The sequence below is a fragment of the Paenibacillus sp. R-74696 genome, from assembly GCF_055814915.1.
Genome location: NZ_JBPULM010000046.1, coordinates 518,858 through 576,528, shown reverse-complemented (window position 1 = coordinate 576,528; position 57,671 = coordinate 518,858). Strand labels below are relative to the sequence as shown.

Annotated in this window: 58 protein-coding genes and 2 pseudogenes (2 of these 60 running past the window's edge); 48 read left to right on the top strand and 12 right to left on the bottom strand. The window is 43.1% G+C overall.

All coding sequences use genetic code 11. The features are described from left to right. From ACSR9A_RS27050 to ACSR9A_RS27040, 3 genes are all read left to right on the top strand, one after another. A protein-coding gene (locus ACSR9A_RS27050; protein WP_341279199.1) for a Gfo/Idh/MocA family protein crosses the window boundary here: on the top strand, positions 1 to 827 show its 3' portion. 277 nt of this gene lie to the left of the window's left edge; the window shows 827 of its 1,104 coding nt (coding positions 278–1,104); its start codon lies off the left edge, out of view; the stop codon is at positions 825 to 827. 349 nt (positions 828 to 1,176) lie between these two features. Beyond that, positions 1,177 to 2,280, top strand: coding sequence for a M24 family metallopeptidase (locus ACSR9A_RS27045; RefSeq protein ID WP_473761153.1), 1,104 nt, complete (start codon positions 1,177 to 1,179; stop codon positions 2,278 to 2,280). Positions 2,281 to 2,695: 415 nt separating this feature from the next. Further along, entirely contained in the window at positions 2,696 to 3,949 is a 1,254-nt protein-coding gene (locus ACSR9A_RS27040; protein WP_473761152.1) for an alpha-D-ribose 1-methylphosphonate 5-triphosphate diphosphatase, read from the top strand. A 6-nt stretch (positions 3,950 to 3,955) separates the two neighbouring features. On the opposite strand, the gene sspI is transcribed toward ACSR9A_RS27040, so the two are convergent. After that, positions 3,956 to 4,186, bottom strand: coding sequence for a small acid-soluble spore protein SspI (gene sspI / locus ACSR9A_RS27035; protein ID WP_341279196.1), 231 nt, complete (start codon positions 4,184 to 4,186; stop codon positions 3,956 to 3,958). Positions 4,187 to 4,373: 187 nt separating this feature from the next. On the opposite strand from sspI, the gene ACSR9A_RS27030 reads away from it, so the two are divergent. Both ACSR9A_RS27030 and ACSR9A_RS27025 read left to right on the top strand, forming a co-directional pair. Beyond that, positions 4,374 to 5,039, top strand: coding sequence for a potassium channel family protein (locus tag ACSR9A_RS27030; protein WP_341279195.1), 666 nt, complete (start codon positions 4,374 to 4,376; stop codon positions 5,037 to 5,039). 9 nt (positions 5,040 to 5,048) lie between these two features. Then, positions 5,049 to 5,903 carry a TrmH family RNA methyltransferase gene (locus ACSR9A_RS27025; protein WP_473761151.1) on the top strand — a complete coding sequence of 285 codons (855 nt, stop codon included), beginning with the start codon at positions 5,049 to 5,051 and terminating at the stop codon, positions 5,901 to 5,903. Positions 5,904 to 6,333: 430 nt separating this feature from the next. Here ACSR9A_RS27025 and ACSR9A_RS27020 read toward each other — a convergent pair whose 3' ends face one another. From ACSR9A_RS27020 to ACSR9A_RS27010, 3 genes are all read right to left on the bottom strand, one after another. Further along, positions 6,334 to 7,614, bottom strand: coding sequence for a glycoside hydrolase family 27 protein (locus ACSR9A_RS27020; protein WP_473761150.1), 1,281 nt, complete (start codon positions 7,612 to 7,614; stop codon positions 6,334 to 6,336). Between the two features lie 108 nt (positions 7,615 to 7,722). After that, positions 7,723 to 8,604: a helix-turn-helix domain-containing protein gene (locus ACSR9A_RS27015; protein WP_473761148.1), complete on the bottom strand. Its 882-nt coding sequence runs from the start codon at positions 8,602 to 8,604 to the stop codon at positions 7,723 to 7,725. 89 nt (positions 8,605 to 8,693) lie between these two features. Beyond that, a complete protein-coding gene (locus ACSR9A_RS27010; RefSeq protein ID WP_473761146.1) occupies positions 8,694 to 9,635 on the bottom strand; it encodes a helix-turn-helix domain-containing protein in 942 nt (313 codons plus the stop codon). A 231-nt stretch (positions 9,636 to 9,866) separates the two neighbouring features. Here ACSR9A_RS27010 and ACSR9A_RS27005 point away from each other — a divergent pair, with 231 nt between their 5' ends. Further along, on the top strand, positions 9,867 to 10,886 hold the full coding sequence (locus tag ACSR9A_RS27005) for a glycoside hydrolase family 88/105 protein (RefSeq protein ID WP_473761143.1): 1,020 nt from the start codon (positions 9,867 to 9,869) through the stop codon (positions 10,884 to 10,886). A gap of 12 nt (positions 10,887 to 10,898) precedes the next feature. After that, complete coding sequence (gene gnpA, locus ACSR9A_RS27000) at positions 10,899 to 13,070, top strand: 1,3-beta-galactosyl-N-acetylhexosamine phosphorylase (RefSeq protein ID WP_473761140.1); 2,172 nt, start codon at positions 10,899 to 10,901, stop codon at positions 13,068 to 13,070. Positions 13,071 to 13,211: 141 nt separating this feature from the next. Here the strand turns inward: gnpA and ACSR9A_RS26995 are convergent, their stop codons facing one another. Further along, complete coding sequence (locus ACSR9A_RS26995) at positions 13,212 to 13,952, bottom strand: MerR family transcriptional regulator (RefSeq protein WP_473761139.1); 741 nt, start codon at positions 13,950 to 13,952, stop codon at positions 13,212 to 13,214. A gap of 165 nt (positions 13,953 to 14,117) precedes the next feature. On the opposite strand from ACSR9A_RS26995, the gene ACSR9A_RS26990 reads away from it, so the two are divergent. From ACSR9A_RS26990 to ACSR9A_RS26965, 6 genes are all read left to right on the top strand, one after another. Beyond that, positions 14,118 to 15,287, top strand: a complete 1,170-nt coding sequence (locus ACSR9A_RS26990; RefSeq protein ID WP_473761138.1) for an MFS transporter — start codon at positions 14,118 to 14,120, stop codon at positions 15,285 to 15,287. A 169-nt stretch (positions 15,288 to 15,456) separates the two neighbouring features. Further along, positions 15,457 to 17,808, top strand: a complete 2,352-nt coding sequence (locus tag ACSR9A_RS26985) for an AraC family transcriptional regulator (protein WP_473761135.1) — start codon at positions 15,457 to 15,459, stop codon at positions 17,806 to 17,808. A gap of 39 nt (positions 17,809 to 17,847) precedes the next feature. Beyond that, positions 17,848 to 19,461, top strand: a complete 1,614-nt coding sequence (locus ACSR9A_RS26980; protein ID WP_473761133.1) for an ABC transporter substrate-binding protein — start codon at positions 17,848 to 17,850, stop codon at positions 19,459 to 19,461. Positions 19,462 to 19,671: 210 nt separating this feature from the next. Then, complete coding sequence (locus ACSR9A_RS26975) at positions 19,672 to 20,643, top strand: ABC transporter permease (protein ID WP_046232832.1); 972 nt, start codon at positions 19,672 to 19,674, stop codon at positions 20,641 to 20,643. A 29-nt stretch (positions 20,644 to 20,672) separates the two neighbouring features. After that, the gene (locus ACSR9A_RS26970; protein ID WP_473761130.1) at positions 20,673 to 21,554 is read left to right on the top strand and encodes a carbohydrate ABC transporter permease; all 882 of its coding nucleotides are present in this window, start codon (positions 20,673 to 20,675) and stop codon (positions 21,552 to 21,554) included. A gap of 67 nt (positions 21,555 to 21,621) precedes the next feature. After that, entirely contained in the window at positions 21,622 to 23,274 is a 1,653-nt protein-coding gene (locus ACSR9A_RS26965) for an extracellular solute-binding protein (protein ID WP_473761129.1), read from the top strand. Positions 23,275 to 23,377: 103 nt separating this feature from the next. Here the strand turns inward: ACSR9A_RS26965 and ACSR9A_RS26960 are convergent, their stop codons facing one another. From ACSR9A_RS26960 to ACSR9A_RS26935, 6 genes and pseudogenes are all read right to left on the bottom strand, one after another. Next, complete coding sequence (locus tag ACSR9A_RS26960) at positions 23,378 to 24,835, bottom strand: glycosyl hydrolase family 28 protein (protein WP_473761126.1); 1,458 nt, start codon at positions 24,833 to 24,835, stop codon at positions 23,378 to 23,380. Positions 24,836 to 24,936: 101 nt separating this feature from the next. Next, on the bottom strand, positions 24,937 to 26,046 hold the full coding sequence (locus tag ACSR9A_RS26955; protein WP_473761124.1) for a sensor histidine kinase: 1,110 nt from the start codon (positions 26,044 to 26,046) through the stop codon (positions 24,937 to 24,939). Further along, positions 26,039 to 26,723: pseudogene (locus ACSR9A_RS26950) on the bottom strand (response regulator). The gene ACSR9A_RS26955 and the pseudogene ACSR9A_RS26950 overlap by 8 nt, the downstream one beginning before the upstream one ends. A 21-nt stretch (positions 26,724 to 26,744) precedes the next feature. Further along, on the bottom strand, positions 26,745 to 27,311 hold the full coding sequence (locus ACSR9A_RS26945) for a class I SAM-dependent methyltransferase (RefSeq protein WP_473761122.1): 567 nt from the start codon (positions 27,309 to 27,311) through the stop codon (positions 26,745 to 26,747). A 57-nt stretch (positions 27,312 to 27,368) separates the two neighbouring features. After that, a complete protein-coding gene (locus tag ACSR9A_RS26940; protein ID WP_473761119.1) occupies positions 27,369 to 27,935 on the bottom strand; it encodes a class I SAM-dependent methyltransferase in 567 nt (188 codons plus the stop codon). A 48-nt stretch (positions 27,936 to 27,983) separates the two neighbouring features. Continuing rightward, entirely contained in the window at positions 27,984 to 28,487 is a 504-nt protein-coding gene (locus tag ACSR9A_RS26935) for a DedA family protein (protein WP_473761116.1), read from the bottom strand. A gap of 278 nt (positions 28,488 to 28,765) precedes the next feature. Between ACSR9A_RS26935 and ACSR9A_RS26930 the strand changes: the two genes are divergently transcribed. The 5 genes from ACSR9A_RS26930 (at position 28,766) to ACSR9A_RS26910 (ending at position 31,526) form a co-directional block, all read left to right on the top strand. Next, on the top strand, positions 28,766 to 29,419 hold the full coding sequence (locus ACSR9A_RS26930; protein ID WP_473761113.1) for a DUF4279 domain-containing protein: 654 nt from the start codon (positions 28,766 to 28,768) through the stop codon (positions 29,417 to 29,419). Positions 29,420 to 29,511: 92 nt separating this feature from the next. After that, on the top strand, positions 29,512 to 29,712 hold the full coding sequence (locus tag ACSR9A_RS26925) for a hypothetical protein (protein WP_473761111.1): 201 nt from the start codon (positions 29,512 to 29,514) through the stop codon (positions 29,710 to 29,712). 150 nt (positions 29,713 to 29,862) lie between these two features. After that, entirely contained in the window at positions 29,863 to 30,405 is a 543-nt protein-coding gene (locus tag ACSR9A_RS26920) for a hypothetical protein (protein ID WP_473761109.1), read from the top strand. Between the two features lie 46 nt (positions 30,406 to 30,451). Beyond that, on the top strand, positions 30,452 to 30,691 hold the full coding sequence (locus tag ACSR9A_RS26915; RefSeq protein ID WP_473761106.1) for a hypothetical protein: 240 nt from the start codon (positions 30,452 to 30,454) through the stop codon (positions 30,689 to 30,691). Between the two features lie 154 nt (positions 30,692 to 30,845). Next, a complete protein-coding gene (locus ACSR9A_RS26910; RefSeq protein ID WP_473761104.1) occupies positions 30,846 to 31,526 on the top strand; it encodes a class I SAM-dependent methyltransferase in 681 nt (226 codons plus the stop codon). Positions 31,527 to 31,643: 117 nt separating this feature from the next. On the opposite strand, the gene ACSR9A_RS26905 is transcribed toward ACSR9A_RS26910, so the two are convergent. Continuing rightward, positions 31,644 to 32,417: an SDR family NAD(P)-dependent oxidoreductase gene (locus ACSR9A_RS26905; RefSeq protein ID WP_473761102.1), complete on the bottom strand. Its 774-nt coding sequence runs from the start codon at positions 32,415 to 32,417 to the stop codon at positions 31,644 to 31,646. A 125-nt stretch (positions 32,418 to 32,542) separates the two neighbouring features. On the opposite strand from ACSR9A_RS26905, the gene ACSR9A_RS26900 reads away from it, so the two are divergent. From ACSR9A_RS26900 to ACSR9A_RS26755, 30 genes and pseudogenes are all read left to right on the top strand, one after another. Continuing rightward, positions 32,543 to 33,376, top strand: coding sequence for a helix-turn-helix transcriptional regulator (locus tag ACSR9A_RS26900; RefSeq protein ID WP_473761100.1), 834 nt, complete (start codon positions 32,543 to 32,545; stop codon positions 33,374 to 33,376). A gap of 453 nt (positions 33,377 to 33,829) precedes the next feature. Next, positions 33,830 to 34,183, top strand: coding sequence for a pentapeptide repeat-containing protein (locus tag ACSR9A_RS26895; RefSeq protein ID WP_473761098.1), 354 nt, complete (start codon positions 33,830 to 33,832; stop codon positions 34,181 to 34,183). Positions 34,184 to 34,201: 18 nt separating this feature from the next. After that, entirely contained in the window at positions 34,202 to 34,606 is a 405-nt protein-coding gene (locus ACSR9A_RS26890; protein WP_473761097.1) for a hypothetical protein, read from the top strand. 96 nt (positions 34,607 to 34,702) lie between these two features. Then, on the top strand, positions 34,703 to 35,275 hold the full coding sequence (locus ACSR9A_RS26885) for a hypothetical protein (RefSeq protein WP_473761095.1): 573 nt from the start codon (positions 34,703 to 34,705) through the stop codon (positions 35,273 to 35,275). A 67-nt stretch (positions 35,276 to 35,342) separates the two neighbouring features. Next, positions 35,343 to 35,849: a hypothetical protein gene (locus tag ACSR9A_RS26880; protein WP_473761092.1), complete on the top strand. Its 507-nt coding sequence runs from the start codon at positions 35,343 to 35,345 to the stop codon at positions 35,847 to 35,849. Positions 35,850 to 35,871: 22 nt separating this feature from the next. Next, the gene (locus ACSR9A_RS26875; protein ID WP_473761090.1) at positions 35,872 to 36,237 is read left to right on the top strand and encodes a hypothetical protein; all 366 of its coding nucleotides are present in this window, start codon (positions 35,872 to 35,874) and stop codon (positions 36,235 to 36,237) included. A 217-nt stretch (positions 36,238 to 36,454) separates the two neighbouring features. Beyond that, entirely contained in the window at positions 36,455 to 37,045 is a 591-nt protein-coding gene (locus ACSR9A_RS26870) for a hypothetical protein (RefSeq protein ID WP_473761087.1), read from the top strand. 523 nt (positions 37,046 to 37,568) lie between these two features. Then, on the top strand, positions 37,569 to 38,435 hold the full coding sequence (locus ACSR9A_RS26865) for a helix-turn-helix domain-containing protein (RefSeq protein ID WP_473761268.1): 867 nt from the start codon (positions 37,569 to 37,571) through the stop codon (positions 38,433 to 38,435). 35 nt (positions 38,436 to 38,470) lie between these two features. Beyond that, entirely contained in the window at positions 38,471 to 39,772 is a 1,302-nt protein-coding gene (locus ACSR9A_RS26860) for an ABC transporter substrate-binding protein (protein WP_473761084.1), read from the top strand. 96 nt (positions 39,773 to 39,868) lie between these two features. Next, positions 39,869 to 40,774, top strand: coding sequence for a carbohydrate ABC transporter permease (locus ACSR9A_RS26855; protein WP_341279183.1), 906 nt, complete (start codon positions 39,869 to 39,871; stop codon positions 40,772 to 40,774). Further along, positions 40,774 to 41,598, top strand: coding sequence for a carbohydrate ABC transporter permease (locus tag ACSR9A_RS26850; protein ID WP_473761081.1), 825 nt, complete (start codon positions 40,774 to 40,776; stop codon positions 41,596 to 41,598). Before ACSR9A_RS26855 ends, ACSR9A_RS26850 begins: the two co-directional genes overlap by 1 nt. A gap of 5 nt (positions 41,599 to 41,603) precedes the next feature. Further along, positions 41,604 to 44,132, top strand: coding sequence for a hypothetical protein (locus ACSR9A_RS26845; RefSeq protein WP_473761078.1), 2,529 nt, complete (start codon positions 41,604 to 41,606; stop codon positions 44,130 to 44,132). Between the two features lie 41 nt (positions 44,133 to 44,173). After that, a complete protein-coding gene (bglB, locus tag ACSR9A_RS26840) occupies positions 44,174 to 45,244 on the top strand; it encodes a beta-galactosidase BglB (protein WP_473761075.1) in 1,071 nt (356 codons plus the stop codon). Between the two features lie 423 nt (positions 45,245 to 45,667). Beyond that, complete coding sequence (locus ACSR9A_RS26835; RefSeq protein WP_473761072.1) at positions 45,668 to 46,567, top strand: prenyltransferase/squalene oxidase repeat-containing protein; 900 nt, start codon at positions 45,668 to 45,670, stop codon at positions 46,565 to 46,567. 28 nt (positions 46,568 to 46,595) lie between these two features. Next, positions 46,596 to 47,141 (top strand): O-acetyl-ADP-ribose deacetylase, encoded by a 546-nt coding sequence (locus ACSR9A_RS26830; RefSeq protein WP_473761069.1) that lies wholly within the window; start codon positions 46,596 to 46,598, stop codon positions 47,139 to 47,141. A gap of 55 nt (positions 47,142 to 47,196) precedes the next feature. Continuing rightward, the gene (locus ACSR9A_RS26825; RefSeq protein ID WP_341279173.1) at positions 47,197 to 47,817 is read left to right on the top strand and encodes a hypothetical protein; all 621 of its coding nucleotides are present in this window, start codon (positions 47,197 to 47,199) and stop codon (positions 47,815 to 47,817) included. 128 nt (positions 47,818 to 47,945) lie between these two features. Beyond that, entirely contained in the window at positions 47,946 to 48,686 is a 741-nt protein-coding gene (locus tag ACSR9A_RS26820) for an ATP-grasp domain-containing protein (protein ID WP_473761065.1), read from the top strand. A gap of 151 nt (positions 48,687 to 48,837) precedes the next feature. Next, on the top strand, positions 48,838 to 49,200 hold the full coding sequence (locus ACSR9A_RS26815) for a hypothetical protein (protein ID WP_473761062.1): 363 nt from the start codon (positions 48,838 to 48,840) through the stop codon (positions 49,198 to 49,200). A 941-nt stretch (positions 49,201 to 50,141) separates the two neighbouring features. Next, the gene (locus ACSR9A_RS26810; RefSeq protein WP_473761059.1) at positions 50,142 to 50,516 is read left to right on the top strand and encodes a GntR family transcriptional regulator; all 375 of its coding nucleotides are present in this window, start codon (positions 50,142 to 50,144) and stop codon (positions 50,514 to 50,516) included. A 3-nt stretch (positions 50,517 to 50,519) separates the two neighbouring features. Further along, positions 50,520 to 51,383, top strand: coding sequence for an ABC transporter ATP-binding protein (locus tag ACSR9A_RS26805; RefSeq protein ID WP_473761056.1), 864 nt, complete (start codon positions 50,520 to 50,522; stop codon positions 51,381 to 51,383). Beyond that, positions 51,384 to 52,025 carry an ABC-2 transporter permease gene (locus ACSR9A_RS26800; protein WP_473761053.1) on the top strand — a complete coding sequence of 214 codons (642 nt, stop codon included), beginning with the start codon at positions 51,384 to 51,386 and terminating at the stop codon, positions 52,023 to 52,025. A 665-nt stretch (positions 52,026 to 52,690) separates the two neighbouring features. Further along, positions 52,691 to 53,026, top strand: a complete 336-nt coding sequence (locus ACSR9A_RS26795) for a hypothetical protein (protein ID WP_473761051.1) — start codon at positions 52,691 to 52,693, stop codon at positions 53,024 to 53,026. 36 nt (positions 53,027 to 53,062) lie between these two features. Next, positions 53,063 to 53,629, top strand: coding sequence for a hypothetical protein (locus ACSR9A_RS26790; protein ID WP_473761048.1), 567 nt, complete (start codon positions 53,063 to 53,065; stop codon positions 53,627 to 53,629). Between the two features lie 42 nt (positions 53,630 to 53,671). Continuing rightward, a complete protein-coding gene (locus tag ACSR9A_RS26785; protein ID WP_473761045.1) occupies positions 53,672 to 54,283 on the top strand; it encodes a hypothetical protein in 612 nt (203 codons plus the stop codon). Positions 54,284 to 54,313: 30 nt separating this feature from the next. After that, positions 54,314 to 55,060, top strand: coding sequence for a sulfite exporter TauE/SafE family protein (locus ACSR9A_RS26780; protein ID WP_473761043.1), 747 nt, complete (start codon positions 54,314 to 54,316; stop codon positions 55,058 to 55,060). A gap of 161 nt (positions 55,061 to 55,221) precedes the next feature. Continuing rightward, on the top strand, positions 55,222 to 56,262 hold the full coding sequence (locus ACSR9A_RS26775; RefSeq protein ID WP_473761041.1) for a YfiT family bacillithiol transferase: 1,041 nt from the start codon (positions 55,222 to 55,224) through the stop codon (positions 56,260 to 56,262). Between the two features lie 44 nt (positions 56,263 to 56,306). Continuing rightward, positions 56,307 to 56,801, top strand: coding sequence for an NUDIX hydrolase (locus ACSR9A_RS26770; RefSeq protein ID WP_473761039.1), 495 nt, complete (start codon positions 56,307 to 56,309; stop codon positions 56,799 to 56,801). A gap of 108 nt (positions 56,802 to 56,909) precedes the next feature. Continuing rightward, positions 56,910 to 57,320 carry a VOC family protein gene (locus tag ACSR9A_RS26765; RefSeq protein ID WP_473761037.1) on the top strand — a complete coding sequence of 137 codons (411 nt, stop codon included), beginning with the start codon at positions 56,910 to 56,912 and terminating at the stop codon, positions 57,318 to 57,320. Then, a pseudogene (locus tag ACSR9A_RS26760) lies at positions 57,281 to 57,430 on the top strand (metal-dependent hydrolase); the annotation flags it as partial. The gene ACSR9A_RS26765 and the pseudogene ACSR9A_RS26760, both read left to right, overlap by 40 nt. Before the next feature lie 76 nt (positions 57,431 to 57,506). Then, positions 57,507 to 57,671, top strand: partial view of a DUF1801 domain-containing protein gene (locus tag ACSR9A_RS26755; RefSeq protein WP_473761035.1) — the start only. Its footprint extends 276 nt past the window's final position; only the first 165 of its 441 coding nucleotides appear in the window; it begins with the start codon at positions 57,507 to 57,509; its stop codon lies beyond the right edge, outside the window.

Here is a 57,671-nt window from a genome sequence, read left to right as displayed (position 1 = left end):
AAAAGCCGCTCGCGGTTACACGCGAAGAGGGCAAGCAGGTGCTGGAGCTGGCGGCGGCGAAAGGGCTGCTCGTAGGCAGCGCGCCGGATACGTTTCTGGGCGGCGGTCTCCAGACGTGTATTAAAATCATTGAAGACGGCTGGATTGGCACGCCAATCGGCGCTACCGCTTTTATGATGTCAGGCGGACATGAGAGCTGGCATCCAGCTCCGGAGTTCTATTACCAGCAAGGCGGCGGCCCGATGTTCGATATGGGACCTTATTATTTGACGGCGCTTATTGCAATGCTAGGACCGATTGCCCGTGTAACGGGTTCGACCCGCATTACCTTCCCAGAGAGAACGATTACGAGCGCGCCGAAGCATGGGCAAAAAATTGAGGTTGAAGTGCCGACGCATGTGGCCGGCATTATGGAATTTGCCGCTGGACCAATCGGGACCCTGCTGACTAGCTTCGATGTAAAGGCCGGCTCCACGCTGCCATTCATTGAAGTGTACGGCAGCCAAGGTACACTTCAAGTTACGAATCCAAACGATTTCGGCGGGCAAATCAAGCTGCGCCGCAGCTGGTCTGCGGAATGGTCGACCATTCCGCTTGCTTACGGCCATTCCGAAAATGGCAGAGGCATTGGCGCAGCCGACATGGCGCAAGCCATTCTGACGGGCCGCAAGCACCGGGCTAACGGGGAGCTTGCCTATCATGTGCTGGAAGCGATGCATGGCTTCCACGATGCGGCTGAGCAAGGCAAGCATTATGTGATGCAAAGCAGCTGTGAGAAGCCGGCGTTATTCCCGCTCGGTTTGGCGGAATATACACTGGACAAATAGGCTAGTAAAGACAGTTGGAGTAGGCTCGTTAATCCGCGCAAGTCGCGGGTTGGCGGGCCTTTTTTTAAAATATAAGCCATTAAAAGTATCCCCTTATAATGGGCTTATATTTCATCCTCGAAACGGTAGCTTTGCCACTAGTGGACGGTGACAGCCGTTTACGCTTGTATCTGCAAGCAGCTGGATTAGCAGGGGGAGGTGCTGCCTCGGGGTTACCGCACTATTTTTCACGAAAAGCTCTTGCTTGCCTTGCCTTGCATCGTGTGCTTCCAGTTTCAGGCTTATTTGAGGTATGATAGAGCTATTGGTTTTAGAAATTGGTGCATGAGATGGAGGAGGAGAGTGAAACATGTATAACCCTTATGAGCTTCGAAAATCGAGCTTGATCGCCGAGCTTTCCGCTGCTGGAATGGAGGCTGCTCTCGTTACGTCGCCGGGCAGTGTTTTTTATTTGACGGGCTTTCATTGCGACCCGCATGAGCGTTTTATGGGATTGCTCATTAACCCGAAGGAGTCGACGTATACGCTGTTTGTCCCGGCTTTGGATCAGGAGAGCGCAAGCGGAGCGGCGATGGTATCGAAGCTGGTTGCGATTTCGGATACCGACAATGCCTATGAGCTGCTTGGCAAAGAAGCTGACAAAAGCGCCGCAGCCATTGGCATAGAAAAGCGGCATTTAAATGTAGCAACCTATGAACAGCTGGCTGGTGTGTTTGCTAAGGCAGCCTTCCGGGATGTGGAGCCGCTGCTTATGGTTTTGCGCCTTCGCAAGTCGCCGGAGGAAATTCAGCGGGTTCATGCCGCAGTAGTCATTGCCGAGAAGGTGCTGCATGAAGTGGCAGCCAAGGCGGCCGTTGGTGTGTCCGAGCTTGAGCTGAATGCGGAGATTGAATATCGGCTGCGCGTGCTGGGCGGCGATAAGCCCGCATTTGAGACGAGTGTGCTGGGCGGCGCTCGCTCCGCATTGCCGCATGGCAGGTCGGGTGAGTATCGACTGAAGGAAAATGATTTTCTGCTCATTGATATGGGCGTGTACAAGGATGGTTATTGCTCGGATATTACGCGTACGTTTGTGATCGGTGAAGGTACAGCCGAGCAGGCGCGTATTTATGACGCGGTGCTTGCGGCGAACCGTCAAGCGATTGCGGCCGCAGAAGCGGGGAAACCGCTCGCTGTAGTAGATCGTGCTGCTCGCGAGACGATTGAGGCACAGGGCTATGGTGAATTTTTCAACCATCGCGTAGGTCACGGCTTCGGCATTGATATTCATGAGCTGCCTTCCGTTCACGGGAGCAATGAAGCACTGATTGAAACGGGGCTGCTGTTCACCGTAGAGCCGGGCATTTATGTTCCGGGGCTTGGCGGCGTGCGTATCGAAGACGATATTTATATCGGCGAGGATGGCAAGCCGCAGGTGCTGACGAGCTTTCCGAAGGAGCTTCAGCGGCTGTAGCTGCGGATGAGCAGTATAGGTGTAAAGGTGCAAATGGCAGGACTAGAGCGGTGAGAGAGCGGCAACAGAGCGGCAAAAGTGCTGTGAAAGAACTGAAAAAGTGCAGGAATATGAACGGGTTTACGCAAGTGCATGGTCCTCTTGTCCTCATGGACGAGGGGATTTTTTTATTTTTCACCTGCTAATTGAGTATTGGAACCCCTTTGTACAAATATAGGAAAGTATATGATTTCGCCATCCTTTCTCTATATTTCTCGGACTGAAACGCGCCGCGCCGCCAAAGGACGGCGACAGCCGTTTCACCTTGCTGCCTGCAAAAATGGTATGTTAAGATTTAATAAAGTCAGTCTAACAGCTTAGTAGCTTTTACATAATCACTTTATATTTTTGGTAAAACTATAAAGGGGTGTGTACGATGAAGTCAGAGATGGTGCAATCGGTTGTGATGGTAAAGGGGATGCTTGTGCTGCCGGAAACGGTAGCGGAGGGCGCTGTTATTATAAAAGCAGGCATCATTGTGGAAGTGTTGATTGGCGCAGAGCAGATTCAAAACTGGCTGGCGCGCACAGGTGAAAATGCCAGGCAGGCAGTTAGAGACAGCGGTGAGAACGTGGAAAGCTATCGCTCCTCTGTGCTTGAAATCATTGAAGCGGATGGCTGCTATGTATTGCCGGGGCTTATTGATGTGCATTGCGATGCGATCGAAAAAGAAGTTCAGCCTCGTCCAAATACGCTGTTTCCGCTGGATATGTCATTGCTGGAGTTCGAACGCAAGCTTCCGCTCCATGGCATTACGACGATGTATCATTCATTATCGCTGGGTGTTGGACTAAGTCTGCGGGGCGAGCATTTGCTGACGCAAATGGTGGAGCTCATTCGCAGCTACCGCGAGCAGCGCTCTGTCGTGCGCAATCGCATTCATTTAAGATATGAAATATCGTATTTGCCGGGCTTGTCCATTGTGAAGCGATATGTGGATGAAGGCGCCATTGATTATTTGTCCTTTATGGATCATTCGCCGGGTCAAGGGCAGTACAGGGAATCGGGTTCCTTCGAGCGTTATGTGATGAAAAATCAATCGGTCAGCGTCGATGAGGTACGCACCATCGTGGCAGAGCTGATGGAAAATAGGCGCCAAATTGACTGGGCCGGCTTAGAGGAGCTTGGTCAGCTGGCCGTGCAGCGCGGCATTGCAGTTGCTTCGCATGACGATGATTCGAGTCAGCGGGTAGATCAGTTGAAGGGCTGCGGCGTCAGTGTTTCAGAATTTCCAATTACGCTGGAAACGGCTTTGTATGCGGTCCAGCAGGGCTTGCATGTATGTGTGGGGGCGCCTAATATTGTGCGCGGTGGCTCACATGATAAAAATTTATCGGCGGCTGAGGCAATTGCGGCGGGAGCGGCGGACATCATTTGCTCGGATTATCATCCTTCGGCATTGCTGAACGCGATTTTTAAGCTGGTAGACGAAGGAATAGCCGCTTTGCCAGCCGCAGTTCGGACCGCTACGCTTGCTCCAGCGGAAGCGCTGGGTATAGCAAGTGAAGTCGGTTCGCTGGAACGGGGCAAAGCGGCAGACCTTGTCATTGTCGATCGTTATAAAGGCCATCCATGGGTCAAACGGACAATCGTTGGCGGCAAAACGGTATATACTGCGTTGACCCGTTAAAACATTTTAACGCGTAGCGGGCTGGGCGAATCGTGCTAGCTGCGTATGCAGCGCAGTTACCAGCCGAGCTTGCTCTTGCTCGTCGATTTGCTTCCAAATCATTTCGAACAATACGCCAAGGCCGGGCAGTGCACGCTCGTCATTTCCGATCGAGCTTTCGATCACTTCGGTTAATTCATTAAGCGGCTTATCTTGAACCCGCCTTATAATGGCTTGACGCAAATCCAGATTATCCAACCGGATTCCCTCCAAGTCGTCGTTATTACTCGCAGCTGCAGCAGTTTGGAGCGAGGTCGCTAAAACCCTGCAAGTCGGCGTGCCTGATTAATATGTCCGTGGCGGTGTTTTTTCATTCTGCATGAGCTCGTATGTTATAATGGCAGATAGCTGTTTTTTGTTGCATAAGGGAAGGGAGAGGTGCTGCTTGCCGAAAAAACAATACGCCGTTATCGGCATCGGCCGATTCGGTCTTAGCGTTGCTTCATCGCTCACGGACATGGGCTTTGAGGTGCTGGCGATTGATACGAGTGAGGATCGCGTACAGGATGCGGTTAACCATGTGACGCATGCCGTTGTTGCCGATTCAACCGATGAGGAAGCGCTGCGGGCGCTGGGCATACGCAATTTTGACGTTGTGGTCGTGGCCATTGGCCAGGATATTCAGTCGAGTATTTTGACGACGCTGATCTTGAAGGATATGGGCGTCGGCCTCATTATCGTCAAGGCGCAGAATGAACTGCACGGAAAGGTGCTCAGCCGAATTGGCGCCGACAAGGTTGTATATCCCGAGCGGGATATGGGGCTGCGCGTCGCGCATCATCTAATCTCGCCTAATATTTTGGACTACATCGAAATTTCCGAGGATTACAGCATTATTGAAATTAAAGCGCCTGAGGCGATGATTGGCAAAAGCTTGAAAGAGCTCGACATTCGTGCGAAGTTCAAATGCAACGTCATGGCGATCAAGACGGGTTCGAGCATGAATATTGCGCCTTATGCGGATGATCTCATTCGCGATATCGACATTTTAGTTATTGTAGGAAAAAATTCAGACTTATCCAATTTGGAAATTGCTTATTCGGAAGGTTGAGTAATAGAGATGAACAATCATAGCCTTTTAACCTCGATTCAAAATGACCGCGTCAAGCAGTGGGCTTCCCTGCTGGACAAAAAATACCGCGACCGCCTCGGCAAGTTTATTATTGAAGGCGTTCATTTGGTGAAGGAAGCTTTCGCCGCAGGAGTGGAAGTCGAAGCGGTCTTATACGATGCGGAGCGCGGATTGCCGGAGGAGCTGCGCGAGCTGGCGGAGCAGACTGGCCGCGGTAGCAGATATGGGGGCAATGCTGCTGCGGATAAAGCGGAAGCGAGCGCTGGTGTCGAATGGATTCAGGCGACACGTCCCGTTATGGCGAAATGCTCGGGGACGGATACGCCGCCTCCGGTTTTTGCTGTCGTGCGCAAGCTGGAAGCGGCGGACGATGCTTTATTTTCAGCAGGTGGACTTGTCGTTGTACTGGATGGCGTAAGGGACCCGGGCAATGTCGGGACGATTATTCGCAGCGCGGATGCGGTTGGCGCGAATGGCGTTGTGTTGGGCAAAGGCTGCGCGGATTTGTACAATCCGAAGACGGTGCGCTCGACAATGGGGTCGTTGTTCCATTTGCCGATTATAGAGGCGGACTTGACGGAGCTGCTGCCTGCCGCGCAGGATCGCGGCTTTGCGCTGGTGGGGACAAGCCTCGAAGCCTCACATACTTGCTATTCGTATGATTGGACAACGCCGACTTGGCTGCTGCTTGGCAATGAGTCGGAAGGGCTGTCGGCAAGCTCGCTTGAAGCAGCCGATGAGACGGTTATTATACCGATGCATGGACGGGCGGAATCGCTGAATGTGGCGATGGCGGCGACCGTGCTGCTGCATGAGGCGATGCGGCAGCGGCGTTTTAAATAAACAATAATTTTTGTCCCACACCCAAATAACTGTCCCTCAATACACCAAAGACTGGAACCTGGCTGCCGATTTGACGCATTGAAGCTATACGTATCATTATTTTACCGATTATTCGATCATATTTTTCTCTCATAGAGGAGCAATAAACAAGGCTGTCCCGAGGGATGGAAATTTCTGTGCGCGTCGCTGCTCAATGAAGGAATAACGAAAGAATCTTGATTTTTGTAGAAGGAGTCGCCTGACATAACAGGCGGCTTCTGCTCTTTTTTTAAAATGAAAGCAAGGCTCGGAATTCGGCAATCACGATCAGAATAAAGTAATCCGCGCTCACCAGAACGAAGATGATGAATGCGATCATTTAATGGAGTAAAAAAGAGAAACAAAAAGAGATCCAGCTTATGACAGCGGATCTCTTTTTGTTGTTGAACGCTTAGACGAATCGATAGAGGCGTACGCCGTGCGGCTCTATCGTGGCCTGCAGCGAGCCTGCTTGTAAATCAGCTGGCTCTCCGCTCCACAGCTCTGTGCCTTCGGCAGCGCCCGTCAGGCCGATTTGCTCAATGGCCAGATTCAGTGGCAGCGGGTTATCGCCAACGTTGAATACGGCAGCATAGCGGGCGCCATCGGTGTGTTCGGCTGTCCAGACGATGAGATCTCCTTGGCAGAGGGCTTCCTTGGCGCCATAGCTCTCCCGGTGCATGCGCAGAACCTCGCGGTTGGTAAGCAGCGAAAGCGTCCAGTCGTCGTTGTCACGCAATTCACCGCCGAAGATCAGTGGCGAGCGGAAAATGCTCCAGAGCGACATCATCGTCAACTGCTCATCACGCGTGAATCTGGTCCAGCGGTCTGCCCCGCCGCCATCCACCGAGCGGATGCCGATGTGCCCGAGGGGCAGCATATCGCAGTCTGGCCAACAGCCAGCCTCCGGGACGCCTTGCCATTTCCGGCAGCGGTCGAACATATCCAGCAGCAGCGGCCACAGATCCCAGAAGTCGTCCGTAACCCGCCACATGTTGGCATGCTCGGTGAAGAACTCCGCGTATTCTACCGGAGCAGGTCCAGGAGAAAGGCTCAGCACCATAGGCCGGCCGCAGCGCTCAATCGCCTTGGAGATTAGAGCTATCTCCGGCTGGTGGGTGTCATATAGTCTGGAAGCAGCGATGTCGTCTACCTTTATGAGGTCGACACCCCACTCTGCGTACAATTGAAAGAGAGAGTCGTAGTAGGCCTGTGCCCCTTCCTTCGACGCATCTACGCCGTACATATCCGTATTCCATGGACAGATGGAGTTCGTATGCGCAATATCGCGTGCTGTCGCAGCTGTGCCTAAGATAGGGGTAGCGGCGTGAGCGGCCTGCCGCGGAATGCCGCGCATAATATGAATGCCGAATTGCAGCCCAAGACTATGGACATAATCGGCTAAAGGCTTGAAGCCCTGGCCGCCCGCTGCGGAAGGAAAACGGTTCTCGGCAGGCATCAGCCGGGAATGCTCATCCATCACCAGCGGAACGAATGGACGGTATTGTGAAGAATTTGCAAAGGGCTCGTACCATTGAATATCAACGGTAATGTAGCTCCAGCCGAAGTCTTTGAGATGTTCTGCCATATATTCGGCATTGCCGCGGATTTCGTCTTCTGTGACGGCCGCGCCGTAGCAATCCCAGCTGTTCCAGCCAAGCGGCGGAGTTGGTGCTATAAGCTTATGATTCATGGTAAAGCTCCTTTACTAATTAATTATTGCTCTTCCTAGATTCATCATAATAAAGGAGATTAGCGATATCTATAGTAATCTTGCGAGCATAATAGCACTATATTGCGGTTAGTCGAAAAACAGCCTTTGGTAGCTTAGGCTTTCGCTGCCGCTCCGGAATTCTCCCGGAGTAAGCCCGGTCAGGCTGCGGAACGCCTTAATGAAATAGCTCCCGCTGGAGTAGCCAATCCGTTCGGCTATAGCTTCAATGCTCAGGCTGGTTCCCCGCAGTAGCTCCATCGCCTTCTCCGTACGCACGCGGGTCAAATAAGCACCGGGAGTCAGGCCCGTACTAGCCGAGAAGCGGCGAATCAGATGATATTTGGACAGGGAGACATGCTCGGAAAGCTGATCCATACTGACCATCCGGGAATAGTTATGCTCTATAAACTCGGCTGCGAGTCGTATGTTCATTGACCAGTTGTCCCTGTCTCGCAGCGTGGTTACCTGCATTCTGGCGAGCTCTGTCACGAATTGATAGACGCAGGAGGAAGCAATCAGCGGATCTGTGATTCTTCCTGCTCCCGCATCTGCCACAATCATCCGTGAAAGCCGGACTGGCGAACAGTCTGCGGGCAAATGGGGGACTTCCCCCGCAGCACGCAAAAACTTACGCCAGTGGGGCAAAATCAAGTTGGGCCGGAACAGCAGAAACAGGAACTGCCATGGTTCTTTTGCATCCGGATGGTAGTAATAACGGTGGGGTCCGGGAATTTCAGCGAGAAAAGCTTGCCTCGCAGTAACCCGGTAAGTCCGGTTTTCCGACTCAAACACGCCTTCACCGGAGATGGTGTATTGGAACAACAGAAGAGGACCATCATTCCGCTCCAGGCCGTCCCAGCAGTAAGCGGGATCGGTGATAGCGTCATATCCGGCCGCATATAATACGCACAACTGCAGCTCCTTATCTTCAGCAAACCGGAAGCCGTAGGTGCCTCTGGGAATATTCATAAATGTCCTCCTTGTCGTGAAAATTTTGCTTGTCTGCCAGCCGTTCATCGATTATTACCACCTGCTGTCCTGCCCCTGCTGCCTCCACCTCAAACCCACCCCGTAAACTCCAAAATCGAAGCCTTTGCCGATTGTGCTTCGGATTTAGCTCCCTTGCGCCATTCTTTTGGAGATACTCCCATAAGCTTAGAGAAGCCGCGATTGAAGCTGGAAATGGAATGAAAGCCGACCTGCTCGGAGATGGAGAGGATGGAAGCATCCGAGCTTTTCAGCTGCTTGCAGGCTTCCTCGATCCGGGTGCTGTTCAGAAAATCAAGGGGGGCGCTGCCCATAATTTCATGAAATTTTCTGCGGAAATGGGTGGTGCTTAAGTGGCATAGCTCAGCCAAAAAATCGATGGTAATAGGGGTCATATAGTTTGTCGTTATATATTCTAGAGCTGAAGAGATGACAAAATCGCTCTTCAGACTATGCTCCGCTTCTTGTTCAGCCAGCAATTCATTCGTGGAATGAATTCTAATGAGCTCTATGTAGAGGGATAGCAATTGGCCATAGGCGCTTTCCTGATAATAAGGCTTCTGCTGCTTCAATTCCTCTACAATGGACGTAGCAAGGGAATAAACCTTGGGATACTGCTCCTTGTTTAAAATACAGTTCTTTCCCTGCATCCTCCACAGGTTCGGCTCGAAGCTGCTGTAAGCGCTTTTAAAGGAATGCTGAAATAGATCCTCAGGTGAAAAAAAGAGATAGGACCATAGACTAGCTGTATGAGGCGAGCTATACGTGGTGTGGGGAAGATATCTAGGAAGGAAAGTCACATCGCCTGCCTTGAAAGGGACCGTTTCTCCTTTAATCTCCATCATGCCGCTATCCGAATAGCAAATACCGATTTCCAAATGGTTGTGGAAATGAAGATGCTCGCTTTTGATATCCGAAATCCGCCAGCGATCTCCGCTTAACAGCAAGACCGGGAAGCTGATAGGCAAGCTGTAGTGGCGGTATTCAATGATGGGCTTCTTTTTTCTAGGCATATTCCACACTCCCATTCCCATTACGTTAATTTGAGTTGATTATAGGTGAAAGTCCTGCCAAATTCAATGAGTGAATAAGAATAAATGATTGAAATTGCACATTTTTTCTGCGAATATGCTTAGATTTATACTATTTTACTGCTTACAATAGAGATTATAAAGCGTTTACAATCAGTCAGATGGCTCTCAGGCGCCTTTGGGAGACATGTGCGAAGGAGAGGGGTATTTATAATGCTTCAAATTACTTATGACAGGGAAGAGATCTTAAGCGTTATCGACAAAGTTACGAGAAAAACACTAGCCATGGATTTAACATGGGACTGGCCTTGCGGAGTAGCCTATTATGGTGTATCCAGAGCTTACCAGGCAACAGGAAATAAAGAGTATCTGGATGCGCTTATCGGTTGGGCGGATGAATATATTGAGCTGGGCCTGCCGAGCTGGACGGTCAACACCTGTGCGATGGGCCATGTGCTGATTACGTTGTATGAAGAAACGGGCAATCAGAAATATTGGGATATTGTAATGAGCAAGGTGGATTATCTCCAAAATAGTGCACTGAGATTCGGAGACAATGTGCTGCAGCATACCGTATCCGTTTCTAACGATTTTCCCGAGCAGGCTTGGGCGGACACGCTGTTTATGGCGGCTTTTTTCCTGCTGCGGGTCGGAAGCAAGCTGCAAGACCAGGCCATGATTCAGGATGCCCTGAATCAATATTACTGGCATATTAAATATCTGCAAAACCCTAGCACGGGGCTCTGGTACCATGGCTACAATAATGTGAAGCAGGACCACATGTCCGGGTTTTACTGGGCGAGAGCGAATGCATGGGGCGCTTATACCATGTCGCAGGTTAAGCCGCTGTTGAAGGAATGGTATTTGTATCCGCCGTGTATGGATGTGGAGTGCTCGCTGCGGGATCAGTTGGCCGCACTGAAGCTTGTGCAGACGGAGAACGGCTTGTGGCGTACCTTGCTTGATGACCTAGAATCTTATGAAGAGGTATCAGCGTCCTGCGGCATTGCGGCGGCCATGATCAATAACGGCAATCCGCTGCACACCAAATATGTACAGAAAGCCCTCAATGGCATCATGGATAACATTAGCGAGGATGGACGGGTATTGGCTGTATCTGGCGGAACGGCAGTCATGAAGGATCGGGAAGGGTACCGCAACATCCCCAAAGATTGGACACAGGGCTGGGGACAAGGCTTAGCACTCGCTTTTCTATCCGATATGCTCAAATAGGAGGGAATCCATTTGTCGAAAAAAACGACGGGGGCCTTTACCCTGCCGGGTGAGGCTGGTTATGAGGCACTGACTCTGGAATTAGCAGAGCGCTGGGGCGCCGATGTCATTCGTGACAGTGACGGTACGAAGTTGTCCGATGAGATTATTAACGCAGGGTACGGTATCTATTCTACGATCTGTATCGTAAGAGACCATAATGAGTGGGCGTCGCAAAATCTGGATAAGCTGCAGCAGTGTTTTTTAATTACGAATCCGAAGGTAGCGGTGCAGGATTATTTATCCGTTTATTTGATGGAGGACTTCTTCGCTGAGCAGTTCAGAGTAAATGATTCCAAAGAAGCGTTCAAGTATTGGCAAATTGTTGACCGGACGACCGGAGAAGAGGTTCCGAGAGAGCAGTGGAATTATGACCGTGAAACGGGGAATGTGGTCGTTACCGGCATTGTGCCTTGGCATAAATACACGGTCAGCTTCATGGCCTACCGGATCTGGGAAGAAATCTCCATGTACAATCACACCACGAATAACTGGAACAAAGAGCATTTGATGCAGATTGATCCGATGTATTCGGAAACGCAAGCGTATATGCTGGACTGGATGGAAAACTGGTGCGCCCAGCATAAGGAAACGACGGTCGTCCGGTTCACCTCCTTATTTTATAATTTCGCCTGGATCTGGGGCAGCAGTGAGCGCAACCGCCATCTGTTCTCGGATTGGGGCTCCTATGATTTCACGGTGAGCGCAAAAGCGCTTGATCTGTTCGCCAAGAAGTACGGCTATTCGCTGACGGCCGAGGATTTTGTAAATGGCGGCAAATATCGCGTCAGTCATATTCCGGCGGAGCAGCGCAAGCTAGACTGGATGGCATTTATTAATGATTTTGTCATCGGCTTCAGCAAACAGCTGATTGACATTGTGCATAACCACGGCAAGCTGGCGTACGTTTTCTATGATGATAGCTGGGTGGGCATGGAGCCTTATAATGACCGCTTTCAGGAGTTTGGCTTCGACGGGATGATCAAATGCGTATTTTCGGGTTATGAAGCACGGATGTGTTCCGGAATAAAAGTGGACACGCATGAAATCCGGCTGCATCCTTATTTGTTCCCGGTCGGCTTAGGCGGACTGCCAACCTTCATGGAGGGCGGCGACCCTACGCTGGATGCTAAAAAGTACTGGATTAATATCCGCCGGGCTCTGCTAAGAGAGCCGATCGATCGAATTGGCTTGGGCGGCTACCTGCATCTGGTAGAGCCTTACCCGGATTTCTGCGATTATATCGAGAAGATTGCCCATGAATTCAGGGAGATCAAAGAGCTGCATCAGCAAGGCAAGCCGTATCAGATCAAGACGAAGGTTGCTGTTCTGCACAGCTGGGGCAAGCTGAGATCGTGGACGCTGTCTGGCCATTTTCATGAGACGTATATGCATGATTTGATTCATATTAATGAGGCGCTATCTGGCTTGCCGGTTGAGGTCGGATTCATCGATTTTGAGGATATTCGTCAGGGACAGCTGCAAAACTATGATGTGGTGATCAATGCCGGTTCGGCCGGTTCAGCCTGGAGCGGAGGACGGCACTGGAACGACAGCAAATGCGTGGACATGCTGACCAAATGGGTGTATGAGGGTGGAACGTTTATCGGAGTTAACCAGCCTTCGGCGGTTGAAGGGTATGACAGCTTTTTCAGAATGGCCCATATTCTCGGTCTGGATGAGGATACCGGTGCCCGAGTCGTTCATGGCAAATGGACTTATGAAGCCCGTGACGAGCACGGCCTGATGCCTGTTGGGGCAAGCATTACCACTAAGAAGGGCATTTATCTTACCGACGGGTCAGCGGCGGTAGCGCATGAAACGGACGGACAGATTAGCCTGTCTACGCATGCTTTTGGCAAAGGCAAGGGAATCTACCTTCCTTCTTTCGAATTCAGCTTAGAGAATACCCGCTTGCTGCTGAATCTGATCCGCTATGCCGGCAATGAGCTGCATGAAACGAAGTACATGACGGATAACTTATATACGGAGTGTGCGTATTATCCGGAAAGTAAAATACTCGTTGTAATTAACAACAGCGATCAGCCTCAAAGCACGACAATTGATACGGAATATGGACAACAGACGCTGGAAATCGCGCCTTTTGATACAATCATCAAGACAATCGGCGGCTCACAAAAATAGAATATGAATGAATCCGCGAGGATATCTAAGGTTATCCAAGATTATCAAATGCAGAAAGCCGCTCTCTAATGGAGCGGCTTTCTGCTTCCCAAACACGTCTCATGCTTAACACGCCTGTAATGCGGGCAAGAGGGAAACGTATTAATCAATCTCTAGCCATGCTTCGAAAAAATTACGCAGTTCTTGTCCCTCTTCCTTGGTTGAAACTAGATATTTACAAATAATATGACCTGGCTTGTACCCCAAACGTTGAGAAGTGCTCCAAAATTCCACTGCATTCATTTGCTTGTCTCGGTTCATCCAGAGCAATCCATACAGATAATTTCTTTCTTCATCGTCCCCTTCGCGTATAATATTTTTTACCTCCGAATCTACAAACATGCCGCAGACCATCGAATCATTCAAAGGACCAGCAAGTATATCTGCCGATAGACCAGGGTCATCCAGATACAACTGCACCATTTCTTTATCCTGAAAATGAAAAGAGCGGACTGGTGATAGCTTGGCTTTTATTACACGCAGTGGCTGAGCTTGCATATGCTGATATTTCTCCAACTTTTTCTCTCTTGCTTCGATTCGTTCAGTTACTTGCTGTAAATAGGCGATTTTCTGTTCCAATTCAGTCTTTGTTTCTTTCAATAATAAGTTTAAATCATCGGCACTTTTGGTGTTGATGATTTTGATTGTAGAGAGGGGGAGCTCTAGACTTCTGAAAAAAATAATATCACATATATCGAGCATCGTTTGGTATGAAAAATTCCGGTAGTTGTTATCGTCGTTACGTTCAAAGCGTATCAAGCCCTCTTTATCCCAAAATCTCAATGTTGATGTAGGCACACCAAGAGCTTCCGAAACATCGCTGATCTTTACAAATGGTTCCATATCTTATTTCCTTTTCTTAAGTGATTGACTTTAAAGTTACTTTAAAGTTTATAATTTTTCATTGTAGCATATCAGAAAGACGAATAGAACTAAGCTATCATGGTGCGCATTTATTTAGAGAACTTGTAAAGCATCGATAAAAAGGAAATACGGGGGAGAACGAAGATGGTTACGTTACTGCTGATTATTATTTATCTCGCATTTATAGGCCTAGGGTTGCCAGACGCCTTGCTAGGCAGCGCTTGGTCAGTTATGAAACTCGATATTGGCGCCAGAACAGAAATGGCAGGTTATATATCGTTAGTGATCTCATTTTGTACGGTTATATCCAGTTTATTTGCAAGCAGCTTGTTGCATAGATTTGGCACAGGCAAGGTAACTTTATTCAGTATTCTATCAACAACGATCGCCTTATTAGGATTTTCTTTATCTAACGATTTTTTATTCTTTATATTACTTGCAATTCCTTTAGGATTAGGCGCCGGTTCTGTAGATGCAGCATTAAGTAACTATGTAGCGCTGCATTTCAAAGCCAAGCATATGAGCTGGCTGCATTGTTTCTGGGGGATTGGAGCCATGTCAGGGCCTATTGTTATGTCATATTCGCTTGATAATGGAGGTGACTGGCGTGCAGGATACGTTACGATAGCGATATTACTTACTGTTATAGTGGTAATATTATTAGCATCGCTGTCTTTGTGGAAAGTTTTAGAGAACGGAGAGATAGGAAATGACGACGAAAAGAAAGCAGTCAGTAACCGAGAGGCTTTGCGAATCCCTGGTGTTAAAATGTCCATGGTTTCGATGCTTTGTTACAATGGTTCGGAAACAGCCGCAGGTCTATGGATGGCCTCCTTTTTTATAGCTAGTAAAGGGATTTCTCCTGGGAAAGCAGCGGCTCTGTCCTCCTTATTTTATATTGGCATCATTATAGGACGTATTTTTTCAGGATTTCTCTCGACTTGGGTATCAAGTAAAAGCCTTATAAGATACGGTGGATTAGTTGGCTGCGCGGGACTGCTAATTCTTATTTTACCGGTTCCATATGAGGTTGCTGCGGGAGCCTTGTTTGTTGTAGGGCTAGGTGGTGCACCCATTTATCCTAGTATTGTTCATGCAACACCGGAACGATTTGGGGAAAAAGCTTCTTCGAGTGTAATTGGACTTGAAATGGCGAGCGCTTATACCGGTTCAACTCTGATTCCATTATTAATGGGGATTATTGCAAGCCAATTTGGAATGTTCATGGTACCCATTATTTTGCTGATCCTGTTTAGTATCATGTTTGTATCTTCAGAAATGGTTAATAGAGTTCACAAGCATAAGCTTGTATAACGCAGCACTAATTCAGCCAATATCATCATCCTACATACTTTTCATTAAAATTCGTTGCTGATCTGGCCTCCAGTTCATCCCCATTATTGTTCCTTCTCTTATCTGCGCATGATATCATCATTATTATTCGTAGTTTTTGAAGTAGAGAAGGCAAGGGGGCAAGCAATGAATGTGGGGTATTAAGCAATTCGTGCAGCAGCGCAAGTTATTGTTGAAAATGATCTTCTCTTATTTGATTGTCAGCTTTATATTAATCGGTATTTTTTCCTTTCTTGTCGTCGATAAAGTGACTGGTAATTTGACAGATGATATTTTCGACTCGGTGGAGACGATGAACAATCAATCCTTTAATACGGCGAATGTGCTGCTTTCATCGACCTATACTTATTTTTCATCCGTATATATTGGCAGCGAGCATATTATTAACGGGTTGTATGGGGAAAGGTTCTCGGTTCTGGATACGTACCGGATTAATCAATATTTAATCGACCTGAAGGCAGCCAACCCCTTAATCGAATCAATATATATTTATAATTTTGAAAATGATGCCGTTTTCTCATCGGAGACGATGCTGCAAACCGTAGATGATTTTTATGATAAAGATATGACGCAAATTATTAAAAATACGAATACGTCCAAGCTGGGCATTTTTATACCGCGTCATTTGGAAGCCTTAAAATCCGATCAGAAAATAGACAAAAACCTGATCTCGCTCGTTTATTCCAAATATGCGACCAAAGAAATCGTGGACAGTACGTTTGTTGTAAACCTGGACCAGCAGACGCTGCAAAATCTAGTCACCAAAGGCATCGGGAACGAGTATCTGCAATCGATGATCATTAACGAGGAAGGGACCGTTATCTCTCATTCTAATCCCAGCCTGATCAACCAAAATTGGGGTAACGAGGCACATATCGAGAAAGTGATTCAATCGAAATTCGGCAAAGGCGAATTGAGGGAAGAAGTTGATGGCAAGAGCTATTTGATTTCATATATGAAAGCGGATTCTTTGGGCTGGAGCTTCATTGGCATGGCCGAGATAAACAGCCTGCTCACGAAGGTAGATAAATTAAAGCAATTTATTGTGTGGCTGACCTTTGTTTTTATCGCGATTGCGGCGCTGACGGTGCTGTTCTCCATTCGCTTAATTTACACCCCGATTCATCGGCTGATTAAACGGGTGGGCTCCTCTCTTGGAGAGATGCGCGATGGCGCACAGCTTAATGAATATGAGTTTTTAACCAAATCCTTTCAGCATTTGGAAAGCAAAGTGAGCGATTTACAGCATAATATTTCGGGTTATAGGCCTGCCAGAAGGAAGGAGCTGCTGACCTTCGTCGTGAAAGGCGGTTACGTTCCTCATGTGCACGACAAGCAGCTTTCAGAGCTGGGCATTCGCTTTAAGGGAGACCGGTTTCAGGTGTGCATGCTGCGCTTGGACGGTTACGAGCGGCATTTTGGACGGATGGATTTAATGGATGTGTCCTTAATTAAATATGCTGCGGCTAATATTGCCGAGGAAATTATTGCAGGTCAGCTTCAAGCCTCCGTGTTTGACGATCAGGATGATGGCATTGTCATGCTGCTGCATTGGGCATCCGAAAGCGAGCTCACGCAGCAGGCTATTTTGAAAATGATTCAGGATGTTCAGGCTAGCATTTCCTCGTATTTGAAAATCAGCGTGACGGCTGCGGTTGGCAGCGTCGTTCATACGATAGAAGAAATTCCGCATTCCTGGAATTTGACCTATCATGCGTCCCGCTATCGTTTGATTTACGGTCATCATGCTTTCATCACATCTGAGGATATTCGCGCTAATGAGCAGAAGGAGCATGAATACCCTAGCGCTTTCGAGAAAGCGATAACGGACAGCCTGAAGATGGGGGAGCGGGAGAAGCTCCAGCAGGCGATTGGCGATTTTTTTCATGAATTAAAGGGTTATCCTTATGATGAAATTATGTTTTTTCTATCCCAGCTTTGCGGAAGCATGATCAGAATTTTTAAAGGTATGCTGAATGAAGAGGATTTAATGTACAATGGCATCTCTGCCTTACCGGAGAAAATTAGAAAGCAAGAAACGATTGAGCAAATGGAAATCGAATTTGGGGCGGTATGCGAGCAAATAATGGAGCGGAGAGATCAAAATTCATCGCAGAAAAATGTGAAGGTCGTTTTGATCATTACGGACCTCATTCAGCAAGAATACACTAATCCCAATTTGTCGGTGGAAGGGTTGGCAGAGCAAGTAGGCTTATCTACAAACTATGCCCGCAAAATATTTAAAGATCAGACAGGCAAATCCATTACCCAATATGTGACCGATTATCGTTTTGAGAAGGCGAAGCAGCTCTTGCTGGAAACGGATCATTTGGCAGGAACGATATGTGAAATGATCGGTTTGACCAGTAAAAATCATTTTTATGCCGCGTTTAAAAAGTATACCGGAAAGTCGCCTATCCATTTTCGCAAGGAATACCAATTGGTCGACAAGTTGAAGGATATACAAACCCAAGAAGGCTGATGCAGCCATTTATTTCGCATGGAATAGGGGGGATTAATCGTGAAGGCAAGTGACCTATCCAATTACAGCTTAGGTCTTATGCTCGTGATGGTCTGTCTTCTTCTTGCAGCGGGCTGCCAAGGAAGCTCTGCCAACAGCCTAAAGAGTACGGCGACAAAGCAAGGAGAGGAAGCGAGTGACCCTGTCACCTTAAAGGTGATGTTCTTTGGTAGCAAGCCAGCTGATATGGACAAAATTTTGGCGGAATTCGAGCGTTTAACGAAAGATACCCTTCACATCAAGCTGGACATTTCCTGGGATATGGCCGATACCTACAATCAGAAGATGCGATTGAAAATGGCTGCAGGCGAGCAAATTGATATGCTGTTTGACGCTTCCTGGATGAATTTGGAGCAGAACATCGGACAAGGCTATTACCAGCCCTTGGATGATTATTTTCTGAATGAGAAGTATCCGGGCTTGAAGCAGGCGTTCCCGCAGGCGATTTTGGATGCCAATCGGATCAATGGGCACCTATATACGATTCCTTTGACGAGCCATTATACGGATTTTGGCACGATTTTCATTCGGAAGGATTTACGCGAGGAATATGGGCTGCCTCCTATTCAAAATATGGAGCAATTCCAAGTCTTTTTGGAAAAGGTCGAGCAAAACAATCCGGAGCTCATTCCGTTCGGAATTGGCAATCGCGGATTTTTTGATATGTTTTATAATTTTAACGACAAGCAAACTCGATTTCGAGCGGTGCCTCATGTTATTTATGGGACCGGCGTCGAGTTTAATTTAGTCTTATCTGACAATGGCAAGCAAGTTCTAGGCGCAACAACAATAGGAGACCCAGAGGCTGATTACGCCAAGCTGCCATCGCCGTTTAATCAATCCGATTACTTCTACAGCCACAATGATAAGAGGGTGGCATTCAGCCGGTTCATTCCGAGGGATGTGCTGAGCAATGTAGAGGATCTGGTCGTTACGGGGAAAGCGGCTGCGGGAGAAGGGGCACTAAGCGGCATTTCAAAAATCAAGCAGCGGCTGAAGGGCGCTGTACCGGAAGCGGATTTGGAGGTTTTTGTTTATAATGATGCGGCCCGCACATTGCAGCCGCAGGCAATAGGAACCTCCTATAAAGCGTGGAATAATATCGTCATCCCGATCTTTTCCAGGCATAAGGAAGAGTCGATGAAATTTATAAATTGGCTGTATGAGAGTCAAGACAATCATGATTTATTCGAGCTCGGTATTGAAGGGCTGCACTGGAACAAGAAGGGCGATCATATGTACGAGATGACGCCGTATGCGAAGGATTATTTGTTTCCCGCCTACGAATTGACGCTTAACCCGTCATTATCCCGTCTGAATGCCGATCATGACGAGCAGACGCTGCAATATTTGAAATATCAGGCAAGCGAGGATTCTTATTATCGGGTAGCTTTAAGCGGTTTTACTTTTAATCCCGAACCGGTGAAAATTGAAATCGCGAAGGTGCAGCCGCGCTTCGAGGCTTTCAATCTCATCACGCAGGCTGGACTTGAGCCTAACTGGCGAGAAGAGGCAAGCAAGCTGAATGCCGAGCTTCGCAAGCTGGGACTGGAGAAGATCCGGGCAGAATTTATAAAACAGGTACAGGCTTATATCGATAGCGGTGGCCATTAGATAAGGGCTAGCCCACAAAGTCATTTCATGACGGCGGGGGCGGCCCTTTTTTGTGCGTTTTCGGTAGAAAAAGTGAGATTAGATAGTCCATAAATGGTAATAAACATGGTTTTGCCTAGATTGGATTCTAGCCTCGATCATCCTAAAACGAAATAATAAAGAAGCCAGTTGGAGCTTATATAGTCAACGATCAGATAAAGGAGGTTCAGCATGGAAAATTCCATAGCGCGTCAAGACCAAGCAATAAAGCGAATCACACTGAACAAGAAGCCCTCTTTTTTTAAGGAGATTCGAAAAAATCATTTGCTGTATTTGTTAACACTGCCCGGCATTTTGCTGCTGTTTGTCTTTTCCTATTTGCCGATGTTCGGGATTGTCATTGCTTTTCAAAATTACAATCCGGTGAAGGGGATTTTGAAAAGCGAATTCGTTGGATTTAAAAACTTTCAGTTTTTTCTGGAATCGAGCGATGTGTATCGTGTGGTATTTAATACGCTGTTTCTAAATTTCCTATTTATCGGCTTCGGCACTCTTGCTTCATTAATCATCGCCATCATCTTCTCGGAGCTGAAAGGGAAATATTTCAAACGAATCGCACAAACGATTGTGACCCTGCCGAACTTTTTGTCCTGGACGGTGGTCGCGACCTTTGCAACCTCGTTCCTCTTGTACAAAGAGGGGCTGATCAACCAAATCCTGAGGGATTTTGGTTTAGAAGGTTTCGCCTTCTATAACACGGCTGCGTATTGGCCGCTTATTCTCGTCATCATCAAGCTGTGGCATGCCGCAGGCTTTGGTTCAATCGTGTATTTGGCCACGATATCGGGCATTAATCCGGAGATTTATGAAGCGGCTTCCATGGATGGCGCAACTCGCTGGGGCAAAATCCGCCATATTACGCTGCCGATGGTGAAGCCAACAGTCATGCTGCTGCTGCTGCTTGCTATGGGGAACATTTTTTACGGTGATTTCGGCATGATTTATGCGATCGTAGGAAAAAATGCGCTGCTCTATCCGACAACGGATGTCATCGACACCTATGTGTATCGGGCGCTGGTGGATTTGGGCAATGTGAGCATGGCCGCCTCCGTTGGTCTGATTCAATCGATCGTCGGCTTCGTGCTGGTCGTAACGGTTAACCAATTGGCACGGAAATTTTCGCCTGATTCGGCGCTCTTTTAATAAATCTATCAGAAAAGGTGAGGCGTAGCATGATAAAAGAAAGCGCTGGAGACCGGCTGCTCCTATCGCTCATGTATGTCGGAATAACGGTATTTGCTCTCGTATGCCTGATTCCGTTTATGACCGTCATTAGCGGTTCATTATCCACGGAGGGCTCCATCATTAGAAACGGATTTACGCTGCTCCCTAAGGAATTTTCCCTTGAAGCTTATAAGCTTTTGCTTAAGGACAGCACGATTTATAAATCCTATGGCGTGACGATTTTTGTGACGGTCGTCGGAACCGTATTGGCAATGCTTGTAACTTGTGCCCTTGCGTATCCGCTGTCTGTCAAATCGCTCAGATATCGCAATTCGATTAACTTTTATGTGTTTTTTACAATGCTGTTTCATGGCGGGCTGGTTGCTACATACCTGCTGATTTCCAAATATTTAGGGCTTAAGGATACGATCTGGGTGCTGATTATTCCCGCCCTCATTAACCCATGGAATATGTTCCTCATGCGTAATTTTTTCAATTCCATTGATGAATCGATTGCTGAATCGGCCAAGATTGATGGGGCCAATGATGTTTATATTATGTTCCGCATTATGATTCCAATCTCCTTGCCGGCTATCGCGACAATCAGCCTGTTTTACGCGCTCGCCTTTTGGAACAAATGGTTTGAGGCGATGCTCTACATTTCGAATGAAGATTTGTTTCCGCTGCAATATTTGATCAAACGGATTTTGGATAATGCGGCATTTGCCAACAATCTTGCTTCAGGCGTAACGGCCCCGGGCTATATTGTCCCGACATTGACCTCAAGGCTTGCAACGACAGTTGTGACGATCGGTCCGATCATATTCCTCTATCCGTTTTTGCAAAAATATTTTGTGAAAGGGCTGCTCGTTGGCTCAGTCAAAGGCTAATCTCATCGCAGGATGATTTTAGATAGATGTAGATAAATTCAGCAGCACAAAAAAGGGAGGAAAAACAATGAAAGCAAAAATGTTTATGGCGGCAACGCTGGTTATGGTGCTATTTTTAATGGCAGCATGCAGTGGAAACAACGGCGGCACCGGAACTAACGGCAATATTAGCGGGAAGCCTTCCCCAAGCAGCAGTGAGACGGCGGGGACGGGTAACCCAGATGCGGCAGTACCTGATCCGGTGACCTTGAAGTTCATGCTATTCGGCGATAAACCTGCGGATATGGATAGGGTTCTCGCTAAGTTCGAGGAAGTGAGCAAGGATGCGATTAATACGAAGATCGAATTCGAATACAACACGCCTCAGGATCATCGGCAAAAAATGCAATTGAAGATGTCGACAGGCGAAGCCGTTGACGTCATGTTCGATGCGGGGTGGATGAATTTGTACAATCATGTCAGCCTCGGCTATTATGCAGAGCTCGATAAATATTTTAACAATGATGACTATCCAGGGCTGAAAGCGGCATTCCCTGCGGAGTTCGTTGAAGCGAACAAAATTAATGGCCATCTTTATACGATTCCGCTTACGTATTACTATACCGATCTTAACGTCATCAGTATTCGCAAAGATATTCGCGAGGAGTTGGGACTTGGCCCGATTACAACGTTGGAGGAATTAGAAGTTTATCTTCAGCAGGTTCAAGAAAAGAAGCCTGATTATACGCCACTCGCCTTAGGAGGCCGCGGCTTTCATAAACTGTTCACGCCTTTCGAGAATGGGAGGACAGATATTCGCTTAGCAGCGATTGGAAGCGATTCCTTTACCGGAGGCATCCCTTTCAGCGTCGCTTTGTCGGAGGATGGCAAGAAGGTAATTGGCGCGGCAACTTTGGGTGATCCGGATTCGGAATTCGCGAGCTTTCCTGCGCCCTTCAACACGCATGCTTCGATTTTCGGCCATTTCCAGAAGCGGGTGGACTGGAGCAAGTACATTAACAAGGATGCTTTAGCACCAGCAACGGGTGTCGTCTCAGATAAGGGCGGCGCTGGAGAAGGCACGATTGGCGGCATTTCAAGAGATCGGCAAAAGCTGCAAGAGGCATACGGTACAGGTCTGGATATCGAACCGTTCGTATATGAGAGCGACGATGCTCGCAATATGAAGCCAGGCGCTATTCGTACGGATTTCCGCGCAAACAATAGCGTCGTTATACCGGCAAGCTCCAAAAATATTGATCGCACGATGAAGTTTTTTGATTGGCTGTTCAGCAGCAAGGCCAACCATGATTTATTCGAGCTTGGCATTGAGGGCGAGCACTGGGTAGCTGATGGAGACAATGGCTACAAAACAACGGCAAATACGACGAAATATCAGTTCCAGCCGTATGAGCTTACCTGGAATCCGAGCTTGTCGAGGTTGAATTCGGATCAGGACCCGGCTACGATGAACTATTTGCAGTATGCGCTTGATAACAACAACTACTTCCAAATTGCGCTTTCGGGCTTTATCTTCGATTCCAAGCCAGTGGCGACAGAGCTTGCCAAAATCAAGCCGAAATTTGATGAGGTCGAGCAAATTCTCAAGGTAGGATACGAGAAAAACTGGCTGGAAATGGCCCAAAGCTTAAACAAACAAATGCGTGATTCCGGACTAGAAACCGTACGTGCGGAAGTGCTCAAGCAAGTTCAGGCTTATTTGGATGCAGGCGGTAAATAAGTGAAGCGAAGATGCTGCGAATAGCAGTAGAGTGCACGATGTAACAGGAAATAAAGCACAAATAACAGCCCCTTCCGTCTTTTGGTGACGAAGGGGCTGCTTCTTATGAATTGGACAAAAACGTAATGTTTCTGGCAAATGGATTGATGTGAAAATGGCCCTCTGACGCATCACTAATCCATTGGTTATTGATGCGGAGGTTAACAAAAGTAATATTTTCAACAGGTCTTTGTTCATCAAATCCGTAAATTCGATTGGGATTGCTATTCTCTCCGCTATAGGTGACATTGCGGAACGTAATATTTTCGATACGGTTGCCGGGAACTGGATTATAATCGGCATTGTGGACGACCCGAATATCAACCAGCTGTCCTTGCTCGAACGGCTCGACGCGGATATGATCGTACAGCACATGGCGAACTGTATTTTTATCCCCCGCATTAATGGCTAGCACCCCCCAATAATTTTCTTGGGGCTCGTGATGCTCAAGAATGTCCAGATTCTCAAAGATAATATCCTCAATCGTATCTCCGTCATGATGGTGATCGCCATGGGTCCCAATCATTAGCGGGTGAGCGACGTCCGCCCATAGCACCGAATTGCGGACACGCACGCGGCGCGTATCTCCTTTATAATCCCAGCGAGTGCCATAAATAGCGATACAATCATCCGATGTGCGCAGAAAAACATCATCAATGTCTATATCGGAGCTAGCCATCATATCGATGCCATCCGACCAGCCTCTTGTGCTGAAGGATTTGAAGTTGCTAATGCTTATATGAGACGATTTTCCAATATAAATGCTGTAATGGGGCGGATCGAGCAAAATAAGCCCCTCAACCTGAATATTTTGTGAGAATACAATTCGTACGCCACGAAAAGCCGAATAGCGATGGAAATCGGATAGGTATAAGATGCCTCTTCCTCTTATGGTTACATCCTCAACATGCTCGCAGACGAGCGAACCAACGACGATGGCGCCTCCGGCAATATAAACCGTCTTGCCAGAAGGAATACGGAGTATCGTTTCTTCCAAATAATGCATCCCGGGCGCAAAATAAATCACATCGGGCGTCAGACCCGTCTTGACTGTCGGGGCTGCGGCTAATTTTAAAATATCCTCAGTTCGGTGAATAGCGGGCTTTCCAGCTCTCTCCAGCACCAGCACGCCAGGATCACCGGGTCTAGGTGCATGCTGCTCCAGCTTGCTGGCAAAGAGATGCAGATTGCGGAAGCGCTCGTCATTAACCTCAATTGATAATTTTTCAGGGCGATCTAATGTGAAGCGAATGGCATCGCTGCTATATTCAGCCTGAATGCCCGTTGATAGTGGGCGTACGATGACACTGCTTATGGGCGTGAAGCAGCAGTCGATTTCTACCTCTACCGTGCCCTCCATATCGAAATAGGCCATGGAAGCTTTCCGAACGTTATGCATATCCACCTTGACCTCGTACACGAACAGTTCTTGCCAGTCGCCTCCGTTGTGTCGAACGCGTACGCGATAGTTATCTGAACCAATGGCACCTTCCGGTGCTGAATAAATGATCGTCTGACTCATGTGGACCCCCCAAATACAAAATAGTGATTGCCTGTACTCAGGTTAATATAATGGGGCGGCCGCTAACAATTGCATAAGTTAATGATAACAATGGATATTAATCATTTTGAATTTATGATGCTGTCTTCCAAAGGAAGTGTCAGCTTAAACTTGAAAATGCTGGTTATATGCTCGAGTGTTAAGGTTCCTCCATGCAGTTCGATAATGTTTCTGGCAATCGAAAGGCCGAGCCCAGCACCAGATTGTATGCCGTCGCTGCGTCTGGAATCATCCACTTTATAAAAGCGGTCGAAGAGTTTAAGTTGTTGCTCCAAAGTGAGGGGCTGCCCTTTATTTTCTATTACAATCGTAATATGATTCTTATCCGTTTTCATAAAAATGCGGATGGCTCCCGGCTTTATGGAGTATTTTAGAGCGTTCATTAATAGATTATCAATGGCTCTGGCAATTTTTTCGCTGTCTATGCGAGCCAGAAGGGGAGTGTCACCAATCTCTTTTTCGATATGGATATCATTCTCTTGGGCAATAGGCTCAAATTCAAAAAGCAATTGATAGAGCAGTTGATGCACATCAATCATCTTTAAATCCAGTTGAGTCTCGATAGAGCTAAGCCGGGTATATTCGAATAAGTCATCCAGCAGCTTTTTCAAATGAATCGCTTTGTTATAAGTGTTTTGAACAAAGCGCGAATATTCATCCTTATCTTGAAACGATTCAGATTTTAAAAGCTCAATATAGCCGATGATACTTGTCAGAGGCGTACGCAAGTCATGTGAAATACCTGTGATCATCTCCATCTTGGATTTTTCCAAATCACGTTCTTTCACAATCTGCTGCTCTAAGCGTTCCGTCATTCGATTGATGTTATGGGCAACCCGCCCAAGTTCATCCTGACGATCAACGGATACCCGATAACTCAAATCCCCTTCAGAAATAATTTGCAGTCCACGTTCCAAGTTGATTAAGTCTTTAACGAGGCGTCTTGTCAAAATCAAAAAAGTGAAAATAAATATAAGCATAAATAATGGGGTAATCAGATAAGGAAAGAAATTGTGCAACCAAGTCGATTCCATGACTGTACTAATTTTCAAGAAAAGCATAATAAGAAGATTGTTTATACAAATGGATATGATTATACTTAGTGCTATTCTGCTCAAAATATGAACCTGAATCTTTTTTTTGCGTTTTGGCTTTTTGATAGGTTCATTCAATTTTATAGCCTACTCCCCATACGGTTTTAATATATTGAGGCTCTCTTGGGAACTCCTCCAATTTTTCACGTAAATTACGGATATGGACCATCACGGTATTATCTGAATATCCGTAGGGCTCCTTCCATACGCTTTCGTAAATTTTATCAGCGCCGAATACCTGCCCGGGGTGGCTTGCAAGCAGCACTAGAATAGCAAACTCCAGAGGGGTCGGTCAACGAAATATCGTTTCCTTTCAGCTTTACGGAATGCTTGCTCTTATCAATGACAAGATCCTTGATAAGGATAAGCGAATGATATTCTTCTTTGCCAATTAAGGATTGCCTTCGCAGTTGGGCTTTAACGCGAGCAAGCAGCTCTAACGGATTAAAGGGTTTTATCATGTAATCATCAGCCCCGGTAGTAAGGCCTGTGATTTTATCGATATCTTCTTCCTTGGCCGACAGCATAATAATCGGAGTGTTCGATATTTCCCTTATTTTAAAGCACGCTTTGATCCCATCCATTTGAGGCATCATCACGTCCAAAATGACAAGCTGGATTGAGGATGTTTTTATGACATTTAAGGCTTCCAGACCATCTGCCGCTTCAACGACTCGATATCCTTCATTTCGCAAATATACATGAATGACATCTCTAATTTCCGAGTCATCATCAACAACAAGCACGGTATGCATGGCATGATGCTCCTTCTTTAGTTATGGCGTTTCTTTCCTGCGACACGTATATACAAAAGCTGGAGGGAAATTGAATGGCACAAACTCGATTTTTTCAATAATAAATTTATCGGATAAATGCTTTTTCATTTGAAGGGAATACTGATAAGCAACAAAGATTCCTCCGGGCTTAAGTGAGTTCATGATCTGATAAAGCAGTCTTTCTCGCATTTCATTGGTAAAATTGAAAAAGGGCAATCCGCTAATAATACAATCCAACTGCCCGATTTCCTCTTGTTTTATTTTCTTAAGCAAATAACAAGCGTTCGAATGGCCTACGAAATTGGGGTACTCTTTTTTTAGTTTATTTCTCATTTTCCTATCTCTTTCAAACAATAATACTTTAGTAGATTCCATTAGCTGCGTCTTCATGAAGCGTGTAACCGCACCTGTTCCTGACCCTAACTCAGCGACTGCCTGTACCTCATTCCAAGGTATGGACTGGATCAGCTTGGCTGCTAGAAATCGCGAACTGGGCAGAACACTTCCTACTCGATTTGGATTTTTGAGAAAACCTTGCAAGAAAAGCAGACATTCTTTAATGCTCAACGGATTTACCTCCTTATCAATGATTTTATCCAAGAAGAATGGGAGTGTTTATTTTAATTAAAGGGTGTCCCTCTTGCGGCATGTGTATACAAAAGCTGGAGGGAAATTAAATGGCACCCATTCGATTTTTTCAATGATAAATTTCTTGGAAAATTGTTTTTTCATTTGAAGGGAATATTGAAAGGCGATAAAGGTTCCGCCTGGTTTGAGTGCTTGGGTAGTCTGATCAAGCAGCGTTTCTCGCAGCTCGCTCGAAAAGTTAAAAAAGGGCAAACCGCTAATAATACAGTCCAGCTGCTCAATGCCTTCTTGCTTCATCCTTTCCACTAAGTAACAGGCGTTTGGATGACTGTTAAAATCCGGATATTCCGATTGTAAATTGCTCCTCATCCTATCATCCATTTCAAACAGCAGCACTTTAGCAGAGCCGGATAACCGTTTCTTGATAAAGCGAGTGATGGCACCTGTACCCGATCCAAGCTCAGCGACTGTCTTGACACCGTTCAATGGCATAGAGCTAACCATCTTTATTGCCAGAAATCGAGAGCTGGGCATAACACTTCCAACTCTTTTCGGGCTTTGAATAAAGCGCTGCAGAAAAAGTAGACATTCCTTGATGTTCAATGATTGTTCCCCCAATATTTCATTTTCTTGATGACGTGCTGAAGCAAATTAGAAGCTGAATATACGAAGCGAGTCTAGCAGATGAGTGCCAAAGTATTGGCCGACCGTAAAAAATGTGAGGGTCCAAAATAAAACGCTGAGATAGGAAAGCAGGGCAAACTTTTTGAATTTCACACCGCTTAGCCCGATGAATAGGGGAAGAATATACCGCACGACTGGAATGAATACGCCAATACACATGGCCCAATCTCCCCGTTGCTTCAAAATCTCTTCCGCCCTCTGAAAATGTCGCTTATGCTGAAATCTGTTTATTAATTTCTCACCAAAAATTCGGCCTGCACAATAAGAGAGCGTAATAGCTGTTAAAAGACCGCTTAAAATGCAGATATAGGTTATCCACGGATCTAAAGCGTCGGTGCTGCTCAAAATGCCGCCTGTGAGTATCGTTATTTCATTCGGGACAGGAATGCCAAATGGGCCTAAAGAGAAGGCTAAATAAAAAATCAGATAGCCGTGCTGCTCGAACAGTTGCGAGATTGTGTTGCTAAACATGATTGGCCTCCTCGTTTTATTTTGTTAGGAAAATAATAACGAAAACATCTAAGGAATTTACGGGTATATTTCTAAAGAAAATCTAAAGAATTGAAGGGGGAAATAAGGAGGACAAACTTTGAAGAGCTTTGCTCAAAGCAGTTGGACAGTCTCTTTGATATGTTGTAAATTTCTAAATTTGGTATACTGAAAATACTTGGAATAATATTCATTTATAATCTGGAAGCATAATAGGTATATAAATAATCTGGAGGTCAATATTTTATGGAGGTTCGAAGATGATTGAGGTGATTAAGAAAGTTGTACTTAAGGAAATAGAAGAACAATCCTTCGAGCTAACGAAACAATTTTTATCCGTACATAAGTTGGTTTATGAGAATGGCAAACCTAAAATAGCAGATGTCATAATGAATGATGGAGAACAATCCGCTGAGGTTTATTTTTCTGTTGTCGATGAAGAATATTATTTCGTAGTATATTTAAATACTTCACCTGAAGTAAAGGTTAGATTTATGGGAATGAGTGCGGGGAATCGTGTATATTTATCCGTTTCATCTAATGTAACTAATTTAGAGAAACTACTTGAGGGAGTTCATTTGGTGCCTTTAAAAACATGGCAGAAAGGAACTCCAATTTCAAAAATAATTGCGAATAGGTTCTATGAAGATAGCGGGTTTACTTTTCAATTAGAAGATAAGAAAACGGGGGAAGTTGAAGAGAAATTAGCAAATTTAATAAAAAAATTAGAAACATCGAATTTGATTCAAATGATTAAATCAGATGATATTCATAAAGAAATTCGGGTTGTTTACTACGGCTACAAAGAACAGATGTGGGGAATTAATCTAAAACCAATAATCATTGAGAAACTATCAAAGCTAAATGCTTCATTAGATATAGATTTATATGCAGGCGGACCAGATTTGGAGTAATTCATAAGAAATGGATGCCAACGATACCAAACGTTATCAAGAAATATTGCGAGGAGTTAAAGATAAACTGTGCGAATGCTAATTCAAGGATGTTGTCTATTGTTGCTTATTTCATTAAACCATCAGAATCGGATGAAGAGCTTTTATTTAAAGCTGATTTTAGTGGCCTAGATGGGACTGCCCAAAAATATTTTGAAAAACAGAGTGAAAATGACAACGCAGAAATGGAACGATTAAAGGATATGTATGATGACAGTTTGAAAGATGTTTTAAAGGATTTAAATTTAAAGTAGTCGGGGAAGGTGATTCAGTTTGAAAACCCTTCAGGGCTAAGAAATACAAAACCGTTATCATAAATGGCCGAAATACAAAAAGACTGGGTGAGCTATTTTGAATATTTATATTGAAGAAAAGCATATGCCTTGACCTATATTTTAAAGAGGATGGAAGTAAATATGAAAATCTGTTCAACTTGTCAAAGTGTTAATGTCAAACAAACAAGCTCTATTCTGACTAGACTCTTATTATCCACTTACATGTTCTTAGCTTATTATTTTTTTACAGGTGATATAGGTTATGGGGCGTTGTTTATGCTGGTGCCTCTTTTTATTCCTTATACGTATATTTGCACAAACTGTGAAACCTCATTTTTCAGATTACCCAAAGTCAATAATTATAAGAACTTTGGGGTGAGAAGTAAACTTGATAAATACTTTGTAGCACTAGTACCTTCAATACTTACAATTACTTCTCTAATAGTTAACTTCCCAAATACAGGTTTAGGCCGAATTGTGTATTTACCGAGTATTTTTTTCATAAACAGCTTGATAATTATTTTTGGTTTATTTATATATAGCAAGCTAAATAAAACTTTTAAAATTATTTTATTGTGGTTAATAATTTTAATAGCAACAGTAATACTATCTGTACTGTCTTACCCTCAAGAATCTGGAGATGGAATATTGGAAAAATTTTTTACTAAATAAAAACCAATTCACACCATAATGATCAGTTATTTTAGAGAGGAATTATATGAAAAAATTCCGTGGTATAAGACGGCATTATCGAAAAATAGAAAAACTGATTTTTAGCCAACAATTTCATTTTGATGATGAATCGTGGTATAACCACTGGCATATGCACCTTGACTGGAAAGGAATAACGGATGAAAGTATTGGTCATAGAAGAAGTCATTTTCAATATTACCTAAATATCTTAGATCGAATTGAAGAGCAATCAAACGGAAGTAGAAATGATTTTCAAACTATGTAATAGGAAGAACGAAGCATGAAGCTTCTTATTGTTTTTATATTTATAAAATAGGAATTGGAATTTCATTGAAGTAACTCAGGAAGCGAATTCTGGCGATTAACCCTGCAAGGCTAAATCCTCGTATGGTGGTGATAACATTCAAGGAGGTAAAACGATGGGGACCGAATGGTATGACATGATTGCTAGAAGAAATGGCGGTTATAAAAATAATGCGGTATTTACCATTGAAGGAGTTTCAGCGGAGCAGATATTTGAAGCGAGACTCGTGGACATGCTGCCAAATTTTAATTCAGTCCTAGATGCGGGATGCGGACATGGGGATTTTACACTTAAGATGGCGAGGCATGCTAAATCAATCGTTGGATTTGATAACTCCATTGAAATGGTAAAGATTGCTGATTCAATTTTAGAAGAAAGTAAAGTGAAAAATGTAAGGTATGTATACGCTACGACCAAGACCGACTTGCCTTTTAAGGATGAACAATTCGATTTCATTTATGACAGAAGAGGAGCAACTTCTATATTAAATCATAGTAGAATCCTTTGTTCTGGAGGCACGATTTTCGGAATTCACTCGGGAGCATTAGACACAGTTAAAAATAGATTAAACAGTAATGGATTTATAAACATTGAAATTGAAGAATTTAATAGCACGATTATCTTTTTCCCTAATGAGATTGAATTTGCTAAGTTTATTTCAGTAATACCCGGCAATCCCGATTATACAAAGCCTGAATTACAGAAGGAATTAGAATGGATGATTCAACAGAATAGGATTAACGGAAAACTTGGATTGAGAGATTATAAATACATATGGAAAGCAAACAAGCCTTGATGTTGTAAGTAACACTTGAAAAAGATGGCGACATCCAGTGTCAGCAGCGCTACAAGGATCAGATTCGCTTTTAGGGCGAGTGTGGCATTTGCCTCACTCGCCCTAAATAGGCCTCTTTTATGCGCTTAACCCGCCGTCTACGGGCAAGATGACCCCAGTAATGAAGGAAGCGTAATCACTAAGCAACCAGGCTGCTGCCTGAGCGATCTCGATTGGTTCTGCTGGACGCCGGAGAGGTGTCTTCGCACTGATTTGCTCGATAATTTCAGGGTTGATGGCGACCCATTGTTGAATCATATCTGTCATCGTTGTCCCGGGAGCAATCGCATTGATACGGATGCCAGCCGGTCCATACTCGATAGCAGCTGTTTGTGTAAGACTGTTAATTGCTCGCTTGGAAGCGCCGTACGCTCCTAAGCCCGGATTACCCTTTAGACTGCCGACACTGCTGGTATTGACAATAGCGCCTGATCCCGAGGTCTCCAGCATAGCCTTGATTTGGGCTTTCATAGATAACCAGACACCTTTATAGTTTACCGACTGGATGAGGTCAAAATCTTCTTCCTTCTCCTCGATTAATGAAGACACGGTGACTCCTATGCCTGCGTTGTTGAACGCAGCATCAAGGCGTCCATAACGTTCCACTACGCCCTCGACGGCTTCTTTGACGCTTCTTGCGTCTGACAGATCGGCTGTGAAATATGCTGCATTTCCACCGAAAGCCGTGATTTCATCTCTGACTTTGCGCAGCTCGGATTCTGTCCTTGCGACAAGCATCACTGATGCGCCTTGTTGTGCAAACAGCTTTCCTGCCGAGGCCCCGATTCCCCTTCCGGCTCCTGTAACCATTATTACTTTGTTCATTAACAATTGTCCTAAACTGTTTGTCATATTCATTCTCCTTGCCTTAGTCGTATTGATATCATCAACCGCCTTGAGTATACTTTAACTATTCAATCGGGACGATATCCTGCTTAAGGGTAGGCTTGCGAGTGATAGGATAAGGGGGACTTTAATTGAACGATAGTGAGCGTCGGTTAGCCCTTGGTAATTTTCTACGAAATCTAAGGTCCTCTCTTTCTCCCTACGATGTCGGGCTATCGTCCGGCAATCGCCGCCGACGGACAACCGGCCTGCGGCGTGAAGAAGTCGCAGAGATCGCCAACATCGGCCCTTCTTGGTACACACGGCTTGAGCAAGGACGCGATATCCGTCCATCGGTCAGTGTGCTGGAAAGCTTGGCTTCGGCGCTCAAGCTAACGCCCAATGAACGACGGCATCTCTCCATGCTCGCCGGAGAGTCGCTGCCTCCCCAATCAACAGCTGTGCAAGAAAAGATCAGCCCCTCCATCCAGAACATGCTGGATGAATTACATCCGAACCCAGCCTACGTGGTCGGGAGAAACTGGGATTTTCTGGCCTGGAATCAAGCGGCGGACGCCGTATTTACGATTTCCGTACCGTCACCGCCACATGAATACAATTTGATATGGCGTCAATTCACTGACCCGATATGGAGAACAGGGTCGGAGGATTGGGAAGCCGTCTCGCAAAGAATCGTTGCCGAGTTCCGGACATCACGAGCCCGTTATCTGACTGATGTTTCATTCGGCAGGCTCATCGACGATCTGAAAAGCGTGAGTACCGATTTTGCGAGAATGTGGCAGCACCATGAAGCGCCCAGTTCCCTAGATGGCTATAAGAAGCTTAATCACCCCGCTCTTGGAGAGCTGGAGTTTGAGCATATTACCCTGCAGTTCCCCAATGAACCGGATCAACGAATCATGGTCTATATGCCTCTTACAGCTACAAAGAACCTTTTGACTGATTATGTAAAGACGTTAACTTAGTTATGAATTTCTTTATTTTATGTATTGTAATGGTTAAAGTTTTTTTGAAAAGCGAGTCAAGAAAGTAGCTGACGTTTTGAGCTGCTTTCTATTTTATGTCTTTAGAGCTATCTTACTCTCTAAATGCTACAAAACATCTGTAGTCCGCCACCTGAATTGAATAATCAATCGTCTTATGGTTTGCAGTACCGAATTTGACCTCCAAAATGAAACGGATAGTAGAGGGTCTTTTTGGACTTCTTCCTTCTATCCATTATTTTGAGAGGATAATGCATATGAAGCCCATTCTATTCCGAGACTCTGAACATGAAGCCTTCTGGCATGGAGGTTGGATCAGCTAGGCATTCTTGAAAATTTATTGGACGTCGTGAATACAAGAATGTTGTGTGAGATAGGGCTGAAACTGATTAAAAAGTATCAATGAATATACCCCAAAAGGCGTTGACTGTTTAAATGGAACTGACTATCGATCAATTTAAAGAATTACTTGAAGCCGATCAAAAGACTTTTTCAGGGATAGAGGTAGAAGAAGGCAGTCTTCAAAACTATAATCTGAGTGGATGCACATTCATAGAATGTATATTTGCCCTTGATTTTTCAACAGCATATTTAAAAAACAGCAAATTTATAAATTCGAATCTGAAGACCTGTAATTTTACGGAAGCGGATTTGACAGAATCGGAATGGATAGGAAATATGTTATGTTCGGCTGTGTTTAATGGGGCAAAGAGAGATAACATGCATTTCGTTGGAAATTACTATCATTCCATAATTCTTGAAATAAAAGATTTAGAAAAAATGATATAGGCTAAATTCGAGGTGGTTATGATGGACAGAGAGGATATTTTATTAGAACGCTTTGGGTTAGAACCAGAGCTAAAATATTTACAAGAAATTAGGTCGTTGCTAATCGAAGAAACGAATGCTTCCAATACAGAAGAACATGAGTATTTAAAAACGCTCTGTATCTTGCTATTTACCTTTGGATATCCCGAGGACACTCTCCTTATCTGGAATGCTAAGATGAAAGATTTTGATGCAGGCTGCTATATTGATGGAGAATTGCTAATGGGCGCAGGACTTCATGAGACTATTCATTTTTTTAAAAAATTAAATACGACAATAGCTAAAGAGATATTGGAATACATAGAGCCATATAAAACAAATGATGATTACATGACTAGAGAAAAGGTGATTGATTTTTACAATAAGTATTACAGGTTAACATAAAAGAAAGATGTGTAAGTTGGTGAATCTTAGTAGTGGGTAACATTAAACTGTTTAACAAAGTGATGCCAAAATATATAACCTATTGAGGAGCACGGTATGGAATTTTTTAATAGACCCCCACAAGAGATAAGAACTAAATTTGAAGTGGATTTGTTATATAAAGCACAATCAATGAAACCAACTAAGCCACCTCACCCTTGGGAAACGGAAGTTATCATTCCCGCAGCCGGCTGTATCGCTTGTGGATGGAATATGGATGAAGACCTTGTTCTAATTAGCAGCTCAGGCTATAGCCTTATTCAAGCTAGAACTGGGGTTTTAATACTTAGAGATAGGGATTCTGATTTAACTTACGAAAGAATGAGTAATAACGATTTAACTTTTCAATTGCCATTAAGTAATGAGTATATAAGTATCTTTGGTTTTGCATCAGGGGATGGGATTCATACAACAAACGATGGCTGTATTGTTGATGTTATTTACCCTTGGTGGCCAAGAGCATCTGTAATCATAGATAATGCTTTTAAAGCAGCTTATACATACCTAAACGATGCTACTATGCTTGATATAAACCGATTAGATGGAAACATTAAATGTGGATTTTCACCATCGGGCAAAAAACTAGTCGTTATGGGCTCAGGCGGAGCAGTGATTTATTCAAGAGAGTGATGCCTTATAGTAAACTTGAAAATAGCATCAAACGTAAGAAGAACTTCTATAGAATATGGAGAAAAGCATGAAGACTATAAGGCAAATATGTGGATACCATTATATTGGATTAGTTATCGGATACCTTAGTAAACAAGACATCATAAAATGGGTAGATACTGTGATTGCGGATATGGAAGATTTCCCGTATGAATTAATTGACGTCTCATTATCCAATAATAAGTCGCTTAAAGAAACCATTTCCATGCTGAAAAAAGCCTGTTGTGAGAATACAATTATTGAACCGCTATATAAAATAATAGGTGAATTAGTAACTGAACTTGAAGAGCGGCGGATAACAAACGATGATTTTTTTAGATATATTATTAGTATCCTTGATCATGGAAGTGCTTTATTAATGGATGATAAGTTATCGAACACACTGGATCGATTGGTTGACGGATATTACATGGCGACACAAGGAATCTATGGAGATATAGAAACTGTTCGAGAAGAAGCAATAGATGAATTAAAACCGTTTAAAAACGATATGAACATTTTTGATGAAGTAGATTTAGCAGATAACCCTGCATAAGAACTTAAGAAAGGAATTTAATATGGCCATTAATCATGTCATTTTAGAATTGTATTGTGGATTTGATAAAGAAAAGAACGGAAAGACTCCTCTATATTGCAAATATGGATCGTATCATCCTGGTTACCATTGCTTAGAAAACCTTTGTGAATCTTTATTTTATACAAAGGCTCCAAGTGAAATTGCCTACTCTGATAGTGAAGGCGAGTCAGAATTTGAAAAGAATGCTTGGATTGGTTTTGGTGGTGATATGAATCCGGAATCATTTGATGATGAAAATAACTATGAAAGCTTAAAAAATATATGGGAAGAAATATGTAAGAGAAAAATTCAAGAATCATATAACGAGTATATGAAAATAACTGAAGGAATGCGCAATAATAAATAATTATTCTGGGAAAAGCAAGAATCATTTAAAAGATCAATTCAAGTTATAGGCATTCGCTCTTGATCTTGTCAAAGTTGAAAGCATGAGAGTTTAATCAACGAGGCAACCACTACCAGCCTAAGCACAGTCACCCGTCACCTAGTGGTTACTTAATTCGGGATCATGCATATATAACATTAGGCAAATTAACCGAAATATGAAGAGCGGAGGACGCCATGTGCATTTCACATATGACTTAGAAAGTGTTGGATGGGCTAAAGCTAGTCTTGAAATAAATGGGGTAGAGACGTTTTTTAATCCGAGTTATTTGACTGAGCCACTAGTAGATTTGATTCAATCACTAATGATTTTGCTTCCAGAATTTACACCACTAGATGAAGTAGTGGAATCATCAACTTTTGAATGGAATGAAGAACCTTCTATTGTTGAATGGACACTGGAAAAACTTAATACAACTCAAATGCGAATTACTATTAAACAATATAAGGACGGAATCAAGGAACTAAATGGGCAAGAACTGTATGAACAGGTTTTAAGCGGAATTTGTGACATTAGAGAGTTTATTATCCATCTAGTTTCTAGCCTAGATATGATTATCTCAAAGTATGGTCTGGTTGGGTATAGAGAGAACTGGAGCCGTGGAGATTTTCCAATAGGTCGGTACTTGAAGCTAAAGCATTATTCTTTACATGGAACACCATTGAATGTTGATGTCCTTAATGAGGATGAATGGAATGAATATAGCAAGACAAGCTTAAAATATGAATTGAAAATACTATCAGATCTATTAAAGGACCTAAAGGCATGAATAATCTAAAACTTATAAAGCCTCATATTGAAATGTAGGATCTGAAAAAACAATCATTAATAATGGAGGAATACCAGACACAGATTTCATTGAGGAGGATGGGAATATAATTAAAAGGTATGGGATAAAGAATAACTACGTTCATATTTAAATTTAGACGGAACAATTAGCGTATCATTGGACCCTTTCTTTATAGACCGCATGATCAGCCTCCAGGCTGTACATGCGGTCTTCTTTTTATTTATGAAGCTAAGTCTGCATCTAAGAATTGGGACTAGCGTAACGTTCAATCCTAGGAAACCGCGCTGCCGACTTCACTATTTAACCAGTGTCTGGAAGGCCCACGGAGATTTATGATCTTGTGAGATCAGTTATTATCATTTTCAACAATTTTGATCAACAACACAGCAATATAGTCCTGATTTTATTTGAATTACTATGTTACAATTCATTATAAAGCGCTATCATTTTTAATTGTTGATCAATATTGCTTATCTCATTCATAGAAGGGAGATCGTTATTGGTGCTATCCATCCACACCCCAACGAATGTTGCTCTGGAGGAAAATGAAGTTTATGTGCGCTCAGAAGCGGATAATTTTCAGGATGAATGGCCTATTCATACTCATGACGGTTATGAAATTCATTATTTTATACAGGGGGATGCCACATTCTTAATCGGTGATCGCATTTACAAGCCTTCGCCCGGTGACATGTTTGTATTTAGGGGGGCGGTGCCGCACCGGATTAATCCTTCAAGAGAAGTCGTATACAAACGAAGCTTCGTCAATTTTACAGAAGTATTGCTTTTGGACATGCTAAGTATCAGCCAACTCGACAATCTGATGACTATCTTTCGTCATCCTAATGGGTTGTTGGTGCATTGGTCCTTGGAGGAGCGTGAACAAATAAAAGGCATATTCAAAGGAATTAAGGAGGAGATGGAAGCCAATAATACAGGGTATAAAATGATGGTCAAGATGAGTCTGACTCAATTGCTGCTGCGCATCTACCGGAAAATGAAAATGGAGCAGTCTGAAAATGAGCTTTCATCTCCTTCCCAGAAGCAAACAAGTGTAAGCCGTGTTCTTAACTATTTGAACCAAAATTACACGGAGAATGTTTCTTTGGATGACCTGTCCAAGATGCTCCATTTGAATAAGTATTACATTTGTCATTCCTTTAAAGAGACAACGGGCTATACCATAAGCAATTACGTAATAAGAAAACGGGTGGCTGAAGCCAAAAAGCTGCTGTTGTCTACGAATGAGCCGATTTTGTCCATATCAGAAACACTGGGCTTCAACACACCTGAATATTTTAGTAGAGCTTTTAAACAATATGTAGGTGCATCGCCACAGCAATTCCGTAAAAATAAAGTGCTTAGCTAAGCGAAACCATTACACCATTTAAAGGAGATGTTTGTATGAAACGTAGAACGAACCTCAAGCTCAGTCTTAGCCTGGTTTTAATCATGACGCTCATTATGCTAACTGCTTGCGGCAATGCCGATACTAACACTGGCAATACTGGCAAAACGGATAGCAGCGGCGGTGCCGAGAAGGCTACTCTAGATTTCTTATGGTTCTCAGATGGGAATGAGGGTGAGGTCATCAAGGGAATCATTAAAGATTACGAGCAGTCCAATGCCAATGTCAAAATCAATCTGATTGAAGTCGGCTTTAAGGATCTCCAAACAAAATTGAAAACGATGATTTCTGGCGGTAAGCCGCCTGCTCTGAGCCGTATCACGGATACAGGATCATTCGCTAATCAGGCAGTGGATCTTACTCCTTACGTTGACAGTGCAGAGCAATTCGAGGGTCAATTTATCGATTCACTGAAGCCTTATTATGTGATTAATGACAAGCTGGTCGCAGCCCCTATGGATGTAACAGCGAATGGACTGATTTATAACAAAACCTTGTTTGATAAAGCGGGCGTCAAAGTGCCGACTTCACCAGATGATGTGTGGACGTGGGATGAGTATACGGCTGCGCTGAAAGAGGTTATGGCGAAAGGCGGAGCAAGATACGGCATGGTTTGGGATGTCACTCCGCATAGATGGTCTACCCTTCTGTATCAGAACGGTGGAAGCATCTTAACGGAAGACGGCAAAGCAGCAGCGATTAACAGCGAAGCTGGAATCCGCACTATGGATATGTTCAAGCAGCTTCATAAAGATGGAATTATGCCTGAATCCGTATGGCTTGGCGGCGAGAATCCTAATAATCTATTCCGTTCAGGCACAGTAGCTGCTCACTGGGCAGGCAACTGGATGATCAGCAACTACAAGGACATCACTGATTTTGAATGGGGAGTTACCTATATGCCGAAAGGAACACAACGTTCCTCGGTACCAGGTGGAAAATTCCTTATGGCTTTCAAAGATAGCGGCAATGAGAAAGAGGCTGCGGAATTTATTAAATATTTAACGTCCAAAGAAGTGAACTCTAAATATAATCAAGAGTCACTGTTCATGAGTCCGCGCCAGGACAGCGCCGTGCTGGATTATTCATTTGGCAAGGAAATGTATCAGGTCTTCTCGGATGAGCTGAAAAATACTTCGCCGCTTGCAGCAAATGACTGGTCCAGACAGACCATCATTTCTAAAATTTCGACTGATTTGAAAAATAATATCATTGAGGTTCTATCGGATAAGGCGACCTCTCAGGAAGCAATGGACAAGACAGCCAAGCTGATTAACGAGGCTATTGCAAACCAATAGGTCAGTCTAAAAAGGAAATAATTAACAATAAAGAGGTGGCGGACCTATATCTGTCAAGCCGCCTCTTTATTGAATCTATTTGAAAGGGGTAAGCAGATGAGCGGAGGTCAAAGTTTAAACCGTAAAAAACAGACAGGACAGACGAGGAAACTCGCCATTGCTCCTTATCTGTTCATTCTTCCTAACCTCCTGATCTTCGGTGTTTTTATCGTAATTCCCTCTTTATTGGGCTTGTATTATTCTTTCCATGTTTATGATGGCTTGAATCCAATGAAGTTCAATGGGCTCGGCAACTATATCAAGATTATTGGGGATAAGGAATTTTGGTCGACGATTGGACGAACAGGAATTTATGCAGCGATTGTCGTTCCGCTAATTTATGCAGTGGCATTAGGCATTGCTATGCTGCTTGCACGCGAGATTAGAATGCGCGGCTTTTTTAGGGCCATATTTTACTGGCCGACGATGATTTCTTTTATCATTGTTGGTTTGACCTGGAAGTGGATTTTTGGAGATTCATTCGGTATTCTGAACCATATGCTTTCTGTGATAGGAGTGGAGCCTGTCGGCTTCCTAACTTCGCCATTTTGGGCCAATGCGGCTGTTATTATCGCGACAGTATGGTCACGGGCCGGATTTTTCATGGTCATTTTTATAGCGGGCTTGCAGGCGATCCCTACGGATTACTATGAGGCCGCACGATTGGATGGAGCAACGGGAATAAAGGTGTTCCGCCATATTACCCTCCCGCTCCTGAAGCCTACAAGCTTGCTCGTATTCATGCTCGCTCTTATTGATGCGTTCAAAGCGTTTCCGCTTATGTTTGCGCTTACGGGCGGCGGACCGGGTAAAGAAACGACCTATATTGTTCAATATATTTATGAGATTGGTTTTACGAAGCAGGAGCTTGGTCTGGCTAGTGCAATGTCCGTGATGTTATTTGTCATTATCGGCGGGTTCTCTGCCCTGCAATTCCGTATGTCCAAGGGAGGTGCTGTTTAATGGAGCTTAGGCCTCTAACTAAAATTACCATCTACAGTATATTGAGTGTAGCAGCATTGTTTTGGCTATTGCCGGTATTATGGGTCGTCATTTCTGCTCTAAAAACGAATACGGATCTGTACAGTTATCCTCCTAAGCTATGGCCGCAGCCTTTAACCTTCGAGCATTTCAAGGCGGCGTTCAGCAAAGGCAATTTTGGCTTGTATTTCAAAAATAGTACGATCGTGACGCTGTCCTCAACGATATTGCTGCTTTTAATCAATTCCATGGCAGGCTTTGCACTCGCAAAGTACCGCTTCCGCGGCAGCTCTATCATATTGATCGGTTTTATATCCACCCTGATGATTCCGATTGAGGTCATTATGATTCCGATATTTAAGGTGCTGAGCGCACTTGGCATGTATAACAGCATGCTTGCGATTATTATCCCTCCCGCAGCAACTCCAACCGGGGTGTTCCTGATGCGACAGTATTTGCTGACTGTACCGGATGAGCTACTCGAAGCAGCACGTATGGATGGAGCGGGGGAATGGAAAATTTACTGGAGTATTATTCTTCCAATTGCCAAGCCTATTCTTGCTGTACTGGCGATTTTCTCCTTTATGTGGAGATGGGATGATTTCCTATGGTCATTAATAGCAATTAGTGATCCAGCTAAATATACGATTCAGCTTGCACTTTCTAATTTTATTGGAGAATACAGTGTGGACTGGGGAAGCTTGCTTGCCATGTCCGTAATCACGATGATTCCAGTGCTTATCGTTTTTATCATTTTCCAGCGATATTTTGTTAACGGCATGATTACTTCAGGTATGAAAGGATGATTTGAGTGTCTGACACCTTATCTTATAAGCCAATGAAATTGGGCAAAAATCAAATGATTAATCATTGGATGATTAGCGGGATTTATACGCAGCCTGTAAAATTTGTCCCGACGACGATGGAGGGAGATATTAATGATTGGCTTATTGAGGGTTTTGCCATTCATGAGAATCCTTGCCGCAAGGAATTTGTAGAAAATCGGAGAATGCAGCCCCCGGCTCGTTTCTTCGATCAATGGAGCGAATTTCCATCGCCTGGAGACACACCGAAGGGAATAGAGGATGGAATGCCTTGGGAGATTTATTCCCCTTGGAATAATCCGAGAGTAGAGAGATCGGGGTTTTGGTTCGTCCCCACTCATCTTCGCAGCTATGCGGCGACACGGCTTGTATCGCCTACTAGCCATACTGCCTCATTACGAGTGAGAACCTATGGCAGCTTGGCACTGTGGATTAATGGACAGCAAGTAACAGACTTTGCCCCGCTCACCCGAAACAAGGAGCAGGAAATCGTCATCGAAGCTCAGCTTACAGCCGGATATAATGAAATTTATGCGTGCTGGGAGGATCTTGCCGAACGGGATACGATGTATGCTTTCGCAGTGGAATATTTAGGCGGCGAGGAATTGGAGATTTCTTTACCTATCGCTCCTGATTTGGTTCAGCTCGTGCAAGCGGCAGAGCAGGCACTTGAACAGGCTTATTTTCCTTCGGATCTTTTTAAGGGGGAGGAAATTAAGCTGCGGCTTCCGCTTCCCTTTCCTTCTATCGTAACAGAGGCTGATATTCAGTACGGTAATTTTTTTGATGGCACGGAAAATAAAACGATACGCATAGCTGAGGGCGCGACGGATTTAACCTTGGGGCATACCAATGAGATTGGCCATCATTACGTATATTTTACATTAACCATCTCTGTTTCAAATGTTGTACTGACGAAGAAGTTCGGCTGTCAATCCTTTGATACGACCTATGATGAGGCTGCGCAGCATGCAGCAGATATAGAAGCTCGCAAATCCCTCGCCCTTCGTTGTATTGCTGAGAAGGGGAGTCCTAATATACACAAGGCCATCGCCATGCTGAAAACAAGAGGCGATCTCCAGGCAGCGGAGAAAATTTTGCTGGATGGTGTGGAAGGAATAGAGCAGCGTAAGGATTGCAGTGATTTCTACCTGGTCGGGCTGTTCCGCCTTTGGAGAGATGAGCGCAACAGCGGTCTGTTTACGGAAGCGTTCTGGGATCGGGTGAAAGCAAGCATTCTAGGCTATCGCTATTGGATTGATGAGCCGGGTGATGATGTAATGTGGTTTTTCAGTGAAAACCATGCTCTGTTGTTTCATACCAATGAGCTGCTGGCCGGTCAACTGTTCGGGGAAGAAACGTTCAGCAACAGCGGGGAATCCGGTAACGTGCATCGTGAAAAAGCTGAGCAGAGGCTTGCGTTATGGTTCGAGCGCTTCTTTGATGAAGGGCTGGCAGAATGGAACTCCAGCGCCTACATTCCTATTGATGCGGTAGGGCTGCTGCATATTTATGAATTTGCCCTTAGCGAGCAATTACGGGAGCAAGCCAAAAAAGCAATGGACCTGCTCTACTATTATATTACCATTCAAATGCACCAAGGCGTTATGACTACAACCTTCGGACGCAGCTATGAGAAGGAATTGTTGGGCCATTATGCAGCGGGAACGACATCCATGTGCTGGATCGGATATGGAGTCGGCAATGTTAACAATTATTCGATAAGTAATGTCGCATTATGTTTATCGAATTATGAGCCACCAGCAGCGTATCAGGAGCATTTGCTGCTCAATGAAAAACAGCAATTAGTGTTCAGTAACCAGCAGGGCAAGGGAGGGTATGCCCAGCTTTATCACAATCGGACTGCGGAGTACACCTTATCTTCTATTATTCGCTTCCGCCCAGGCAAGCAAGGCTATCAGGAGCATGTCAATCATTTATCGCTGTCTCCTGAGGCGCAAATTTGGGTGAATCATCCGGCAGAAATATATAAGCATGGAGATGGCAGGCCTTGTTTTTGGGCAGGCAATGGCATATTGCCCGATGTGGTTCAGCATGAGGGGATAGCGTTAATGATTTTTGATATTCCGACTACTCATAGCTCAGATTGGACCCATGCTTATTTTCCTTCCTATTCCTTCACGGAATGGACAAGGGAGGATAACTGGTATTTTGCTCGTCTGGATAAAGGATATGCGGCCATTTATGCGGCCAATGGGGCAGCTATGGAGACAGTTGGGTTGACGAAGGAGCGTGAGCTCATCTCGCACGGCTTACGCAACGCCTGGATCATAAGGGCAGGCAGCGAGCAGCAGTTCGGAAGCTTCGATCAATTCAAAAACCAAATGGTAGCGTCAAGCCCGCAATTCGACAGTCAAGCCTTATCTCTTACTCTAGTAGACCCGATGTATGGTCAAATGCAGTGGGGGATGGATAAGCCTTTCCTTATAAAAGGAGAAGAAATCGTGCACGGCGGTTATGGCGTGAGAGGGCAATTGCAGCTGCTGAACATGTAGCACTGAGCCTGGGGCAACAAAGCAAAGGAGCGAAAACGAACATGCTGAACAGAACAATGCTGCTGGAGAAAATAAGCAAGGTATCCCATGCGATGGAGTCTATGGAAAACACAACAATGGATGAACAGTTTCCAATTGGACTAATTGATATTCACTTATGGGAATGGCCGCAAGGTGTTGGTCTATATGGCTTGCTTCAGCTTTATGAGGCAACGAAGGATGCCGAGGTGCTGGAATTTCTGGAGTCCTGGTACAATGCCAGACTGTTGGAAGGATTGCCGGAGAAAAATGTCAATACCTGCGCTCCGCTCCTTACGCTGATTTCGTTATGTGAGATTACGAGGAACAAGGAATATGAGCTTGTCTGTGAGGAATGGAGCAACTGGATTATGGAAGGGCTGCTGCGTACGGGAGATGGCGCGTTTCAGCATATGATAACCGGAGATGCCAATGACGGACAAATTCTAATCGATACCCTTTTTATGACGGTTCTATTTTTGGCGAAGGCTGGGGTGTATTTTAACAAACCTGAGTTTGTGGAAGAAGCCAAGCGACAGTTCCTTGTGCATATCAAATATTTGTATAATAAGAAAACCGGATTATTCTATCATGGTTGGGATTTTAACGAAAATCATAATTATGGCGCTGTCCATTGGGGCAGAGGCAATGCGTGGTACACGGCGGGAGTAATTGATTTCCTTAATATCGCGCCGCTAGAAGAAGGGCTGAAAGCCTATTTGCTGGATACGGCGACCGCTCAAATCAGAGCACTGAGCAAGCTTCAGGAAGAGGATGGCATGTGGCACACTGTGCTGGATGACCCGCACTCTTACAAAGAAGCCTCGGCAACGGCAGCGATTGGCTACGGCATTCTCAAGGGAATTCGGTATGGATACTTGGATGAATCCTATCGTCAGACAGGCTTGAAGGCACTTGAAGCTGTACTGCGGCACATTGATGATAAAGGAGTGGTACAGCAGGTGTCCTACGGAACTCCTGTCGGCCAGGATGCCCAGTTCTATAAGGATATTCCGCTTAGCCCGATGGGCTATGGACAGGCGCTCGCTTTGTTCATCCTGATAGAGGGCTTGAACGCTGCTGCAGCCGAATAATAGCAAGGTTTGCTTGTGGGGAGGATATGGGAATGAAAGTTCCTGTATCCTCCCCTTTTGTGTGATTTTATAGTAATATTATTCCAAGTCATATGGTGTAATTCAGACGGGGGATTAGCAATGAAATGGAATCCTAATAAGACATCTGCCTAAATTGGAAAAGCAGGACTAGTCTTAAGTTGAGAATATTAAAAGCGAACTACGAAGATAACGAAATGAATGAGGAGTTCTTCATCTACCACAAAAAGTTGCTAAGAACAGGGATACGAATGAATACCCTATTTTTAGTAATGGTGGTAATTGGATTCTTTTTTTTTCGTAAAGCTTTTTATAAAAGTCACAAGCTCAATTTGATAAAAGTTAATAAGCAGAGAGCTGCGGCATATTTTAAGCATTTTGACGAATTCGAATGAGGTGAACTCAATGAAAAATTTATCAAAAGAACAATTTGCAAAATCAAGAGAATTTATGATGAGCCAAGGAAGAGAACTTGAGAAAGCGTTATTTAAATTTGAATTTGAGAGCGGTTCTATAGATAACGTCGTTATGGAGTTAACCAAGTATCAGAATTATGATGGTGGCTTTGGCAAAGGACTTGAGCCGGATTTACGTTGTGATGTTTCATCAGTGCTTGCAACAACTACTGCTTTACAAATCCTATCTGGAATGAAAGTTTCGAGAGATCATGAATCCATTGCTAAAGCAATGAATTACCTAACTAATCAATATTCAAGAGAGCATTTGGGATGGGAGATCATCCCTGTGGAAGCAGATGAAGCCCCGCGGGTAATATGGTGGAATTATAAAGGGCATAGGCCGCAATGGGGAAATCCGAATGCAGAAGTATTAGGCTATTTGTATCAATATAATAAAACCTTGCCTGATCATATAGTGAAAGAAATTACTGTGAAAGCAGAGCAATATCTAGACAATTGTGAAGAACTAGAAATGCATGAAATTTACTGTTATCTGAGATTAGCTGAGCGAATGTCGGGAGAACGATTAAATCATTTTATGAAAAAACTAGAGCATTTATTGGATTTATGTGTAGTTGTTAAACAGGAGGATAGAAAGGGCTATTGTGCTACTCCCCTGCATGTCGTTGATTCACCGGAGTCTCTTTTTTATCATAAGTATTCCGAGGTTATTCCAGCAGACCTTGACGAGATTATAACTAATCAAACTGGTGAAGGTTCTTGGCAACCCAACTGGAACTGGGGAAGATTTGAGGAAGAGTGGAAGTTAGCTGAAAAAGAATGGGCAGGTATTATTACTTTAAATACGTTAAAAACGTTGAGAGCATTTAATAGAATAAGCGATTGATCTGAAAGCACGAAAGGCAGGTTGAAAAATGAGGAAAGAATTTAATTCGACAACCATCGAATTGGTATATGGGGACATCACAAAGTCTGAAGTGGATTGCATTGTCAATGCTGCAAACACCAGTTTACTTGGTGGTGGAGGCGTAGACGGGGCCATTCACCGTGCTGGTGGAAGTGAAATACTTGAACAATGTAAACAAATAAGAGCCAGGCAAGGCGGTTGTGCTGTAGGAGAAGCTGTAATAACGACTGCTGGTAAGTTGCATGCAAAGTATGTCATACACACAGTGGGTCCGGTATGGAACGATGGAAAGCTTAATGAGGAGGAAAAACTGCAGAGCTGCTACATAAATAGCTTAGAACTAGCATGTAAGCATAATTTAAGAAGCGTAGCTTTTCCTAACATAAGTACAGGGATATATCGATTTCCCAAAATCGTTGCAGCTCAAATTGCGCTGACATCAGTCAAACATTATATTGAACTGCATCCAGCAATAGATAAAATACAGTTCGTTTGTTTTGATGAAGAAAACTATCAGATATATCAGAAGATACTTGAAGAATTATATAAATAAAAGGAAATCGATTTTTGGGAGAACGAAAAGAACACTTGCAAAAGAGGACAAAATTATGGGAATTGAAAATTTATCAGATAACATTATTAAATTAAATAGATGTCTTCATTCTTTTAGAGACGATTTACTACCAAATGAATTAGCTCACATTTCAATAACAGGGAAAAACGAATCCTTTATTAGGGATAAGCTAATGTATTATCTTAGTTTAGAATATAAAAATTACGCAGTTTCTAGGGAATATTCGAAAGATAGACGTAAAGTTGATATTTGTATTTTGGATAAGTATAAAATCTTAGAAGCTATAGAATTGAAAAGTTGGTACAGCCATGATGTATTATCTTTAGATAACAAGGTTTTCTTAGAGACGGAGAAAGATTTTATTAAAATGAATCAACTGTTTGATTCTAGTGTGCTCAAAACAGCTATTATCATATTTACTCATATTAGAAGTACAACAGATTCCTCGTTACATAAAGTTGTAAAATATCAAAACGTAGTAAATAAGCATATTATGAGTCATGGTAATACTCTTATTAATGACGTCGATACATATATTCGCAATAGCTTCGAAAAAGGAACAATGATCAAACAAATAAGCATAGATGGAGGCTGTGCTTATAACACAAATGTCGATGTGAATATTTATATCATTCATAAATCTTTAGTAAGCTAGTAGTCCCTTTGTATTACCAAGTATTGATGCTTCGGGCCACTCGGCTGACGGGCTAGTGGGAGTTAGAAGGAGATTCGGGATGGTTTGGAAGCCATAAGTGTTGAAAGAGAAAAGGAGAGCTGTACAGGATGAAAGCATATATACAGGCAAATAAAAACGGAGAGTTCTACAATGTGAATGCTTTTATTGCTAACGAAGGTTTTACGTCATTAGGGTGGGAGACCATTAAGTTTAGTGATATAGCAGAAATCAAAGAAAATAATGCCGAAGATTTAGTAGTTGGCGGAATTGGTAACGTGAGAAAGCGTCTTGAGATTTTAGGTGTAGAAAGGAATCAAGGAGAAATCGATTATCCGACTTCCTTATCTCATTATTTTGGCAGAAAAATATGGACGACAACTACTCAAGAGCTTTTTGAAAATAAACAGAACTGGAACGTTTTTATAAAGCCAAAAGACATTACAAAAAAGTTTGCTGGAACGGTTGTGAAGGAATATAAAGATTTTATAGGTTTAATTGCAGAAAATGAGGATACGAATATTTGGTGCTCAGAAGTTATTGATTTTACAACGGAATGGCGTTGTTTTATACGATACGGACAAATACTTGATATTAGATATTATAAAGGTGCTTGGGATTCGAAATTAGATTTAAATATTATAAAAAGTGCGGTTAGGGATTTTATTGATGCGCCAGCTGCATATGGGATGGATTTTGGAATAGATCAAGAAGGAAATATGAAGCTGGTAGAAATAAACGATGGTCATTCGCTAGGGAGTTATGGCATCAGTCCTCTGAACTATGCGAAATTTCTCTCGGCTAGATGGTCAGAATTAACATGGACTACGGATTATTTAAGAAGCTTATAGGTTAAGGGGCATCTTATCTGGCTCTGGGCTACAAAGACGTACAACTTTACTATCAGATATACTAGCGGAGAAGAATATTCAGACAACACGCGACCCGACCTAAGATAATAGTTATCTAGGGCCGGGTTATGTTGTAGATGGGGAACGATATATGAAAGGAACGGAAAAAATGAAATTTATATTTGAGAACTTTTCATGTGATGTTGATGTTTTTTATAAAGAGGATGACATTTTATTAAGGTTTTATGATAGTTCAAGAGAACAAGAGGAAGAAGAGATTATCAACTTAGTTTTAGTTGACCCTGGGTTTGGGTATCTTTGTTTAAAAGTTAAAGGTGAAGCAGCCTTGCTGAGTGGATATTTAGATGAAAGTGTTTTTCAAACTAATGAAATTGTAGAAGCCGCTATTACTTTTATAGAGAATCTATCACCAAATACGAGGAACAGTTATATTCCAAGCCATGTAGCACGATTTAGACGAACAAGTTTTATTGAATATAATGGCGAGTATTAAATTCAGATTTAACGCTACCCAACCATACAAAGAACGTTACATGAAATCGATTCAAATCATAAATAGAAGGAATGGTTAAATGAAAGGAATTATTGGATCCATTTCTATTTCATTATTTATTTGTGCTCAGGAATCTTCTTAGGAACTTGGCCGTTTAAATACGGATATGAGTCATGGCTAATTTATTTAATTTCTTATTCTATAATTTCTATAATGCTTTATTATTCGTCAAAAATCGACCATGATCTATCTATTTCTGGAGACTGGAATAAGTTCTTTGGATGGGAGTTTGTCTTATGGGAAGTTGGAGTTCCAATATATATTGGAGCTTCTAATTTAATTTTTATTGTTGGATTTTTTTCTATCCGTACTGTAATTTTAGTAAATAATCTTCGAGACGATAGTAATAAGAGAATTAGGTAGTCTAAATCTATGAAGGAATTTATTACAAATGGCAGCATATTCAAGCATTGTACAAATCCATAAATGCAGCTTTTCAGGGGCAAAATATGTTCAAATCCATCATAGATCAGAATTCCTACATTTCATTTTTAGAAAATCGACACGAGGTAGAATTGTTTGAGCTAATTGATAATAGTCGAGACAGCATTGGAGAATGGCTTGATTTTCCTATATTTTCTAATATGCAAATCTCATTCATGCTTACGGCATGGTAACCCCTATATGCAAACATTATTCCAGCCTTATCCATAATCAATTGTTTTGTCTTTCCGCGAAATAAACACATTTTGTTCCTCGCTTACCCTTCTCGAAACCCGACCGGTCGATCCAATTAAGCTATAATTTCACTTAAATTTCAATGTAATAAAAATGAGGGACAGGGTGCACGGGAAGTTCACTAGGATGTTCTATTGAAAACTGTACTGTAGTGATATATAATGTACTGCAACGATAAGTACATTGTTGGGAAGTGAGCTTGATTGGAAATTATTATCAGCAGCAACTCGAGTAAGCCTATCTATGAACAAATCACAGCACAAATCAAAGCGATGGTGATGCAGGGAGAATTAAAAACAGGCGACCCGATTCCGTCTATGCGCTCGCTCGCCAAGACGATTCATGTAAGTGTAATTACAGTCCAAAAGGCATATGAAGATTTGCAACGAGATGGGTTTATTGAAACGACAGTTGGACGAGGCAGTTTTATATCTGCACAGAATCGGGATTTTATACAAGAAGAGCAGCAGAAAAAAGTTGAAGAGTATTTAATGCTGGCTGCGGAAACCGCACGAACAAGCGGGATAAAATTAGAACAGCTTACGGAGCTACTAAACATGTTCTACAAGGGGGACTAGTCGATGAATTATTGTTTGGAAGTTGAAAATCTGTCGACGGCCTATGCCGGGTCTAATTTTCGTTTGGATAATGTCTCTTTTTCAATTCCTCAAGGAAGTATTATGGGATTTGTGGGGGAGAATGGAGCGGGCAAGACAACGACGTTTAGTTCAATTTTGAATACAATCAGGAGAGACAGCGGAAAGATCGAAATTTTTGGGGAGGAGATGACAGATGAGCAACCGGACATTCGCAACCATATCGGGGTTGTGTTTGATGCCATTAATTTTCCGGGGGATCTCACTGCTGATAAGTTAGCTGCAGTGTTCAAAGATATTTATCAAAAATGGGACGATGATCTCTTTCAGAATCTAATTCGCAGACTTCAGGTGCCTGCTCACATTAAAGTAAAAGACTTGTCGCGTGGCATGACGATGAAGTTGGCCACGGCAGTGGCTATGTCACATGGAGCAAAACTGTTGCTGTTGGACGAGGCGACTTCTGGACTTGACCCTGTTGTCAGAGAAGAGATGCTGGATTTATTTTTAGAGTTTGTGGAAGATGAAGAACATTCCATTCTCATGTCTTCCCACATCACCAGCGACTTGGAAAAAATTGCAGACTATATCACATTTATTCACAATGGAAAAATCATTTTAACAGAGAAAAAAGATACGCTTTTATACAAATACGGGATTGCTCGTTGCAAATCGGAGCAGTTTCAGATTGTTGACAAGTTGGAGTATCTCGCATACAGGAAAAGAGGACTGCAGATCGAAATGTTGATCTCTGACAAAGCTATGTTTGCCAAAAAGCATCGTGAAATCATCATTGATGATATAACCATTGATGAAATTATGTTGTTATTAGTCAAGGGGGATCAATAAATGAGGGGACTGCTACGCAACAATTTTTATTCCATGGCAAGCAATATCCGACTTTCCTTAATAATGGCTGGATTTTTATCATTGGTTCCTTTGGTTTTTAAGGAGTCGGGCGCGATTCCCATGATTTTGTCCATACAAATATTCCTATTTGTTGTCAATACCGGTACCTCGCTGCGAGTGGATGAAACGTCTAAATGGAACAAGTTTGAACTGACGCTGCCAATCAGGCGCCGTACCATTATCGGGGCGAAGTATGTGTCTTTTACCCTACTAATCCTCCTTGGTGTGATGATGAGTTTGCTTACGCTTGGCATTGTGTACGTTGCAGGTTTTGAACTCGATCCGAAGATTGTGATATATAGTTATGGATTCGGGTTGACGTTGTCGATCACATTAGTGTCTTTGATGTATCCGATCATGTTGAAGATCGGCACGGAAAAAAATGAACTTGTCGTATTTTTCTCGGGCTTTGCTGCGATAGGGATGATGTTGGTACTTGCCGCATTACTGGCCCCTGTTACAGGAGGCATGCAGCTTCGTCACCCGCTGGTTGGTATGATTTCTTCGTGTATGGCAACAATCCTGTTTGTCATATCCTATTTTGTGTCAGTCCACATTCATCGGAAGAAAGAGTTCAAGTAATGTAAGAGTAGCGGTTTCGTTGGTAAGTGTCAAAAAGCCTTCCAACGCCGCCACTACTTCACGCGGAATCGTAGTCGCTATAAGCGGGCAATCTTATTGAATGCTACCTACATCGGATGTTGGTAATTAGGGAGGGGAAATAATGAAGCCAATATCTATAATCGTAATTATTTTAACCGTAGGAGTATTCATTTTTTTAAAGATTTTTCAGGATTCAATTCCTAAAATTAATGAGCCAATAACTAATCTATTCGTATTTGTAGGCTTCGTAATTTTTGCTGTTATATATGGCATTTCACGAATTAGAAAAAAATAGGCTCTTCACCGTTTGCAATGCAACGAGCAAAATAACAGAGGAAAACCCCCATGCCATTGGTCGTGAGCTGCAGCGATGGCTACAGGGAATTAATGGGTATGGAATGGCGCGAGAAGGGTAATGATCACAAGCATGCAGTTGGATTTTTAATCAATGGGCTATTGAGAGCAATAAGGTAAGTTGTAATAATGATCGAGTAGATAAGGGAACCGAAGCCGATTCGAAGCGGGCAACGGCTCCTTTTTTTACTGTAAAATTCTAAATTTGGTATACTGAAATAGACTGAAAGATTATTCATGTATGCATCGGTTTTGTAGATTGTACAGATGAGATATTTGAGGGTGATTATATGTATGACTATGTAAGTGTATATTCGGATCAGCATTATAGCAAAAAGATTAGAACAGAAATTATTGAAGCTTTTTTTGTTGAAACCTTACATTTTGAACTAACCAGTCGATTAAAATTCTCTAAAATGATTTGTGGTGAGCTAGTTACTGCAAAAGGTATTTCTGCCAATCAGAAGGGAAACTATGCTTTTGATACTTTAGATGATGTTAAGGAAATAAATCTAATTGAAATAGATATCCCCCAAGCAAGTACCGGGCAAATGGAAGACGAAATTAAAGAAATCGTGTATGCAATAGCCGAAGAATTTTCATGGATCGTAGATTTACGGGAATGATTAGGGAGTGGAGCAGCACTGTGGAGGGGAAAATAAATGGGGATGGATTTTACAGCTTATCAGGCTCATTACTTGAATGAAGCAGGTATAAATCAGTTTTTTGAAGATTTGACTCAGACGGAGTCGCATTTTCCTGCAATTCATACCTTTATTCAAGAAATTATACGACAAAATCCAACAGACAATAGAGAGTGGCGACTCTTCTTTGATGATTCAACTGCGACCCAGGTTATTAGCGGGCCAGGAGGATTTGGTTTAACTTTATCAGAGAAAGTATGTCTATTTGATCATTTTATAAGATGGGGAGCATTCATAGTAAATCCTAAAGCGCAAATCGTTTTACGAAATGTTTGCTATGAGCTTAAAGCCTATTTTAAATCGTCATTTGTTATTTATGTACCAGACAATGCTGCTATGGAATCTGTCATTATGGATTTCATATGGAAAGATCAAAACCGGGATATTGAATACATGAAAGATTGGCTATTGGAGAACTGCGGAAAACCTAAGGATAAAATTAGAGATATTTATAAAAAACAAGGACAGTCTTGGGTGTATGATGGATACTATATCGATTATTTTCAAGATTTTAAAAGCTTATAGAAGATGAGCTTAGGCATGATTTAACGACCGGGAGGAAACCCAATGCTTGTCGTTCACTGGTCACCAGTAAACAACACAAAAAATATTTTGAAAAATGGAATTGCAAAAAGTCAAAACGGAGTGTACTGCTTCCCAGTGACGGGACATCTTTCTTTGGATCGCTGGTGGATGAAGGCATTGAAGAGCTTCAAAAGAGATGGCAAGCGATATAACGGTTTTATTTTCAGAGTGCAAGAGCAGGATTTACCAGCTTATTTTAGTCATTTTATAGGGGCTACATCAGGTGATAGATTTGAGAAGCCTATAGCAACGCTAGCACAGCTAGGGGAACAAATGAAAAACACAATTATTTGGCGAATTGGCGAGAGATCCGTACGGCATACAGAAGATTGGTTTCGAGGCAATATTGATGATCTAAAGCTGGGAATAGAAGAAATCAAAAAACGGCCCGCGGTATACAAGGAGACGATAACAGATGCAGCTTTCATGGCATATATACTTGAGGACTACCAAATCGTATTAACGAAATCAATCGAGGCGAACCGAATCATTCGGGTTATACCGCCAACGGAGCAATTCGTTACAAGATTATATAAAAACAAGAAACAGAAATATGATAAGGGCCAATGGAAGGAAGCCCAGCGCTTCGACTAATGGCTCATTTTTGGAGCATAAGGAGCTTTTATGGACATTGAAATCAATATGTTTCTCATCATAGGCATATTTATTGTGCTGGCAGCGGGGTTTGTTCAAGGATTAACGAGCTTTGGTTTCGCGTTAGTTACCATGCCTTTTTTGGTGAAAATGATACCGCTGCAAGAGGTCGTTCCGATCGTTGTCATCCTCAGTTTATGTACAAATATTATCGTACTCCTAAATAGTTGGCGGCATGTAGCCATTCAAAAAATATGGATATTAATCCTTTCGAGCCTATTGGCTGCCCCGCTGGGAACCTTTTTGCTGGTCTATCTCCGGGCAGATCTTTTAAAAGGCTTTACGGGACTATTAATTATTGCTTTTGCCGGCATACTGTTATCAGGGAAATCGTTCCCTGTCCGTAATGATAAAATCGCTTTTATACCTATCGGCATGACAAGTGGGTTATTAAATGGAAGCATCTCGCTCAGCGGTCCTCCGGTTGCTTTGTTTTTGTCCAATCAGGGATACAGCAAAAATGAATTTAGAGCCAACATCACGGTTTACGGCGTTATTTTAAACATGATCACAATCGGTACATTTTATTATAGCGGCCTGCTGACTCCAAAAGTGATGATGTACACATCGCTATTTGTCCCAAGCATGTTAATCGGTGTTTTCATTGGCATTATAGCGATCAAAAAGCTAGATGACCAGCTGTTTAAAAAGCTGACCTTGTGGCTCATCATCCTCTCAGGGTTGTGGACGATTCTGGGTTCGTTGAAGCTCGTGTAGAGTAACTTGCATGTAAATATAATATAAAAAGCATTCGTACAACAACGGCTAGCTAAGTCTGACGACTCGTTCGCTATCGCTCACTTAAAGCTCTCGAATTTTTAAATACCAGAACTCTAATTATAATTACTGAAAATCTTGCTAGGGGAGTTGATTGAGAAGTGGATCATATTCGGTATCCTATAGGTCAGTTTAAACCAATAATCAATTTAACAAATGAAGAACGTGTTTTCTTCATCAATGAAATACCAAAAATTACAAAGACATTAAGGACTATTTTGAATGATTTGGAGCCTGCTCAAATTAACATTCCATACCGTAAAGATGGCTGGACAATAAAGCAAATCGTTCATCATCTTGCTGATAATGATATGAATGCTTACTTAAGATTTAAGAGGGCGCTAACGGAAGATGGACCGATGGGAAACTCTTATCGGGAAGATTTATGGGCACAATTAAGCGACTATGAAAATATACCTATTGAAGACTCTATACTACTAATTGAAATACTTCATAGACGATTTCTGATCTTGCTTAACCATTTAAAAACGGAAGATTTCAGGCGAATCTTGAAGACTCAAGTTTTAGGAGATATAACATTGGATATAGCACTTCAAAGATTTGTATGGCATAACCAGCATCACATAGCTCAAATCCAATTTTCTGTTCAAGCGAATAACTGGCCAGTTTGGGCCACAGAACCAGTGGAAATTAAAACCCCTGATCCCGCTTGGTTAGTAAAGGGGACACAAGAAGTTAAGCGATTAAGAGAAACTCTTTATCCTTTCGGAGTGAGAGATATAGAACATATTGGTAGTACTTCAATTCCCAATCTTCCAGCCAAACCAATTATTGATATGATGGCAAAAATCAAGTCCTATAATGATTTAGAGGAGATCATTGAAAGTTTGAAAGCTAATAATTGGAGTTATGTTCCATATGAACTGGATGGACATGAGTGGAGAAGATTTTTTGTCAAAGTTAAAAATGATAGAAGAGAATGTCATCTTCATTTGATGCTAGAGGACGAAGAACATTGGGGACAACAAATTAAATTCAGAAATAAACTTCGTGAACAGCCTAATTTGGCTGAGCAATATGCCGAACTAAAAAGAAAGTTAGCAGAAGAAAACAGAGAAGACAGAGAAGCTTATACGGAGGCAAAAACCGACTTTATAAAAAGTATATTAGAATCGGAATAATCGTTTGGTGTTTGGGAGAATCATAATTATGAGGTGACAAAGGTATGTTCTATGTTAATGCAAGAGCATTTATTGAGAGAAAACGTAATAATGGTACTGAAATTATTGTCCAAGTTCGTAATAAGAAAAATGAAGAAGCTATAGAACTGCCTGGCGGAAGATTGGAACCCTATGAATCTATATTAGATGGATTAAAACGAGAGGTGCTTGAAGAAACAGGTTTGATCGTTACAGAAGTAGAAGGCAGTGAAAAGCGTATTGACACGGTTGGTATTAATTCTGAATTTGAAGTGGAATGCTTAGAGCCCTATTGTGTGTATCAGACCATTAAGGGACCCGTTGACTCAATAGGAATGTACTTTATTTGTAGAGCAGAGGGGCAATTATTATCTGAAGGAGATGAAACCTTACATATTCGATGGGAAGCTATTGATGATATTTATCAACTAATGAAAAATGACCCGCGACAATTTTCAGATGTTGATCGAGCAGGACTGAAATACTATTTAAAACATAAGTTTGGAAAGCCATTTGAATAAGACTGCGTAGGGGCCAAATCAGAATGATTAGAAAAAGATTGAATGTATAGCAACAAAGTAAAAAGTTACTGATTGAACCGAAAAGGTTTCAGGAGAGGATGAAAATATATGTCGGCTAAGGGCTTTACGCACTGTCTTCAAATTTTTCCAAGCTATGATATGAACAAGACAGCAGCCTTTTATGAATTACTTGGATTTAGAGCCGTTCGTTATCTTGATTCAGAGGAACCACATATTTGTTTATATAGGGATCAAATAGAGATCGTTTTAACAAAATCGACTAAAGTAGTTATCGCACCTAATCGAGAAATTCATGGTTATGGATATGATGCTTATTTTATAACAAATAACCAGGAGGAAATGGAGAATGAGTTTAGGAAATTAGGAGTTACGATCGTGAGACCATTGTCAACGACGGACTATAGCAACAAGGAATTTGTATTTGAAGATATAGATAGAAGATGGATTGCTGTTGGCAACAAACAAACATTCCATACCGCCAAGATGGCTGGACAGTAAAGCAAATCGTTCATCATCTTGCTGATAATGATATGAATGCTTACTTAAGATTTAAGAGGGCACTAACGGAAGAGGCAACGATGGCGAGCTCTTATCGGGAAGATTTATATGGCATAACGAACATCACATCGCTCAAATCCAATCTTCTATCAAAATAAAATAATATCATTTTTAGGAGATGAAAATATGGGAGAAATGGATAACAATATTCGAGCCAGTCAATCGAAACAGCTTTCTGACAATGAACAAGTATCAGAATATCTTGGGCAACTGGAGCACCCCTTGAAAGCTGAGATTGAAGAGGCTCGCCAAATCATATTAGGTATTAATGATCAAATAACAGAACGTATT

Excerpts from the sequence above, each read along its gene's own strand:
- ACSR9A_RS26960 (WP_473761126.1), bottom strand. The coding sequence starts at position 24,835 with ATGAGTCAGACGATCATTTATTCAGCACCGGAAGGTGCCATTGGTTCA.
- ACSR9A_RS26780 (WP_473761043.1), top strand. The coding sequence starts at position 54,314 with ATGGACATTGAAATCAATATGTTTCTCATCATAGGCATATTTATTGTG.
- ACSR9A_RS26795 (WP_473761051.1), top strand. The coding sequence starts at position 52,691 with ATGTATGACTATGTAAGTGTATATTCGGATCAGCATTATAGCAAAAAG.
- ACSR9A_RS26860 (WP_473761084.1), top strand. The coding sequence starts at position 38,471 with ATGAAACGTAGAACGAACCTCAAGCTCAGTCTTAGCCTGGTTTTAATC.
- ACSR9A_RS27015 (WP_473761148.1), bottom strand. The coding sequence starts at position 8,604 with ATGAATATTCCCAGAGGCACCTACGGCTTCCGGTTTGCTGAAGATAAG.
- ACSR9A_RS26935 (WP_473761116.1), bottom strand. The coding sequence starts at position 28,487 with ATGTTTAGCAACACAATCTCGCAACTGTTCGAGCAGCACGGCTATCTG.
- ACSR9A_RS26915 (WP_473761106.1), top strand. The coding sequence starts at position 30,452 with ATGAAAAAATTCCGTGGTATAAGACGGCATTATCGAAAAATAGAAAAA.
- ACSR9A_RS26920 (WP_473761109.1), top strand. The coding sequence starts at position 29,863 with ATGGAAGTAAATATGAAAATCTGTTCAACTTGTCAAAGTGTTAATGTC.
- ACSR9A_RS27010 (WP_473761146.1), bottom strand. The coding sequence starts at position 9,635 with ATGCCTAGAAAAAAGAAGCCCATCATTGAATACCGCCACTACAGCTTG.
- ACSR9A_RS26770 (WP_473761039.1), top strand. The coding sequence starts at position 56,307 with ATGTTCTATGTTAATGCAAGAGCATTTATTGAGAGAAAACGTAATAAT.
- ACSR9A_RS26890 (WP_473761097.1), top strand. The coding sequence starts at position 34,202 with ATGATGGACAGAGAGGATATTTTATTAGAACGCTTTGGGTTAGAACCA.
- ACSR9A_RS27005 (WP_473761143.1), top strand. The coding sequence starts at position 9,867 with ATGCTTCAAATTACTTATGACAGGGAAGAGATCTTAAGCGTTATCGAC.
- ACSR9A_RS26855 (WP_341279183.1), top strand. The coding sequence starts at position 39,869 with ATGAGCGGAGGTCAAAGTTTAAACCGTAAAAAACAGACAGGACAGACG.
- ACSR9A_RS26850 (WP_473761081.1), top strand. The coding sequence starts at position 40,774 with ATGGAGCTTAGGCCTCTAACTAAAATTACCATCTACAGTATATTGAGT.
- ACSR9A_RS26965 (WP_473761129.1), top strand. The coding sequence starts at position 21,622 with ATGAAAGCAAAAATGTTTATGGCGGCAACGCTGGTTATGGTGCTATTT.
- bglB (WP_473761075.1), top strand. The coding sequence starts at position 44,174 with ATGCTGAACAGAACAATGCTGCTGGAGAAAATAAGCAAGGTATCCCAT.
- ACSR9A_RS26835 (WP_473761072.1), top strand. The coding sequence starts at position 45,668 with ATGAAAAATTTATCAAAAGAACAATTTGCAAAATCAAGAGAATTTATG.
- ACSR9A_RS26970 (WP_473761130.1), top strand. The coding sequence starts at position 20,673 with ATGATAAAAGAAAGCGCTGGAGACCGGCTGCTCCTATCGCTCATGTAT.
- ACSR9A_RS26975 (WP_046232832.1), top strand. The coding sequence starts at position 19,672 with ATGGAAAATTCCATAGCGCGTCAAGACCAAGCAATAAAGCGAATCACA.
- ACSR9A_RS26930 (WP_473761113.1), top strand. The coding sequence starts at position 28,766 with ATGATTGAGGTGATTAAGAAAGTTGTACTTAAGGAAATAGAAGAACAA.
- ACSR9A_RS26985 (WP_473761135.1), top strand. The coding sequence starts at position 15,457 with ATGTGGGGTATTAAGCAATTCGTGCAGCAGCGCAAGTTATTGTTGAAA.
- ACSR9A_RS26820 (WP_473761065.1), top strand. The coding sequence starts at position 47,946 with ATGAAAGCATATATACAGGCAAATAAAAACGGAGAGTTCTACAATGTG.
- ACSR9A_RS26830 (WP_473761069.1), top strand. The coding sequence starts at position 46,596 with ATGAGGAAAGAATTTAATTCGACAACCATCGAATTGGTATATGGGGAC.
- ACSR9A_RS26995 (WP_473761139.1), bottom strand. The coding sequence starts at position 13,952 with ATGGAACCATTTGTAAAGATCAGCGATGTTTCGGAAGCTCTTGGTGTG.
- ACSR9A_RS26895 (WP_473761098.1), top strand. The coding sequence starts at position 33,830 with ATGGAACTGACTATCGATCAATTTAAAGAATTACTTGAAGCCGATCAA.
- ACSR9A_RS26875 (WP_473761090.1), top strand. The coding sequence starts at position 35,872 with ATGGCCATTAATCATGTCATTTTAGAATTGTATTGTGGATTTGATAAA.
- ACSR9A_RS27020 (WP_473761150.1), bottom strand. The coding sequence starts at position 7,614 with ATGAATCATAAGCTTATAGCACCAACTCCGCCGCTTGGCTGGAACAGC.
- ACSR9A_RS26880 (WP_473761092.1), top strand. The coding sequence starts at position 35,343 with ATGAAGACTATAAGGCAAATATGTGGATACCATTATATTGGATTAGTT.
- ACSR9A_RS27040 (WP_473761152.1), top strand. The coding sequence starts at position 2,696 with ATGAAGTCAGAGATGGTGCAATCGGTTGTGATGGTAAAGGGGATGCTT.
- ACSR9A_RS26905 (WP_473761102.1), bottom strand. The coding sequence starts at position 32,417 with ATGACAAACAGTTTAGGACAATTGTTAATGAACAAAGTAATAATGGTT.
- ACSR9A_RS26885 (WP_473761095.1), top strand. The coding sequence starts at position 34,703 with ATGGAATTTTTTAATAGACCCCCACAAGAGATAAGAACTAAATTTGAA.
- ACSR9A_RS26800 (WP_473761053.1), top strand. The coding sequence starts at position 51,384 with ATGAGGGGACTGCTACGCAACAATTTTTATTCCATGGCAAGCAATATC.
- ACSR9A_RS26825 (WP_341279173.1), top strand. The coding sequence starts at position 47,197 with ATGGGAATTGAAAATTTATCAGATAACATTATTAAATTAAATAGATGT.
- ACSR9A_RS26815 (WP_473761062.1), top strand. The coding sequence starts at position 48,838 with ATGAAAGGAACGGAAAAAATGAAATTTATATTTGAGAACTTTTCATGT.
- ACSR9A_RS26790 (WP_473761048.1), top strand. The coding sequence starts at position 53,063 with ATGGGGATGGATTTTACAGCTTATCAGGCTCATTACTTGAATGAAGCA.
- ACSR9A_RS27045 (WP_473761153.1), top strand. The coding sequence starts at position 1,177 with ATGTATAACCCTTATGAGCTTCGAAAATCGAGCTTGATCGCCGAGCTT.
- ACSR9A_RS26990 (WP_473761138.1), top strand. The coding sequence starts at position 14,118 with ATGGTTACGTTACTGCTGATTATTATTTATCTCGCATTTATAGGCCTA.
- ACSR9A_RS27025 (WP_473761151.1), top strand. The coding sequence starts at position 5,049 with ATGAACAATCATAGCCTTTTAACCTCGATTCAAAATGACCGCGTCAAG.
- ACSR9A_RS26785 (WP_473761045.1), top strand. The coding sequence starts at position 53,672 with ATGCTTGTCGTTCACTGGTCACCAGTAAACAACACAAAAAATATTTTG.
- ACSR9A_RS26805 (WP_473761056.1), top strand. The coding sequence starts at position 50,520 with ATGAATTATTGTTTGGAAGTTGAAAATCTGTCGACGGCCTATGCCGGG.
- ACSR9A_RS26910 (WP_473761104.1), top strand. The coding sequence starts at position 30,846 with ATGGGGACCGAATGGTATGACATGATTGCTAGAAGAAATGGCGGTTAT.
- ACSR9A_RS26765 (WP_473761037.1), top strand. The coding sequence starts at position 56,910 with ATGTCGGCTAAGGGCTTTACGCACTGTCTTCAAATTTTTCCAAGCTAT.